The organism is Ferrovibrio sp. (genome assembly GCF_036381655.1).
Taxonomy (GTDB): Bacteria; Pseudomonadota; Alphaproteobacteria; order Ferrovibrionales; family Ferrovibrionaceae; genus Ferrovibrio.
Map to the genome: position 1 here is coordinate 1 of NZ_DASVCJ010000040.1, position 57,553 is coordinate 57,553.

Consider the following 57,553-nt stretch of genomic DNA (forward strand, 5'->3'; position numbering starts at 1 on the left):
CGGCAGTAAGCCGGAAATCACTTCCCACTGCCGGTCGGTCAGTCCATATCGCCGCATCGGTCGCCCCCTCGCTTCAGGCGACCTCCTATGAATCATTCATTCAATACTTTGGGAATCCCATAATTGACGACACACCCTAGCCCTCCTCGGCGATCCGCCGGGCCAGGACGGTGTCGGTCTCGCGCCCCTCGTAGCGGCCGTCGATGTCGCGGATGACGCGCTCGCCGCGCTGGAGGTCGATGGCGAGCAGGACCGCGTCGATCTTCGCCTCCATGCGGTCGCTGCCCTCCTTGGATTGCGGCGAGCCGACATGCAGCAGGATGGCGAGGCCGCCGACCTGCCAGAGCAATTGCAGAAATTCCGACTGCCAGTTCTCGAGCACGTCGCGCGTCGTTTCCACCACGTATTCCGAAACTTTCAGGTCCTGCCCGTGCTGGCGCTGCTGATCGACATAGGCATACCAGGCGAAGACCCAATGACCGAGCAGCGACAGGAGGAAGAAGCCGCCCGTCACCCAGCCATAACCGTAGCGTTTCCAGACCGAACCCCGCATGACGACCTCCTTGCCCTGTTATTCCCGTCCCGTCCTTCACGGCTTGCGCGCTCCCGATCTGAAACAGCGCAACCCGCCCTTCGGCATGGCCGGGCCAATGATCTTTTCCGGGCGGCTTGCGATATAGATGATATGTTATACTATAACATTCATTATCCAAGCGCTGAGGACCCCGACCGTGCCAGACCGCCGCCTGCCATCCCGTCCTGTCCGGCTGTTTCCGGCGCTGCTGTCTCTCGCCGCGATCTGCCTGGCAGTCCTGCTGCCGCTGCGGCCGGCTGCTGCCGCCGCCGCGCCGCTGCGGGTCGTCGCCACCTTCTCGGTGCTGGGCGACATGGCGGCCGCGATCGGCGGCGAGCAGGTCGCCGTGACCGCATTGGTGCCGCCGGGCGGCGATGCGCATGTTTACGAGCCCAAGCCCGGCGATGCCCGGACCATCGCCGGTGCCAAACTGGTGATCGTCAACGGCCTCGGCATGGAAGGCTGGATCGACCGGCTGATCGATGCCTCCGGCTATCGCGGCCCGGTGACGGTGGCAAGCCAGGGCATCGTGCCGCAGACCATGCGCGCGGAAGAAGCGGACGGCGGGGAAGCGGATGGCGGAAAGGCCGCGGCGGCGACCGATCCGCATGCCTGGCAGAATCTCGCCAACGGCATGGTCTATGCCGACAATATCCTCGCCGGACTGATCGCCGCCGATCCGGCCGATGCCGAAATCTACCGCCAGCGCCATGCCGCCTATCGCGCCGCGCTCGAACAGCTCGATGCCTGGGTGCGCGCGCAGATCGCGACGGTGCCGCAAGCGAAGCGCCGGATCATCACCTCGCATGACGCCTTCGGCTATTTCGGCTCGGCCTACGGCATCCGCTTCCTTGCGCCGGTCGGCATCAGCACCGATGCCGAGCCGAGCGCCGCCGGCGTCGCCCGGCTGAGCCAGCAGATCCGCCGCGAGCATGTCAGGGCGCTGTTCATCGAGACGATGACCGATCCGCGCCTGATGCAGCAACTGGCCCGCGAGGCCGGCGCCGCGATCGGTCCGCCGCTCTATTCCGACACGCTGTCGCCCAAAGGCGGCCCGGCCGACACATACATCCGGATGTTCCGCCACAATGTGCCGGCCATGGTGGCGGCGATGCGGAAGAACTGACACCCGCCGCAGCAGGGCATGGGCGGCGCGACCTCCGGACCCATCAGGCCGCCTTCAGGCCGAAGAAGGGCCGCAACGGGCCGCTGCGCCGTACGATCTCGTAACCGGCAAAGCAGGCCGCGACGGTCGCCGCCACGATGATGCCGGCCTCCTCTGCCGCGGTAAGGCCGAAAGGCTTCAGCGCATGGCCAATCGTCACGATGACGGTCTGATGCAGGATGTAGAAGGGAAACACCGCATCGGTCAGATAGCGCCGCGCGGCATTGTCGTGATCGAGCCGGCGCCGGGCGAAGCCGAGCAGCATGACGATCCAGGCCCATTGATCGAGCGTCCAGACCACATCGCGCAGGCTGCCGGCGACGGCGACATGCCGCAGCATCGCCCAGGCGATGGTCGCATAGCAGCCCAGCGCGACGATCAGAGCCGGCCAGCGCAGGCGCTCGATCGCCTGCCAGACGGCGCCGTTGCGCGCAATGGCATAGCCGAACAGGAACAGCGTGAAATATTCGGCATGCAGATACCAGTCGTCGAGCAGCGCATGGGTTTCGGGAAAGCGCGGCCGCAGGCCGAGCCGGAAGGCCAGCAGCACCGGCAGCATCAGCAGCAGGATTCCCGGCGCGGTCAGGCGCGCGGCGGCCATCCGCATCCAGCCCCGCTCGGATGCCGCATGCAGCCACGGCCGCAGCGCCAGCAGGGTCATGGTATAGACCCAGAGATAGGCGACGAACCACAGATGATTCCAGGTCGGCACGATCAGGCGATGGCCGTTCGGATGCCAGCCGTCATAGCCGGTGAGGTAGAGCCGGTAGAAGGCGAGAACGCCGCCGTCCCAGCCGAGCTTTTCGGTGATTTCCAGGAAGGTTTGCGGCGGCACGATCACCAGCATGCCGAGGATCAGCGGCAGCAGCAGGCGCTTGCTGCGGGCACGCAGCAGGGCAATCGACGGTGTCTTCTCCGCCATGAACCGCGTCGCCGCGCCGGCGATCAGGAACAGCAACGACAGCCGCCAGGGGCTGGTCAGCAGCATGAGCGGCTCGATCGCCGGGCCGGCATGGGCGGATTTCACATGCCAGTCCCATGTGACGAAAAACATGCCCATGTGGTAGAAGATCAGCAATCCGAAGGCGATGATGCGCAGCCAGTCGAGATCGCAGCGCCGCGCGGCAGTCTTCTCCTGCGCGACGAAAGCGGAAGCGGCGGCAGCCGGCTTGGAAATGCAAAACGCGATGCCCATGGCCCATCCCTCCACTTGGCCCTCCACTTGGCCCTCCCTCTGGCCTTCCATCTGGCGGAGTCTCCCGGCCGGCTTGCCATGGCGGCGCGGCGGACGCGACACCGGCGGGACGGCCGGCGGCCTTCCTGCCATGAATGGCGGCCGGCGATGACCGAGGCGGGGACGAGTGGCGGGCCGCCAGGGACGAATGGCGTGATGAATGGCGCGGCGAACGGCGCGGCGCATGACGCGGTCAACGGCGCGCCTGACGCAACGACAAACGGCGCGGAAAACCGCGCCGGCAGCGGCCCCCGGCGCCGCTTCCGCTTTCCGCTCTGGATCTGGGCAACCTATGCCGGCATCCTGCTGATCGTCTCGGCGGTCGTCGCCTCCTCCTTCTGGATGGAAGCCGGCCGCACGGGCGCCGCCGGGCCGTTCTGGCCCTTCGCGCTGAACGAAGCCAGCAGCATCGTCATCATCTTCGCGCTGACGCCGCTCGTCTTCGCCTGGGCGGGCCGGCTGGATCCGCGCCGGATCGGCTGGCCCCGCATGCTGGCCGGCCACCTTGCCGGGCTCGCGGCCTTCGGCGCAGTGCATATCGGCGGCATGACGCTGCTGCGCGTGCTTCTCTATCCGCTATTCGGCGGCGCCTATGCGATCGGCCGGGACCGGCTGCTGGCGACGCTGATCTATGAAGGCCGCAAGGATGCGCTGGCCTATGCCGGCATGGTGCTGGGCGCCTGGCTGCTGGCGGCGGCATTGCGCAAACCCGCCATCGTCGCGGTGCCGGCAGCCGCCACGGCCGCAGCCGCGCCCGGCGGCCGGATCGAAATCCGCGACGGCGCGCGGCGCATCTTCGTCGATCCGGCGGAAATTTTATGGATCGAGGCGGCCGGCAATTATGTCGAGCTGCATCTGCCGGGGAAAAGCCTGCTGCAGCGGCAGACCCTGGCGGCGGCGGCGCGCGAACTGGCGGCGCGCGGCTTCGTCCGGATTCACCGCTCGCGGCTGGTCAACCGCCGGCATGTGCGGGCGAGCGAGACCAACGACAGCGGCGATTTCACCGTCACGCTGAGCGACGGCCGGCGGATCGCCGGCGGCCGGCGCTGGCGCGGCGCGCTGGACGGCCAGGCCTGAGGATCAGCTGACGCGCGGCTCGAAGCGGCCGCCGCCGCGACGGTAGCGGAAGAGATAGCCTTCGATGGTGCCTTCCACCGGCGTCGCCTGCTGGATGCCGAGATCGGCCAGCGTCCTGGCGCCGGGGCTGACGACATTGTCCGACTTCAACAGGTCGATCTGATCGCGCGTGATCGGCGGCGCGAAGATCGGCTGCAATTCCATCAGGCAGGCGGCGGGCTTGAGCAGCGCGCCCGGCAGCGACAGCAGCAGCCGCTTCTTCTTGATCTCCTGCAGCGTAAGCTGCAGCAGCTCGCGGAAGCTGTAGACCTTCGGTCCGCCCAGCTCGTAGGTCTGGCCGGCCGCGGCAGGATCGGTCAGCGCGCGCACGATCGCCTCGGCGACATCGCCGACATAGACCGGCTGGAACCTGGTTTTGCCGCCATCGACCAGCGGCAGGAAAGGCGAGAGGCTGGCCATCGCGGCGAAGCGGTTGAAGAACTGGTCCTCCGGGCCGAATACCACGGAGGGACGCATGATGGTCGCCTGCGGCATATGCTTGCGCACGCCTGCCTCGCCGGCGGCCTTGGCCTGGGCATAGCGCGAGCGGCTTTGCGCATCGGCGCCGATCGCCGAGACATGCACGAGCTGCTTGACCCCGGCTTCCCTGGCGCAGAAGGCGACGGCTTCGGCGCCGCGGGCGACGACGCTGGCGAATTTCTGCGGACCGGTTTCGTACAGGATGCCGACGCAGTTGATCACCGCATCGGCGCCGGCGACGGCGGCCTGCACGGAGCGGGGCGAGCGGATATTGGCCTGCACGATATCGATCTGGCCGACGCTGCCGAGCGGCTTGAGGAACAATCCCTCGTCCGGCCGGCGGATCGCGACGCGCACCCGCGCGCCATGCTGGACCAGCCGCTTGACCACATAGCGGCCGATGAAGCCGGAGCCGCCGAAAACGGTGACGAGCTTGGTGTGGAGCGGCATGATGCGAATTCCCCTGCCTGGCGCCCAAAGCGAAACGGGCCTGAATCTGCGCCGAACTATAGCGATTTCCGGCGCCAAGCCAACGGTTTGACCGGGGCCGTCGAACCGCCATAAGGTGCGGCATGGGTGCCGGATTTCCCACCATTGTCGGCCTGCTGCTGGCCGCGACCGTCTATTTCTTCCCCAGCCTGCTGGCCTGGCGGAGCCGCCATCCCTGGCGCCAGCGCATCCTGGTCGCCAACGGCCTGGGCGGCTGGACCGTGATCGGCTGGCTGATCTGCCTCGGCATCGCGCTGCGCCGGCCGCGCTAGGCCCGCCCGATCCCGCCGTCAGCCTTTCAGCGCGTCCTTCCAGAACGGCTTGACGGCGGCGAAGGCCTCCCAGGCCTCGCCCAGATGATCGAATTGCAGCCGCTCGCGGCCGGCGAACCAGCCGGCCAGCGCCGCCGCGGCCGCATCGCGCTCCGGCGCATCGAGGATGTTGCGCACCAGGCTGCCGCCGATATCGGCATCGTTGAGCACGCCGAGCCGGTCCTGCAATTCGGCCAGCGCCTCGATGAAGCGCCGGATTTCCTTGCGGCCGAAGAAGGGGCGGAAGAATTCCGCCGCATAGCGCAGCTTCTTGGCGCGGATGCGCAGCTGGTGCAGCTCGGCAGGCGGCAGGCGCGCATGCCGATCGCCCAGCGCCTTGATCTTCTCGCGGCGCTTCCGGAACAGCCGGGCGGCGAACTGGCGCGCCGGCATCTGCAGGATTTCCGGCCGCCCGCTCTTGCCGCCGGCGGCGATGCTCTGCTCCAAATCGTCCAGCAGATGCGCGAAGCCGAGCCGCCAGGCAGCGCAGCGCGGCGCAAGCAGCGCCGATTCGAGCGCGACCTGCGCGGCCTCACGGCGATCTTCCAGCACCGCGGCGAGATGAGCGAGCGCCGGCAGCCGGCTGCCCTGCCGCTCCAGCGTCTGCCGCAGCGGCGCCAGCGTCTCGGCGAGGAAGACATCGAGATCGCGTTTTTTGCCGAGCGGCTCGCTCAGCCAGCGCAGCTCTTCCTTCAGCGGCAGAAGAGTCTCCGGCGGCAGGATCGCCTTGAAGGTGGCGAGGATCGAGCGCAGGCGGCGCAAGGCGACGCGCATCTGATGCACGCCCTCGGCGTCGCGGTTGCACAGCACCGGCTGGATATTGGCATCGAACTGCGCCAGGCAATGCCGCGCGCCGGCGATGAAAGCCGCGCCGGTGCTGGCCGCCTCGTCGTCGATGGCGAAGGGAATCTGCCCGGCGCGCAGCGGCGGCGGCACGATCACGCCAAGGCGTGCCGCGGCAGCCAGCAGCGGCGGGCCGCCGCACCATTGCACCGGCAGGTCGCAAGCCAGCGCCGCGCCGAGCGCCGTCAGCCGCGCCGCCGCGCCGGGCGGCGCCGTCAGTACGAGTTCCTCGTAGGCCGCTGCCTGTCTGCCATGCCGCCAGGTTGCGCTGACGAACTGCGCCTCGAGCGGCACGCTGTCGCCGTCCAGCCGCAGAACCGAGACATTCGCCTCGCCCTGCGCCACCTGGCGCAGGGCCGGCAGGTCGGCCGGCGCCTCGCCCGCGGCGCAGGATTGCGGCACCACGGACAGGATTTCGCGCCGGATTTCTCGTTGAATCTCTCGTTGAATTTCTCTCTGGGCCGGCGCGGCGGCCGCCCCGTCTTCGAAGGCGGTCAGGCAAAGCCAGCCGCTGGCCGCGGCACCCGTCCCGTTCGGGCGCAGCAGGGCAAGCCGTTCGCGATGGCGCCGGGCCCGATGGCCCGATTGCAGCAGCGGATGCCGCCGCGCCTGGCGCAGGCCGCCAGCCGCTAAGCCCAGACGCAGCATGGCAGGCGGGTCGCTCATGGCCGGCGACTCTATCGGAGCGGCTGAAAAAACTCAAACAGCTCAGCCGTTTACGATTGTTACCATGACGCCGCAGATGGACAGGGCGGAATTCGCCCGGAGCGGCAGCGGTTTAAGCGCCCCGATACCGGCCAGGCCGCGCCGCCCGTCAGCGCCCGAGCAAATCCTTCATCGCCTCCACCGCAAAGCCGTAGCCTTTCGCGCCCAGGCCGGCGATCACGGCGGTGGCCACCTTCGAGACCAGGGAATTGTGATAATAGGCCTCGCGGCGATGGATATTGGAGATGTGGAGTTCGATGATCGGCCCGTTGAACATCTTCAGCGCATCCAGGATGGCGATCGAGGTGAAGGTGAACGCCGCCGGATTGATGATGATGCCGGCGCCGCCGTCGATCGCCTCATGAACCCAGTTGATGATCTCGCCTTCGATGTTCGATTGGTGAAAGCGCACCGGATGCTCGCCGGCCGCCGCGCGGCACATCGCCTCCACCTCCGCCAGGGTCGTATGGCCGTAGATTTCGGGCTCGCGTTTTCCCAGACGGTTCAGGTTCGGCCCGTTGAGGATGAAGATCGGCTTGAGAGTCGTCACGGCGGCATCTCCTTGCAATGAATGCGATCAGCCCTGGTAGCCCAGCAACCGGGGGAACCAGAGCACGAGGTCTGGAATAAGCGTGATCAGCGCCAGCGCGCCGAGCAGCGCAAGCAGAAAGGGAATGACGTCGCGGACCGTGTCGCGGATCGGCACGCCGGAAATCCGCGTCATGACGAAGAGCAGCAGGCCGTAGGGCGGCGTGATCAGGCCGATCATGATGTTGACGACGACGACGACGCCGAAATGCACCATGTCGATGCCGAGGCTCTTGGCGGTCGGAATCAACACCGGCACGACGACCAGCAGGATCGTGGTGCCTTCGAGGATACAGCCGAGCACAAGCAGCAGGATATTGACCAGGATCAGGAAGGTCAGCGGCGACAGCTGCCAGGCGACGAGCAGATGCCTGATGGACTCCGGGATGTTCTCGACGGTCACGACGTAGTTGAACACCAGGGCGCCGGCGATCAGCATGCCGATCGAGGCCGAGGTGCGGGCGCTGTCGAGGATCGAACGGTAGAAGGCTTTCAGGCTGACCGCCCGATAGAGCGACGCCGAGATGACGAGCGCATAGGCGGCGGCGACGGCGGCGGCTTCGGTCGGCGTCGCCACGCCGCTATAGATGCCACCGAGCAGCACCACCGGCATCATCAAGGTGGGAAAAGCGCGCCAGGTGATGCCCGGCAGCTTGCGCAGCGGAACCGGCGGCTCGACGGGCAGCTTCTCCCGCCGCGCGCTCAGGAACACCATGACCATCAGGCCGCCCGCCATCAGAAGGCCGGGAACCACGCCGCCGAGGAAGAGGTAGCCGATCGAGGCATCCGAAACCAGGGCGTAAATGATCATCGGGATCGAAGGCGGGATGATCGGGCCGATGACGGCCGTGGCGGCGATCAGCGCGGCGGCAAAGCTGGAACGGTATTTGCCGTCTGCCGTCATCATGCTGAACATCATCTTTCCCGGCCCGGCGGCATCGGCGATGGCCGAGCCGGACATGCCGGCGAAGATGATCGCCTGCAGCACGCAGACCTGGGCGAGGCCGCCGCGAAAACGGCCGACGATGGCATTGCAGAACCGCAGCATGCGGTCGGTCATCGAGCCGATATTCATCAGTTCGGCGGCCAGAATGAACAGCGGCACCGCGAGAATGATGTAGTTCGAATAGAGCCCGTTCAGCAGCTGCTCGGCCGCGGTGCCCATGTCGAGCCCGGCGAGCAGCAGATACAGGATCGAGCCGGCGATCATGGCATGGCCGATCGGCAGCCCGAGCAGGGCGAGGACGGAGATCGTTACGATCGAGACCGAGAAAGGACTGGCGAGAGTCATGGACGATCCGCTGCCTCCGCCGGGGTTGTCGCCGCCGGGGTCGAGCCGCGGATGGCGCGCCAGCCGAGCCACAGATAGCGGATCAGCGCGCCGGCGACGAAGACAATGTAGATCGAGAACAGCCAGTCGAAGCGGATGCCGAGATAGGCCGTCTTCTCCACCTTCATGAAGGTGACGTAGTCGAAAGCGGCTGGAAAGGACAGGCCGTACAGCACGATCAGCGCCGCCGCCGAGAGCAGCAGCATCGCGCGGCGCAGCCTGGGCCCGGCACCGGCATAGATGAGGTCGAAACGGATTTCCTCGTCCTCGCGCAACACGAAGGCCGCGCCCCAGAGCAGCAGCCAGATCCACAGCACCACGCTGATTTCATTGGTCCAGCCGATCGGGAAGTTCATCAGGTAGCGGAAGGCGATCTGCAGGATGAAGGCGACGAACATCGCCAGCTGCATCGCGGCAAGGATGTTTTCGGCGCGGCGGTAAAGCCAGCCGCCGATCCGGAGCAGGGTTGGATGCAAGGCCGATCTCCGCTGACTGGCAAACGAAGGCCCTGGCGGCATGTCCCGCCAGGGCGCCATCTACTCTGTTAGAGCGCGTTGATCTTGTCGACCATGCCTTTCGGCCAGTCCTTGGCCAGATCGGATTTCAGGTATTTCTCCTGGGCGTATTTGCGGAACGCCGCCTGATCCGGCTCGTAGATCTTCAGGCCCTTGCTCTTGAAGAAGGCGACCAGATCCTTCTCGCGCGCCAGATGCTTCTTGGTCGAGAAGTCGATGGCGGAATCGGCCGCCGCCTGGAAGCGCTTCTGCACGTCCGGCGCCATGCCTTTCCAGACCTTGTTCGACACCGTCAGCAAATCGAAGCCGACCAGATGCGAGGTCATCACGATCTGCGACATCACCTCATAGAACTTCATGTTCTCGACATTCGGCAGCGGATTGTCCTGGCCGTCGATCGCGCCGGTCTGCAGGCCGGTATAGACTTCGGCATAGGCCATGGCGACCGGATTGGCGCCGAGCGCCTCGCCGAGGAACTGCCAGGTCTCGCCCGGCGGCATGCGCAGCTTGATGCCGGCCATGTCGGCCGGCGTCGTGATCTTCTTGTCCGGCTTCAGCCCGACCTGGCGGGCGCCGAAATAGGTCGGCCCCAGAATGCGCACGCCGAGCTTGTCCTCGGTCATCTGCTTCATTTCCGCGCCGAGGTCGCTGGCGAAGAATTTCCGCAGATGGTCGGCATCGCGGAAAAGATAGGCTGCGGTCAGGATGGACCAGGCCGGAAGCTGCTTGGAGATGTCCTGCGGCGCGATATTGCCCATTTCCAGGTTGCCGCGCTGCAGCGCGACGAGTTCGGTGCCCTGCTTGAACAGATTGCCGCCGTAATAGCCTTCGAACGCGAAATCGCCGGCGATCGCGTCGGCGAATTTCTTCATCATTTCGGCGCGGATATCCTGTTCGGAGAAGACCGCCGAGAAGCGCAGCTTCGGCTTGCCGGCCGCCAGGGCCGGAAAACTCACGCCAACCGTTGCGGCGGTGGCGGCAGCGGCGCTGGCCGCGAGAAAGCTGCGGCGCGTGGTGTGCTGTGTCATTGTAATTCCTCCCTTTTTCTGACCGCCGGTTGCGGTGATTTACGCCCGAGTTGATCCTTCCAATAGCTGCGGCGTCCCGGGCTGGTTCAAGCCGCCGCCTCGAAATGACTGGCCATGGCCTGCATGTCCGGCTTGCGGCCGGTAAACAGCTCGAATGCCCGCACCGCCTGGCCGATCGCCATGCCGGTGCCGCTCAAGACCCGGCAGCCTCTGGCGCGCGCGCAGCGCAGCAATTCGGTCTCGTCGGGAAAGTATATGATCTCCGCCACCCAATGGCGGGCCTGCAGATGCGCCGCCGGAAATGGCGTGCCGGGATACTTGGCCATGCCGACCGGGGTGGCATTCACGACCCCGTCCGCCGCGGCGAGCGCCGCCGCGGCATCCTCGCCCGCATGCACGCGCGCGCCCCAGACGGCCTGCAGGCGCGCGGCGAGGGCCTGCGCCCGGGCCGCGTCGCTGTCGATGACGGCCAGATCCTGAACGCCGAGTTCCATCAGGGCATGCGCGACCGCCGCGCCGGCGCCGCCGGCGCCGAACAGCACCGCCTTGCCGAGAGCGACCCCGGCCAGGCCGCTGCGGAAGCTTTCGGCAAAGCCCCAGCTATCGGTGTTATGGCCGGTGGTCCGTCCGCCGGCGATGACCACCGTGTTCACCGCGCCGATCGCCGCGGCGTCCGGCGACAGCGCATCGAGATGCGGGACGATCTGCTGTTTGAAGGGATGGGTGACGTTGAAGCCTTGAAAGCCGGCCGCCGCGCCGGCGGACAGGACCGCCGGCAGGGCGTCATCCGTCAGTTGCAGGCGGTCGAAATCGATCAGCAGATAAGAGCAGCTGAGCCCGAGCCTTGCGGCTTCGCGTTCATGCATGACCGGCGACCGCGAGGCCTGGATGCCGCGGCCGATCAGGCCGACGAGCAGAGGCGGGCCGCCCGCCGGCATCCGCGCATTCGGATGTGCGGCAATCACGCCTCGCAGCAATGCCACGCAATTGTCGTGCTGGGCCGGCACATTTCCTCCAGAACGGCTCTAGACTCAGAATGTACGGAATAGTTAGTTTAGTCAATGCGGGCGCCACACAATAAGGCCCGCGGCCGGCCGGCAGCAGCAAATCCTGTTTCTTTTCGTCGCCTTAGAGTATGCAAGACGGCGGTCCGGCGGCTGCGGCAGACGCGGTCCTTGGCGCCGGCCGAAACGACGGATGGGGAATTCGCGGGGACATGCACGCCGATGAATGACATATCGAAAGCTGGCCGGACCCGCCCGCCGCGCAAGCCCCGCAGCCCAGAGGCGACCAAGCAGGACATCATCGCGGTCGCCATGCGCGAATTCGCGCAGAACGGCCTTTCCGGGGCGCGGGTCGACGAGATCGCCGCCAAGACCGGCTCGAGCAAGCGGATGATCTACTACTATTTCGGCGACAAGGAAGGGCTATACCTCGCCGTGCTCGAGGAAGCCTATCGCAAGGTCCGCACCACCGAAGCGCAGCTCGATCTCGAGCATCTCCGCCCCGTCGAGGCGCTGCGCCGGCTGGTCGAATTCACCTTCGACCATCATACCTCCAACGAGGCCTTCATCCGCCTGGTGATGATCGAGAATATCCACCATGGCGCCTATCTCGCCCGTTCGAAGACCATCCAGGAACTGAACGTCTCGGCGATCGGCGAGCTGGAACGCGTCTATCAGCGCGGCCTGCAGGAAGGCGTGTTCCGCAAGGGGCTGAGCGCCATCGACCTGCACTGGCAGATCAGCGCGCTCTGCTTCTTCAACGTCTCCAACCGGGCGACCTTTTCGCAGATTTTCCGCGTCGATCTCTCCTCCAGAAAGGCGCTGGCCGCCCTACGCGGCCATGTCGTCGAGATGGTCCTGCGCAACGTGCTGAAATCGCCGGCATAGGCCGGCGGGGCCTGTTTGACTCGGCAGCCTGCCGGACTATTATGTACTAACTGGTTCGCTCATTGCGGAGACGGCTCGCCGCTGAGGGAGGCACGACCATGAAAACCTCGATCGCCACCGTCACCATCAGCGGCACGCTTACCGAGAAGCTGCAGGCGATCGCCGCCGCCGGTTTCGAGGGCGTGGAGATTTTCGAGGCGGATTTCCTCGCCTTCGACGGCACGCCGCGCGAGGTGGGCCGCATCGTGCGCGATGCCGGCCTGCAGGTGACGCTGTTCCAGCCCTTCCGCGATTTCGAAGGCATGCCCGAGCCGCAGCGCAGCCGCATATTCGACCGCGCCGAACGCAAATTCGACGTCATGCAGGACCTCGACACCGACCTGATGCTGGTCTGCTCCAATGTCTCGCCGCTGGCCTTGGGCGGCATCGACCGCGCGGCGGAGGATTTCCACGAACTCGGCGAACGCGCCGCCCGGCGCGGCCTGCGCGTCGGCTACGAGGCGCTCGCCTGGGGCCGGCACATCAGCGACCATCGCGACGCCTGGGAGATCGTGCGCCGCGCCGATCATCCCAATATCGGCCTGATTCTCGATTCCTTCCATACCCTGGCACGCAGGATCGATGTCGCGTCGATCCGCTCGATCCCGAAGGACAAGATCTTCATCGTGCAGGTCGCCGATGCGCCGCTGATCGAGATGGATCTTCTGCATTGGAGCCGGCATTACCGCAACATGCCGGGCCAGGGCGACCTGCCGGTGGTCGATTTCATGCGCGCCGTGGCCGCCACCGGCTATGACGGCGTGCTGTCGCTCGAGATCTTCAACGACCAGTTCCGCGCCGGCTCGCCAAAAGTCATCGCCATCGACGGCAAGCGTTCGCTTGTCAACCTGATGGACCGCGTCTGCCGCGAGGAGCCCGGCATCCGCATGCCGGGACCGGCGATCCCCGACCGCATCCGCACCGAGGGCATCGAATTCGTCGAGTTCGCCGCCGACGAGAGCGAGGCAGCCGAACTGGAAACCCTGTTCCGCACGCTCGGCTTCCGGAAGGCCGGCCGCCACAAATCGAAGGATGTCACGCTCTGGCGCCAGGGCGGCATCAACCTGATCATCAATACCGAGCGCGAGGGCTTTGCCCATGCCGCCTATCTGATGCACGGCACGTCCGTCTGCGATATCGGCCTGCGCGTCGAAGACGCGCGGGACACCATGCAGCGCGCCCGCGCCCTCGGCGCGGAGCCTTTCGAGCAGCCGGTCGGACCCGGCGAACTCAGCATCCCGGCGATCCGCGGCGTGGGGGGCGGCGTGATGCATTTCATCGACGGCAAGAGCGACCTCGCCCGCGTCTGGGAGATCGAGTTCGAACCGGTCGCCGATGCGGCCGGCATCGCCCCTGCCGGGCTGGCCGCCATCGACCATATCGCGCAGTCGATGAATTACGAGGAGATGCTGACCTGGATTCTGTTCTACACATCGATCTTCGCGACACGGAAGACGCCGATGGTGGATATCGTCGATCCGGCCGGCCTGGTCCGCAGCCAGGTGATCGAGAACGAAACCGGCAGCCTGCGCATCACGCTCAACGGCGCCGAAAACCACCGCACGCTTGCCGGCCGCTTCATCGCCGAAAGCTTCGGCTCGGCCGTGCAGCACCTCGCCTTCGCCACGGACGACATCTTCCGCACGGTCGCGGCGCTGAAGGCAAACGGCTTCCACCCGCTGACGATTTCGCCGAACTACTATGACGATATCGGCGTCCGCTTCGGCCTCGAGCCCGCGCTGCTCGACCGCCTGCGGTCGGAAAACATCCTCTACGACCGCGATGCCGGCGGCGAATATTTCCAGATCTACAGCCGGAATTACGGCGAGGGGTTCTTTTTCGAGGTCGTCGAGCGGCGCCGGTACGGCGGCTATGGCGCCGCCAACGCGCCGTTCCGCATCGCGGCCCAGAAACGGGAATTCCGCCCCGCGGACCGCCTTGAAATCTAGGCCCCTCCTCTAAGCCTTTGATAATGCGGCATTTACCGGCGCTGCGGCGGGATTCGCGGCGCGGCCCGGGCTTCCGCCTCAATTCCGCCGTTTTTGTCGGCCACAGTCATTCTCATTCAACAGGCCCCCTCTCAGCAGGCCCTGTTCCCGGGTCGCCCGCCGCCCCTCCCCCCCAGGCAGCCGGCGGGCGACCCACCTCCTCATGAGACCTAGGACCGGCATTCCGGGCTCCGTCTTTTCCCGCCATGGCGCTCGCCATGCGCCTTCCTGCTTGCCGTTCCGCCGCACAGAACAATCAGAAAAAACGAGTCTGCGATGAACGAGCCGACCAAACCCAAGCTGGTGCTGCGCCAGGCGGCGCCGGCGGACATCCCGAAGATCCGCGCGCTGACCGCCAAGGTCTATGCCGCCCTGGGCAGCGACGGCACCTATTCGGAAGCGCAGCTGCGCGGCCATCAGCATCATTTTCCGCAAGGCCAGTTCGTCGCCGTCTATGACGATGCCATCGTCGGCTATTGCGCCACCTTCCGCATCGGCGAGGCGCTGGCGCTGGCGCCGCATGACTGGGCCACCATCACCGGCCGCGGCTATGGCTCGCGGCATGATCCGAACGGCGATTACCTCTACGGCATGGAGGTCTGCGTCGATCCCGATTACCGCGGCCTGCGCATCGGCCAGCGGCTGTATAACGCCCGCAAGCAGCTTTGCCAGCGCCTGCATCTGAAGGGCATCGTCTTCGGCGGCCGCATGCCCGGGCTGAACCGGCGCTGGAGCCAGGTCGGCTCGGCCGAGCGCTATGTCGAACTGGTGCGCGAAGGCCGCCTGCGCGATCCGGTGATCAATTTCCAGCTGCGCAACGGCTTCGAGCCGATCGGCGTGCTGCGCGGCTATCTCGGCACCGATCACGAATCGCGCGGCTTCGGCACGCATATGCTGTGGCGCAATCCGCAGATCGCCGAGGAGGCCGAAGTGGTGGCGGCGCCGATGCTGCCGCGCCTGAGTCTGGTGCGCGTGGCCTGCGTGCAATACCAGCAGCGCGCGGTGGCCTCGTTCGAGGAATTCGCCCGCCAGGTCGAGTATTTCGTCGACGCGGTCGCCGATTACAAGGCGGATTTCGTCGTCTTCCCCGAGCTGTTCACCCTGCAGCTTCTGTCGATCGAGAACCGGCATGTGCCGCCGGCGGAGGCGATCGCGGCGCTGACCGCCTATACCGACCGGATCAAGGCGATGCTCGGCGAACTGGCGGTCGGCTACAACATCAACATCATCGGCGGCTCGCATCCGACCCGCGACGCGGACGGGCAGGTCTACAACATCTGCCATGTCTGCCTGCGCGACGGCGCGATCCACGAGCAGCGCAAGCTGCATCCGACGCCGAACGAGCGCTATTGGTGGAACATCACCGGCGGCAAAAGCATGGACACCATCATGACCGATTGCGGGCCGATCGGCGTGATGATCTGCTACGACGCCGAATTCCCCGAAGTGGCGCGCCATCTGGCCGATCAGGGCGCGCAAATCCTGTTCGTGCCGTTCTGCACCGACGAACGCCAGAGCTATCTGCGGGTGCGCTATTCCGCCCAGGCGCGCGCCGTCGAGAATCAGTGCTATGTCGCCATGGCGGGCAATGTCGGCAACCTGCCGAATGTCGAGAACATGGATATCCAATATGCCCAGAGCTGCGTGCTGACGCCCTGCGACTTCGCCTTCGCCCGCGACGGCATCGCCGCCGACACCACGCCGAATGTCGAAATGGTGGCGATCGCCGACCTGCAGCTCGAAAGCCTCGTCACCGCCCGCCAGAGCGGCACGGTGCGCAATTTGAAGGACCGCCGCTTCGATCTCTACACCGTGACCTGGAAGGAAAGCGGCAGCTAAGCCGTCCTATCCATTCGTCATTCCGGCCGGGCGCCGCCCGTTCCATGCGGCGCGCGGGGCGGCCGATGCTTACCGGACCTTAACTTATGCCGACCGGGTGGCAGGGATAAAATGGCGGAAACTCACGACGATCCACCGCCTCTCCTGATATCATGAAACTCCTCTATCATTGGTCGGTCTCGCGCCTGACCGTCGGCATCTGCGCCGCGCTGCTCTTCGCCGTCTTCGGCCTGGTCGGCTATTCGATCCTGCTGGACTATCGCGAAACCCGCGATCAGGCCTATCGGGACACGCAGAACCTTGCCAAGCTGATGTCCGAACATGCCCTGCAGACCATGGCGGCGACCGACCAGGCGCTGCTGGGCATTCTCAATCAGCTCGATACCGCCCGCCTGAACGATCCCGCCTACCGGCCTTTCGTTCATCGCATCCTGCGCGAGCGGCTGCCGCTGCAGCCGAACATCTATGCCTTCTATATCGTGGATGCCGCCGGGCGTTTGCGGCATTCCTCCACCGCCGAGCAGGTCGACGGCATCGATTTTTCCGACCGCAACGTGTTCCACAGGCTGCGCGACATGCCGGGCACGGCGATGGCGATCGGCACGACGGCGGTCGGCCGGATCGACCATGCCAAGAACAGGTGGATCATCAGCATGGGACGCCGGCTGGAGGACCCCAAGGGCCGCTTCGCCGGCGCCCTCATCGCGGTGATGGCGCTTGGAACCTTCCAGAATACCTACGACCTGATCCGCCTCGGCACCCACGGCACCATCGGGCTGCTGCGCACCGACGGCCGCCTGATCGCCGGCACCCCGTTCAATCCCGAATTATTCGCCTTCGACTTCAGCCGCCTGCCAGTCTTCAGCGAATTGCTCCCCAAATCCCCCGCAGGCACCTTCGAGACGCCCGCCGCGGTGGACGGCCTGCGCCGCTTCGCCGCATATCAGAAAGTGCCCGGCCGGAATCTCGTCGTCTTCGTCGGCCTTGCCGAACGCGATGTTTTCGCCCATTGGCGTCAGGAATCCATCCAGCTGGCCGTGCTGGCCGCCATCATGATGGCGGTTGCGATCGGCCTGTCGGCCCTGGCCTTTCGCATCGTCCGCGGCTGGCAGCGGGACTCGAAACGCAATGAGGAACGGCTGGCGGCCATGGCCGCTGCCGCCGAGCAGGGGCGCCAGGATATCGAAGCGATCTTCCGCACCATGTCGGATGCCTTCTATACCCTCGACGATGCCTTCCGCTTCACCTATCTGAACCCGCGCGCCGAGCGGATCTTAGGCTCCGGCGGGGAGCTGATCGGCCGGATGCTGTGGGACGCCTTCCCCGACGCCCGCGATACCGTGGCATGGACCGAGCTGCATACCGTCATGACGCAGAGGCGGCCGCGCGAATTCGAGGTCTTCTATCCGCCGTTCGAGGCCTGGTTCGAAGTGCGCGCCTTCCCGCACAAGGCGGGCCTGGCGGTCTATTTCCGCGATGTGACCAAGCGCCACGAGATGGAAGAGCAGCTCCGGCAGGCCCAGAAGATGGATGCCATCGGCCAGCTCACCGGCGGGATCGCGCATGATTTCAACAACCTGCTGACCGTGATCCTCGGCAATACCGACCTGCTGGCGAGCCGGCTGGACGGCAGCGAACCGCTGGCGCGGGTGGCCGTTCTGGCGCGCGACGCCGCCGAGAAGGCGGCCGAGCTGACCCAGCGGCTCCTGGCCTTCGCGCGGCGGCAGACGCTGGACCCCGGCGTCATCGACGTCAATCAGACGCTGCTTGCGCTGCAGCCGCTGCTGCAGCATAGCCTGGGCGCGCAGATCACCATCAACCTCGATTGCGGCGAGAAGCTGTGGCCTGCCCTGGTCGATCCGGGCCAGTTCGAGACGGCGATCCTGAATCTGGCGATCAATGCGCGCGATGCCATGCCGCAAGGCGGCCGCCTCGATATCGAAACCGGGCAGTTGACGATGAGCGAGGCGGCGGCGCGGCAGATCCGCGAAATGCAGCCGGGCGATTACGTCACCGTCACGGTGAGCGATACCGGCACCGGCATGCCGCGCGAGGTCGCCGCCCGCGTCTTCGAACCCTTCTTCACCACCAAGGAGCTCGGCAAGGGGTCCGGCCTGGGGCTTCCCATGGTCTATGGTTTCGTCAAGCAATCCGGCGGCCATGTCCAGCTTCAGTCGGAGCCCGGGATCGGTACCACGGTGACGCTCTATCTGCCGCGCGCCAGGGCCGAAGCGCCGGCAGCGGACGCCGCCGCCGCGCCTGCCGCGCACCCCTCGCCCGCCCCTCGCGGCAGCGAGCGGATTCTGCTGGTGGAGGACGACGAGATGGTGCGGCGCCACACCGTCGCTCTGCTGAGCGGCCTCGGCTACGTGGTCACCGCTGTCGCCATGGCGGCGGAGGGCCTGGATGCCTTCGCCCGGCAATCCTTCGATCTCGTCGTCAGCGACATCATACTGCCGGGCGGCATGAATGGCCGCGAAATGGCGCTGCATATGCTGCAGGACAAGCCGTCGCAGAAGATCCTGCATATTTCAGGCTATGCCGAGAATGGCATTCTCGACGACCGGGAGGGCGTGCATCTGCTGTGGAAGCCATTCCGCAACCACGACCTCGCCGCCAAGCTGCGCGAAATCCTGGATGGCGATGCCGCGGTACGGCCGGCGGTTACAGATCGCGATACAGATCGTTGAGATCGAAGCGCATCATCGGGCCCGGCAGGTCGACCGGGGGCTCCACCATGACGCCATTGACCCATTCGAAGCCCGCCGCCATGGCGGCGAGCACCTGGGCAGGGTTGGGCAGGCCGAGCACATAGCTGCGCAGATCCGCCGGCGCGGCGTTTGGCCGAACGGATCGGGTGGCGGCGCCAGCCTTGCCGCTTGCCGGCCGGAAGGGGGTGACCACCTCGCCCGGCATCACATCACGCTGCCGAGCACCCGGTCGATGGCGGCGAGAAGCTGATCGGGCCGGAAGGGCTTGGCCAGCACGGCATCGGCGCCGAAGGACTTGGCATATTCGAGCAGGTCCATGTTGCGGGTGCGGCCGCCGCCCGATATGGCGACGATGCGGACATTCCTGCTGTTCCGGCGCAGCAGCATGATGGCCTCGAGCCCGTCGGTTTCCGGCATCAGGATATCGGTGATGACGACATCGAAGCCGTCATGCCGGGCCGCCTGGTCCAGGGCCCTGGCGCCGTTCTCGGCGGTAACGACGGAATGGCCCGCGGTCTGCAGCATCAGCTGCAGGCTGTCGCGCAGCAGGATTTCATCTTCGACCAAGAGAATCTGCGCCATCATCCGTCCCGATTCCGTTGCGCCGCCTCCGTTTATGGCAGATTGGCGCCAAGGATGAAGGTTACTATCCGGGAAGGTTACCGTCCGATAAGCTGCATGGCGGGGCGCTAGGCCCCGGCCGGCGGCTCGGCCGCGCGGATCAGATCGGCGGCCTTCTCGGCGATCATGATGGTCGGCGCGTTGGTGTTGCCGCCGATCAGCGCGGGCATGACCGAGGCGTCGGCGACCCACAGGCCGTCCAGGCCGCGCAGGCGCAGCGTCGCCGCATCGACGACCGCGCCGGGATCGTCGGCGGCGCCCATGCGGCAGGTGCCGACCGGATGGTAGATGGTATCGGCGCGCTTGCGGATTTCGCCCAGCAGGGCATCGTCGCTTTCGATGCCGGCGGTATAAAGCTCCTGCGGCCGCAGGGCCTGGAAGGGGGCGGCGGCCATGATGCGGCGGGCGAGCTTGACGCCCTTGAGCAGCAGGGCGGCATCGTCGGGATGGGTCAGGAATTGCGGATCGATCTTCGGCGGCAGCATCGGGTCGGCGCTTTTCAGGCCGACGCTGCCGCGGCTTTTCGGCCGCAATACGCAGGTATGCAGGCTGTAGCCATGGCCGCGATGCAGCTTGCGGGCATGGTCGTCGACCAGGCTGATGACGAAGTGAAGCTGCAGATCGGGCCGCGGCTGCGACGGATCGGAGCGCAGGAAGCCGCCGGCCTCGGCGTAATTGCTGGTCAACTGGCCGCGGCGCTCGCGGCGCCAGCGCCGGATTTCGCGCAACAGCCGCAGGCCGCCGGCGGCCGACAGGCCGATCAGCTCGGTGGTGGCGGCCTTGTAGAGCAGGATGAAGTCGACATGGTCCTGCAGGTTCTGCCCGACGCCGGGCAGCTCATGCAGCACCGGGATGCCTTCGTCCCTGAGCTGCGGGCCGGGGCCGATGCCGGACAGCATCAGCAGCTGCGGCGATTGCAGCGCGCCGGCGCACAGCACCACGCCGGCGGCGGCGCGCAGGGATAATTCCTTCCGTCCCTTTTTGACGATCGCGCCGACGGCGCGGCGCCCGGCCAGCAGGATGCGCAGCACCCGGGCATCGGTTTCAATATGCAGGTTGCGGCGGGCGCGCACCTCGGGCGGCAGATAGGCCCGGGCCGCCGACCAGCGCTCGCCGTTTTTCTGCGTGACCTGGTAATAGCCGACGCCCTCCTGCTCCGGGCCGTTGAAATCGGCATTGCGCGGCAGTTGCAGCGCGTCGCAGGCCTGCAGGAAGGTTTCGCTGACCGGGCTGGGCGAGCGCAGATCGGCGACATGCAGCGGGCCGTCCTGGTTGTGATACGCGCCGCCGAACGCCTCGTTGCCCTCGGCGCGCCTGAAATAGGGCAGCACGTCCTTGAACGCCCAGCCTCTGGCGCCGTGCAGTTCGGCCCAGTCGTCGTAATCGCCGGCATGACCGCGGATGTAGATCATCGCATTCATGCCGGAGGAGCCGCCGAGCATCCTGCCGCGCGGCTGATAGCCGCGCCGGCCGCCGAAGCCGGGCTGCGGCTCGGTCTCGAAGGCCCAGTTGTGCCAGCGGGTCGGCATGAAGGCGGCGGCGCCGATCGGCACGCGGCAGAGGATATGATCGTCCGGCGGGCCGGCTTCGAGCAGGCAGACCCGGCTGGTTCCGTCGTCGCTCAGGCGGCGCGCCAGCACGCAGCCGGCAGAGCCGCCGCCGATCACCACGTAATCGAACTCCATGGCGCGTCCACCTCCCATGCCAGCAGAGTGTCGGGCCAACGCCGCATCGACGCGCCCGGTTTACGCCTTCCGCTCTAGAGCGGCCGTGTCAAAGCGATGACCAGCAGCCAGATCGCGGCGGTCAAAATCGTGGTCCAGGTCAGCCCGATGCCGATGGCGCGGCCGGGCTGCGGCATCCTCGCGCTGGAGAGAATCCCCCAGGCATGGACGACGCGCCCGAGCAGCAGCGCGCTGCCGAGCAGGTGCAGGGCCCAGACCGGCGCCTGGCGGCTGAGTTCGAGCAGGAACAGCAGGATCAGCGCCAGCGGCACGTATTCGGTGAAATTCGCCTGGGCGCGGACCGCCTGGCGCAGGTCGTCATGGCCGCCATCGCCGAGGCTGACCCGGCGGGAGAAGCGGCCGCTGACCACGCGCAGGGACAGCAGCACCAGCAGGATGCCGCACAGCGCCGCATAGAGGGGCGTGACGAAGAACGGCAACTGCATGGTCGATCTCCCGTGGCGGCTGGCCTGATAATGGATGTTAGCAACGGCGCCGGCCGGCGGCTACCGGGCGCTAGAGGTCGTAGCGCCCGGCGCGCTCGGGCTGGTAGACGACCTTGTGCAGCTGGATGGCGCGGCGCTCGCCGCTGGCGGTCGACCAGGCGATGCTCTGCCCTTCCTTCAGCCCGAGCAGCGCGGCGCCGACCGGCGTCGCCACCGAGACGAAGGCGCGGTCGAGATCGGCCTCGCCGGGATAGACGATGGTGAGCCAATGCGGCCGCCCGGTATGCTCGTAGCCGAAGACGACATGGCTGCGCATGGTGGCGACATCGGCGGCGATCCGCTCGGGCGCGACCAGCGCGGCGCGGTCGAGTTCGGCGGTCAGCATGGCGGCGACGGCGGGCTGGCGCGGCCGGATCTGGTCGGCCAGCACGATCAGGCGTTCGTAATCGGTATCGGTCACGGTGATGGCCGGACGCGGTTCGAGAAAGGACATGGAGACCTCCTGCAAATCGACGGACCGCCGCCGGCGATGCCGGCGGGCGGCGACATGGAACAAGTTGAACTGGAAAGGCCGAAAGCCCCGGGCGGTCAGGCGGCGCAGGGCCGCGGGCGCACGGGGCCTAGCCGCCTGCGTGCAGGCGGCTGGCGCGACAAAGCGACAGGATGTCGGCGGCGCGAGCGGTCATGGCCCGATAAAGATGGCGCTTTTGCCGCCGACTTACAAGGGCAGCAACCTACTCGGCCGCCGCCTTGTGCTGCTGGCGGATCAGCGAGAGGATTTCGCTTGCCGCCTTGGGGATATTGGTGCCCGGCCCGTAAATGCCGGCAACGCCGGCGGCCTTCAGGAAATCGTAATCCTGCGGCGGGATGACGCCGCCGGTGATCACCAGAATGTCGCCCGCGCCCTGTTCGCGCAGCGCCTCGATGAGCTGCGGCACCAGGGTCTTGTGGCCGGCCGCCTGGCTGGAGACGCCGATGACATGCACGTCGTTGTCGATGGCGTCCTTGGCGGCTTCCTCCGGCGTCTGGAACAGCGGCCCGACATCGACGTCGAAGCCGAGATCGGCGAAGGCGGTGGCGATCACCTTGGCGCCGCGGTCATGGCCGTCCTGGCCGAGCTTGACGACGAGCATGCGCGGCCGGCGGCCCTCTTCCTTGGCGAACGCCTCGATCTCCTTCTGGATCCGCATGAAGCCCTCGTCATTGGCATAGGCGGCGCCGTAGACGCCGCTGATCGAGCGGATGGTGGCCTGATGGCGGGTGAAGACCTTTTCCATCGCCGCCGACATCTCGCCCACCGTGACCCGCGCGCGCGCCGCCTCGACGCAGAGCGCGAGCAGATTCGCCTTGCCGGCGGCGCCCTCTTCCAGCGCCCGGATGGCGGCTTCCGCCTTCGCCTTGTCGCGCGTGCTGCGGATGGCCTTGAGCCGCGCCACCTGCTGCTCGCGCACGCGGGTATTGTCGACTTCCAGCAATTCCGGCACGTCGTTCTGCGCCGCGCGGTATTTGTTGACGCCGACGATGACGTCCTCGCCGCGATCGACGCGGGCCTGGCGGCGCGCCGCCGCTTCCTCGATGCGCAGCTTCGGCATGCCGCTTTCGACCGCCCTGGTCATGCCGCCCATGCTTTCGACTTCCTGGATCAGCGCCCAGGCATGCGTCGCCAGCGCATGGGTCAGCGCCTCGACGTAATACGAGCCGGCCATCGGATCGACCACCTTGGTCACGCAGCTTTCTTCCTGGATGATGAGCTGCGTGTTGCGGGCGATGCGCGCCGAGAATTCGGTCGGCAGCGCGATGGCTTCGTCCAGCGCGTTGGTGTGCAGCGACTGCGTGCCGCCGAGCACGGCGGCCAGCGCCTCGATGGCGGTGCGCACCACGTTGTTGTACGGGTCCTGCTCGGTGAGCGAGACGCCCGAGGTCTGGCAATGCGTGCGCAGCATCAGCGAGCCGGGCTTCTTCGGATCGAACTGCTTCATGATCTTCGCCCACAAAAAGCGCGCGGCGCGCAGCTTGGCGATTTCCATGAAGAAGTTCATGCCGATGGCGAAGAAGAAGGACAGCCGGCCGGCGAAGGCGTCGACGTCGAGGCCGGAATTGATCGCCGTGCGGACGTATTCGAGGCCGTCGGCGAGGGTGAAGGCCAGCTCCTGCACCGCAGTCGCGCCAGCTTCCTGCATGTGGTAGCCGGAGATCGAGATGGAGTTGAATTTCGGCATATGCTGCGCGGTATAGCCGATGATGTCGGCGATGATGCGCATCGACGGGCCGGGCGGATAGATATAGGTGTTGCGCACCATGAACTCTTTCAGGATGTCGTTCTGGATGGTTCCTGAAAGCTGTTCGGGCTTCACGCCCTGCTCTTCGGCGGCGACGATGTAGCAGGCCATGACCGGCAGCACGGCGCCGTTCATGGTCATCGACACGCTCATCTTGTCCAGCGGGATGCCGTCGAACAGGATCTTCATGTCCTCGACGCTGTCGATGGCGACGCCCGCCTTGCCGACATCGCCGACGACGCGCGGATGATCGCTGTCGTAGCCGCGATGGGTGGCGAGATCGAAGGCGACGCTCACGCCCTGCTGGCCGGCGGCGAGATTCTTGCGATAGAAGGCGTTGGATTCCTCGGCGGTGGAGAAGCCGGCATACTGGCGGATCGTCCAGGGCCGGTTGGCATACATGGTGGCGCGCACGCCGCGCGTAAACGGCTCGAAGCCGGGCAGCGCGCCCAGCATCGGCAGGCCGTCGAGTTCCAGGCCCTCGAGATCGGCGGCGGTGTAGAGCGGCTTGACCGGGATGCCTTCCGGCGTCTGCCAGATCAGCTCCGACAGCGGCCGCTCGCCCAGCTCCTTCTGGGCCAGCTTGGCCCAGGCCTCGGGGAAGGACATCTGCCCGGTCTTCGGCTTTTCTGTCTTCGGCTTTTCGGTTTTCGGCTTCTCGGTCATCTATCTATCCACCTTGCACCGCTCCCGTCGCGTTCTCTTGCGGTGCACAATTTCCTCTCCGCGCCAGTATGGCGGCGATTATACACCTGTCAATTTGCCGCCCGGTCAGTGGTAAACCCGGCCATGGGTAATTGAGGCCGGGCGGCGACGCTTTCCAGCCCAGCGCGGCCCGGTTTTGACCGCTGGCGACCGTTTCCGACCGCCACGGACCGCTGCGGCAAACCGGCCACAAGCGGGAAGGCATCATCCTCTTAATTAGAACATTATAGCGATTTATGGGGGCGGTTGACGCCGCCCGCGCCGCCGAAGCGGGTTTCGGCCGCGCAACGACGCGCGCGCTTCGCAGCGCCGCTTGCGCGGAAAACGCCCTGCCCCCATAATCCGCGCCGTTCCCCGAGAAGTCGGGCTTGCTTGATACGTCAAATGCCTCGGCCTTCCGACCGGGGCGTTTTGCTTTCAGGCGGCCGCGGCCTAAGCCTTTAAGCCTTGCCGTGCCGCCTTGCAGCCCGGCCTCCGTCCTTAAAAAAAAACCTTCCTCCCCCTGTCGGCCCGGGGCGCGGCCGGACGTCTTCCAGTCAGGATGCGGCGCCTGCAAGGCAAGGAGAGCGAAAATGCGGAAGATCATCGTCGGCGCGTTCGTCAGTCTGGATGGCGTGATGCAGGCCCCGGGCGGGCCGCATGAGGACCCGGTCGGCGGCTTCGCCCATGGCGGCTGGGCGTTTCCCTATTTCGACGAGGTCGGCCATGCCGCCGTGCGCGAGATGATGGCCGAGCCTTTCGACCTGCTGCTCGGGCGCAAGACCTATGACATCTTCGCCGCGCACTGGCCCCATGCCGGGCCGGACGACTGGATCGGCAATCTGTTCAACCGCGTCACCAAATATGTCGCCAGCCGCCAGCCGCGGCCGGCCCTGTCCTGGCAGAACAGCCGGCATCTCGGGCCGGATGCCGTCGCCGCCTTGCGCGAGCTGAAAAGCGCGGCAGGCCCCGCCCTGCTCACCCAGGGCTCGACCGAGTTCCTGAAGCATCTCTTCGCCGCCGGCCTGGTCGACGAAATGCGGCTGTTCATCATGCCGCTGCTGCTGGGCAGGGGCAAAAGGCTGTTCGGCGAGGATGCGCAGCCGGCCGCCATGACGCTGGCCGGCTCGAAGGTTTCCGGCACCGGCGTGACGATCAACACCTATCGGCGCGGCGGCGCCGTCGCCACCGGCTCGTTCGCCTTCGAGCAGCCCACCCAGGCCGAGCTGGAGCGGCGCAAAAACTGGAGCTGAGGCGGCGGCGGAAAAAGCTGTTGAGCCACCGCTCGCCGCCGCTTTACGCTGGCGCCGTGCGCATCCGGCGAGGTCAGACTGCAGATCGAGCAGTTCAACCGGTAGCCGCCGCCCGTCCGGCCATCTTCTCAAATCCGGACTGCGGCATATCTGCGCCGCGACACACATGTGTATTCAACGATGCGGATTTCAGGCAGACGCGCGGCAGGGCGCGGCAGAATGACTTGCCGCGGACCGAGTCGGGATGCTGAACTGCGCGATGTCAGGCGTTTCGGCATCTTTGCGGCGAGGGTTTGCCGCGCCCGCATGCCATGCGCCTGCAAGCCCATGTTAAGAGGGGATGTCGATGGATGAATACACGACGGCCGCGCTGAACGGCACGCTGCTATCGCAAAGCTGGGGCCCCGGCAGCACCGGCGGCCTGTTCTACCTGCAGAACAATCTGCCGGTGCCACTCTACATGTATGGCGTCACCACCGCCGGCGAACAGATCCTGTCGCGGGAACTGGGCACCACGGTCACCGATCAAAAGCCGCCTTTGCTGTTCCCGGCGAATACCGCGACCTTGTTCAACATGGTGACCGACGCCTTCTACATCTTGCGCACCGCCTTCTCCGGCGCCTTCGTCTGCCTGCTGTATACGACGAGCGACGGCGCGTCCGATGCGTCCGACGCCGAAACCATCCTGGTCGATGCCACCAACCTGCTGCCGCCGAACCAGATCGGCCTGTTTCCAGGCGCCACCACCGACACGCCGATCCCGCCCGATTCGCCGCGCGTGCTGGTCGGCGTCGGCGCCACGCTGACCTCGCCGGCCAATCTGATCCTGCGCGAGCAATTCTGGCAGCGCATGGGCGATTCCTATTCCCTGGCGCCGGGCACCAAACGAACGGTGTCGACCACTCTGGTCTCCGGCATGCAGAACACCTCCTCGCATGAGGAATCGGTATCGAAAAGCCTGGGACTGAGCAGCGCCTTCGGCTGGGGGCCGGTCTCGGCCAGCCTGTCGGCGAATCTCAGCGCCAATTCCAGCAGCTTTCAGCAGATTTCGATTTCCACCGAGACGACCCAGTATGAATCGCTGGAACTGAGCAACACCACCAGCGACACGTTGTATTTCCTGCGCTGGCAGCTCACCGATGTGATCACCGTCTATCAGACCTATACGGCCACCGACTCGTCGCCGACCGAAGCATTGTCGCCGGCCGCCCCCAACTTCCCGAACCCGGCCAACGGCCCCGGCGGGATGAATCCGCTGACCACGGTGTCGATCGCGCAGAGCCCGGTATTGATCAGCGACGGCTACAATCCCGCCGCGCTGCCGGCCCCGCCGTCCGCGCCGGCGGCGCCGACCGAGAGCATCAACATGAACATCATCGCCACGGGCAGCGGCGATGCGGTCAGCCGCGGTCCGGTCGGACGGCGCGTCTACAAGCTGGGCCAGGCGTCAGGCACGGCGCGCGTGACGGGCGGCGCCAAATCGGGCAGGGCCGCCCCGCGCACGGCCGCACCGCGCAAGGGGGCACGGCAGCCGGGCAAGGGCACCGCAAAGCGGCGGCGCTGAAAATCCGCGGCGCGGCGGCGCCCTCATTCGTAAAGCGGCACCACGTCGACGCCGGCCACGGTGTTGCTGGCGGGGGCATAAAGCTGCGCGAAGAGGGTCCATTTGCCGTCCCGCCGCAGCAGGATGATGTTGGCCCGGCTGTCGCCGGTCTGCTTGCCGCCATAGACCTTGGTCGGGCGGTTCAGGTCGCCGGCAAAGCAGGCATGTCTCTCCTGCAGGATGTTCTGCAGCTTGACGCTGTCCTTCTCGCCCACCGGCGGCGCGGCCCTCAGGCCGGTCGGCTGGATATGGATGATCTTGACGTCCGGCACACCGCGTGTCGCCGGCCGGTAGCACAGCGAACAGCCCGATAGCTGCGCCGAAATGGCTATCGTGGTGTCGCCGCCAGCCGGCAGGGTCAGGCCGGGCAGCGCATGCAGACTGGCCTCGACATCGCGGTAAGGCGTCGTCGGCAGCACGTAGCTGGCGAGCGGCGGCGCGTAGCGATCCTCGGGCTTCGCGATCAGCATCAGTTCGTTCGTCAGTTCGCCGATGATCGGGTATTCGCGCACCATGTTCCGCGTCTCCAGCACCACGATCTGGCTCTGGCCGGCCACCGCATTCCCCTTCATGTTGACGACGAAGAAATTGCTGCCCAAAAAAGCCGCGAAGCCGTGCTGGTCCCTGTAGTTGTCCTGGAGAAACATGTACAGCTTCCAGCCCGCCCCCATCGCCGCCCTCCTGTGCCGCCGCCATCATGGCCTGCCGATTGTAGCGATGCTCGCGCAGAATGCATGGCGGGGCGAGCTGAAAAAATCCAAACGGCCATTCCGGCGCCGGCATATGGGAGTGTGCAGTCCGTCCGCCTTCCGCTTCCACAGGCCGGGATAGCGGGCGATGAAACCGCTGGGCGCCAGCCCGAACGCCATCGGGCATCGGGCCCGCTCCTCTCTCCCCCTCTTGCTCTTGGCGCAAGCAGGCCGCCTCATGCTAAAACCGGCCGCATGACGATCCGCAGGAAAGCGCGCAAGACGATCGCCGCGGCGGCGGCCGGACCCGGCATGGGTCAGGCCGGCATGGGCCAGGCCGGCATGCGGCTGCGCCTGCGGCTGATGCGGGGCAGCGAGATCGCGGTCGGCCCGGGCAAGGCCGATCTGCTGCAGGGCATCGCCGAGACCGGCTCGATCTCCGCCGCCGGCCGCCGGCTCAACATGAGCTACAAGCGCGCCTGGCTGCTGATCGACACGATGAACCGCTGTTTTCGCGCTCCGCTGGTGACGGCGGGAAGCGGCGGCAAGGCCGGCGGCGGCGCGGCGCTGACCGCCCTGGGCGAGGAAGTGCTGGCCCGCTTCCGCCATATGGAGCAGGCGGCGCAGAAAGCCTGCGCGGCGGATCTCAAGGCGCTGCGGGCCAGGCTGCGCAAGGAATGAGCGCAATGCGAGGCACGCGGCGGCGTAAGTAGCGCCATCGCCAATCCCCGGTTGCGCCGGGCGCAATTGCGCCGCTATAGTCGGCGCAGCGTTATATCCCAACCGCCATAACGTAGGCTGCATGCGCCGGATCGCTTTCCTCGCCGCCCTGATCCTCCCGATTGCAACGGCGCCGGCGGCGCGCGCCGACGCGCTGCTGGTCTTCGCCGCGGCCAGCCTGAAAGCCGCCCTGAGCGAGGTCGATGCCGGCTGGACGGCGCAGCAGCGGGCCGGCAAACGCGAGGATGACGGCGTGAAGGTCTCGTTCGCCGGCTCCTCGGCGCTGGCGCGGCAGATCGAGGCCGGCGCGCCGGCGGATCTGTTCATCTCGGCCGATCTCGCCTGGATGGAGTATCTCGCGCAGCGCCGGCTCGTCCGGCCCGGCACGCGCGTCGACCTGCTCGGCAACCGCATCGTGCTGATCGCGCCGGCGCGCTCGGCGCTGCAGGCGCGCATCGCGCCGGGCTTCGACCTCGCCGGCCTGCTGGGCGCCGGCGGCCGCCTCGCCATTGCCGATACCGATGCCGTGCCGGCCGGCAGATACGGCAAGGCGGCCTTGCAGGCGCTCAAGGTCTGGCCGCAGGTCGAGCGCCGTCTGGTCCAGGCCGAGAATGTGCGCGCGGCCCTGGCCTTCGTGGCGCGCGGCGAGGCGCCTTTGGGCATCGTCTATGCCACCGACGCCGCCGCCGAGCCCAAGGTGCGCATCGTCGATGCCTTCCCCGAGGAGACGCATCCGCCGATCGTCTATCCCGCCGCCGTGCTGGCGGCGTCGCGGCATCCGGCGGCGGCGGCGTATCTTTCCTATCTGCAGGGCGCGGCGGCGCGCACGGTGTTCGAGAAGAACGGCTTCACGCTGCCGGGGCGCCGGTGATTGGCCTCGGCCCGGAGGAATGGACCGCCATCGAACTCAGCCTGCGCGTCGCGCTGGTGGCGACGGTCTGCAGCCTGCCCTTCGGCGTGGCCGTCGCCTGGCTGCTGGCGCGGCGCGAATTTCCCGGCAAGGCGCTGCTCGACGCGGCGGTGCATCTGCCGCTGATCCTGCCGCCGGTGGTGACCGGCTATCTGCTGCTGCTGCTGTTCGGCCGGCAGGGCGTGCTGGGCGCCTTCCTCGCCGAGCGGCTCGGCCTCGTCTTCGCCTTCCGCTGGACCGGCGCGGCGCTGGCCTGCGCGGTGATGGGCTTTCCGCTGCTGGTGCGCGCGATCCGGCTTTCGCTCGACGCGGTGGACGAGAAGCTGGAGCAGGCGGCGGGCACCCTGGGCGCGGCGCCGGTTTTCGTCTTCGCCACGGTGACCCTGCCGCTGATCCTGCCCGGCATCTTCGCCGGCATGGTGCTGAGTTTCGCGCGCGCCTTCGGCGAATTCGGCGCGACGATCACCTTCGTTTCCAACATCCCGGGCGAGACGCAGACCCTGCCGACGGCGATCTACAGCTTCATCCAGACGCCGGGCGGCGATGCCCAGGCGATCCGGCTGACCGTCATTTCGATCGCCATCGCCTTCGTTGCGCTGATCGGCTCCGAGCTGCTGGCGCGCCGGCTGGCCGGACGGCTCGGCGCATGACGCTCGCGGTCGATATCCGGCATGCGCAGGGCGGCTTCAGCCTGGAGGCGCGCTTTGCCTGCGACGCCGGCATCACCGCCCTGTTCGGCCGCTCCGGCGCCGGCAAGACCACGCTGGTCAACCTGATCGCCGGGCTGATCAGGCCGCAAAGCGGCCGCATCCTGCTCGACGGCCGCGTGCTGGCGGATACCGCCGCCGGCAGCTTCGTGCCGCCGCACCGGCGCCGCATCGGCTATGTCTTCCAGGAGGGGCGGCTGTTTCCGCATCTGAACGTGCGGCAGAACCTGCTCTATGGCCGCTGGTTCAACAAGGGCGGCCGGGATGCGGCCGGCTTTTCCCATGTGGTCGAGCTGCTCGGCCTGGGCGATCTGCTGCTGCGCCGGCCCGGCAATCTCTCCGGCGGCGAGAAGCAGCGCGTCGCCATCGGCCGCGCGCTGCTGGCGCGTCCGCATGCCCTGCTGATGGACGAGCCGCTGACCTCGCTCGATGTCGCGCGCAAGGAGGAGATCCTGCCCTATCTCGAACGCCTGCGCGACGAGACCAAGCTGCCCATCGTCTATGTCAGCCATGCGATCCCGGAGGTCACGCGCCTGGCCGATACCGTGGTGCTGCTGTCGGAAGGCAGGGTGCAGGCGGTCGGCAGCATCGCAGAACTGAGCGGCCGGCTCGACCTGTTTCCGCTCACCGGCCGCTACGAGGCCGGCGCGGTGCTGGAGGCGAAAGTGCAGAGCCACGATGCCGCCTACGGCCTGAGCGTCCTGCGCCTCAGGGCCGGGACGTTGCGCGTGCCGCTGCTCGATCTGGCGCCGGGCAGCATCGTGCGGCCGCGCATCCGCGCCCGCGACGTCACCCTGGCGCTCAGCCCGCCGCAGGATACCAGCGCGCTCAACATCCTGCCCGGCCGCGTGGCCGAGATCGGCGATGCGAGCGGCGCGATGGTGGATATCCGGCTCGATTGCGGCGGCGACATGCTGCTGGCGCGGATCACGCGGCTGTCGCTGGAGCGGCTCGGCCTTGCGCCCGGCAAACGCGTCTATGCCATGGTCAAGACCGTGGCGCTGGACCGCCGCAGCCTCGGCCGGCCGGAGGGCCGATAGACAGCGGAACGGGCTTTTGGCGCGCTGCGTAAAAAGGCGGTGCCGGGCCAGGATGACGGGCGAGCGGCCAAGGCGTTGAGGCGCATGCCGCCCGCCTTATATACTGGCCGGCAAAACGGAGCCTCCGTCCATGTCCGCCGCCCAACCCAGCCGGGGCCAGATCGATCCGGGCCTGCCTGACTGGGCCAAGACCTTCGCCGAGAACCTGCTGCGCGCGGTGGATTTCCATCGCTGGGCCGGGCTGGAGCTGGTGGCGCTGGCGCCCGGCCGGGCCGAACTGGCCTTCGCCGCCGAGGCGCGGCTGCTGACTCCCGGCGGCTATATCCATGGCGGCATCCTCAACGGCCTGCTGGAGCCGCCTGGCCTGCTGGCCTTGCTGGGCCATATGCGCGAGGATGAAAGCGCCATGACCCTCGACATCCATGTGCAGCATCTGCGCCCGATCGCGGCCGGCGCCCGGGTCGGCCTGACCGGCCGGATGCTGCGGCGGGGCAGGACCGTCGCCTTCTGCGAATGCGAGGCGCGGATCGACGGCCAGCCCTGCACGATTGCCCGTATCACCAAGACGATTCAGACAAAGGCTGCTTAAGTGACCGAGATCAAGACCGCCGAGAAGGGCCGCGTGCTCTGCGTGCTCGGACCCACCAATACCGGCAAAACCCATCTTGCGGTCGAGCGCCTGCTGGCGCATCGCAGCGGCATCATCGGCCTGCCGCTGCGCCTTCTGGCGCGCGAAATCTACGACCGCGCCGTCGCCATCAAGGGCGATGGCCATGTTGCGCTGGTCACCGGCGAGGAGAAGATCCTGCCCAGGGGCGCGCAATGGTTCGTCTGCACCGTCGAGGCGATGCCGCTGGAGCGGCGCTACGACTTCCTCGCCATCGACGAAATCCAGCTCTGCAGCGATGCCGAACGCGGCCATGTCTTCACCGACCGCCTGCTGCATGCGCGCGGCGCGGAGGAAACCATGTTCCTCGGCGCCGACACCATGCGCGGCCTGATCCGCAAGCTGGTGCCCCAGGCCGAGTTCATCGCGCGCCCGCGCCTGTCCGCGCTGACCTATGCCGGCTCGAAAAAGCTCTCCCGCCTGCCCAAGCGCTCGGCCGTCGTCGCCTTCTCGGCGGCGGATGTCTATGCCATCGCCGAGCAGGTGCGGCGCCAGCGCGGCGGCGCCGCCGTGGTGCTCGGCGCGCTCAGCCCGCGCGCGCGCAACGCCCAGGTCGCCCTGTTCCAGAACCGCGATGTCGACGTGATGGTGGCCACCGACGCCATCGGCATGGGGCTCAATCTCGATATCGAGCATCTCGCCTTCGCCGAGATCACCAAATTCGACGGCGTCGGCGTGCGGCCGCTGACGCCGGCCGAGCTGGGCCAGATCGCCGGCCGCGCCGGCCGGCATCTGCGCAACGGCACCTTCGGCACCACGGCGGATTGTCCGCCCTTCGATCCGGAGATGATCGAGCGCATCGAGAATCACCGCTTCGAGCCGATCACCCAGGCGCGCTGGCGCAACACCGATCTGGATTTCCGCTCGATCGACGGGCTGATCCGCACGCTGGAACTGCCGCCGCCGCGCGAGGGCCTGATCCGCGCCCGCGAGGCCGACGACATCGTCTCGCTGCAGGTGCTGCGCCAGGATGCGCAGGTGCAGGCGCGCGCCGGCGCGCGCGACCGCATCCGCCTCCTGTGGCATGTCTGCGAGATTCCGGATTTCTCCAAGAGCATGCATGACGTGCATGCGCGGCTGCTGACGCAGATCTATGTGCATCTGTGCGACCACGAGGGCCGCCTGCCGGCCGATTGGGTGGCGGGGCATCTGAAGCAGATCGACCGCACCGACGGCGATATCGACACGCTGTCGCAGCGGCTGGCGCAGATCCGCACCTGGACCTACATCGCCAATCGCGGCGACTGGCTGGACAACCCGGCGCATTGGCAGCAGGCGACGCGCGGCATCGAGGATCGCCTCTCGGATGCCCTGCACGAACGGCTGACGCAGCGTTTCGTCGACCGCCGTACCTCCATCCTGACCCGCGGCCTGCAGGAGGATCCGGCGCTGCTGGACGTGACCCTGGGCGAGGACGACGCGCTCACCGTGGAAGGCGAGATCATCGGCCATGTCGTCGGCCTGCGCTTCCGCCCGGTCGGCCATGACAGCGTCGAGCAGCGCCGCGCCATCCGCGCCGCCGCCAACCGCGTGCTGGGACCGGCGCTGCAGGACCATGCCGAGAAGCTGCTGCAGCTCGGCGACGAAAGCTTCGCGCTGTCGCCGGAAGGCGGCGTGCTGCTGGTCACGCCCGAGAAGGACAGCGTGGCCCTGGCCGTGCTGGCCAAGGGCAATACCGTGCTGGAGCCCAAGCTCGGCCTGCTCGCCGACGACCTGCTGCCGGCGGAAAGCCGCAAGGCGGTGGAGGAGAAGCTGTCCGACTGGCTGCGGCGCTATCTGCGCCAGCATCTGGGCGATCTCTACCGCCTGCGCGATGCCGAGCTGAAGGGCGCGGCGCGCGGCCTTGCCTATCAGCTCGCGGAAAATCTCGGCGCCCTGAAGCGCGACGATGTCGCCGACCTGGTGCGCAACATGGGCCAGGCCGAGCGGCATCCCCTGCGCAAGATGGGCGTCACCTTCGGCGAGACGCATATCCTGATGCCGAAGCTGCTCAAGCCCAAGCCGACCCAGCTCAAGACCCTGCTCTGGGCGGTGGCGCAGGGCAAGGCGCCGGAGGCGCCGCCGACGCCGGGGCTGACCTCGCTGCCGATCCTGGAATGGCGCGACGACGCCTGGTGGCTGGCGGCGGGCTTCCTGCGCGCCGGCCGCCGCGCCTTCCGCCTCGATGTCGTGCAGCGCATCGCCGAGGGCGCGCGCCAGGCCGAACAGGCCTCGCGCCAGGAGGCGAAGGGCGCCAAGGACGCGAAGAAAGACGCGAAGAAAGAAGCGAAGGCCGAGACGAAGGCGGCGGAGGAAGCCGCACAGGCCGAACCCATGCAGGCCGAACCCATGCAGGCCGAACCCCTGCAAGCCGCGCCCATGCCAGCCGAACCCGCGCCGGAGGCCGTCGAAGCCGCCCTGGCCGAAGCGGCGGCGACGCCCGCGCCGGAGCAGCCGGCGGAAACGGCCGGCGCCGGCAGCCTCGAAGCCGCACCAGATGCGGATGCGGCGGAGCTGGGCGAAGCGATCGCGCAGCCGCTGGAAGCGCCGGCCGCAGCGCCAATGCCGCAGATTCATCCGGACGCGCCGCCGCAGCCCGGCAAAGAGCCGCCCGGCAAGAAGCAGGCCGGCCCGCCGGGCAGCTTCCTGCCCGATACCGCCTGGATGAATCTCGCCGGCTGCAGCGCCGAGGAATTGCAGCGCCTGCTCTGGGCGCTGGGCTACAAGCCGCTGACGGCGAAGGATGCGGCCGGGCAGGCGGTGACGGTGTTCATCCGCTCGCAGAAGGCGATCGTCGCCAAGCGCAAGCGCGAGCAGGAAAAGCGCCGCGAGGACGAGGCCAGGATGGCCGACAGCCCGTTTGCCGCGCTGCTGAAGCTCAAGCCGGGCGCCCGGCGCTGACGCTCCGCAGGCGGCGGAATGCCGTCGATTCCCGATTGACTCCCGGCCGGGACCCTCAAGAGAATCGCCGGGCGAATATCGCGAGGGGGGCATCATGCGCAAATCCATCTGTGCCGCCGGAGCGGCGGCGGCCTTCCTGCTGTTCGCGCCGGTGCCGGCGGGCGCACAGCCGCTGAATGCCGACAGCAAGGGCAATGTGGTTTTCGCGGCGCCGACCTACGCCAGCATCGTCGAGATGCATGCCGACAAGGCGAGCGCCGCGGGCAAGGCCGCGATCTATATCTGGCTGCCCGATGGCGCCGGGCCGTTTCCGGCGGTGATGATTTCGCACACCGTGGGCGGCTGGAACGATGCGGTGGAAGGCGCGGCGGCGAAGCTGCTGCTGGCGCAGGGCTATGCGGTGGCCGGGCTCGATCATTTCGGCCCGCGCGGATTGAAGCCGCCCCTGGGCAAGGGCTTTTCGACCGCGACGGCGGCCAGCGATGCGCTGCTGGCGCTGAAGCTGCTGGCGACGCATCCGAAGATCGACAACAGCCGCATCGGCATCGTCGGCTATTCGATGGGCGGCGTGGCGGCGCAGCTTTCGGCCTATGAATATCTCGCCGCGCGCTATGCCGGCGAGGGCGGCCCGCGCTTCGCCGCCCATGTCTCGGTCTACGGCACCAGCCTCGGCCTGGCCCTGGACGGCGCCAGGACCATGACCGGCGCGCCGCTGCTGATGCTGGTCGCCGGCAAGGACGAGACGGCGCCGGTCAGGAAGATGGAGCAGATGGTGGCGCTGGTGAAAGCGGCGCAGCCGGCGGCGCGCATCGAGATGGTGGTCTATCCCGACGCCCATCACGCCTGGAACAATCCGGCCCTGTCGCGGCCGACCGAAGGCGGCTTTCATTCCGGCAGCTGCCCGATTTTCGATCTCGGCCGCGCATTCGGCGCCATCGCCGCAGATGGCAGCCGGCAGGCCTTCGCGCCGCAGGCCGCCGTCGCCTGCACGCGCGCCGGCGGCAAATACACCATGCTCCATGACGCGAAGACCGCGCAGCAGGCCGATGCGGCGATGCTGGCCTTCCTGGCCAGGCACCTCAAGGCCAGCAGCTGAAGACGGCGAGTAGCTGAAGACGGCGAGTAGCTGAAGGGCGGGGCTGCCGACGGCGCGGCCCGGCGAAGAGGCGCCCAAGACAAACGCGATAAAAAAGGCGGCGCGCCGGAGCGCACCGCCTTCTCCCACCCTCGGCGCAACCGAGGAAAATCGGAAATCCTAGATCGAGGCCGAGCGGTTGCGCGGCGCCGGCGTGAAGCGCAGCCGGGTGCCGACCTCCTTGCGGCCGATGCCGAGCGCGATGCCCTGCAGGCTGGCCTGCACTTCGCGCATGGCCTCGGGATCGACGGTCCAGTCCTTCTGCTCGTAGGCGAGGTCGCGGTACACGGCGCGCAGCTCGTCGAGCAGGATCGAGAGCAGCGCGATCCGCGAGGCGGCCGACATGCGCATCAGGCGGCGGTCGCGGCCGGTGGCGAAATCGTCGAGCACGTCGCGCAGCATGACGCCGCCTTCCAGGCCCTGGCTGGCGCCGAGCACCGCCGCCGGCGGCGCCGCGCTCTGCGCGCGCAGGCTGGCGCGGGCGGCCAGCAGGCTGAGCAGCGCGTGATACATGTTCTCGAGCGCGATGCCCCAATCCTCGAGCTGGTTCTCGTCGGCGATCGGGGCGGCGAGATTGGCCATGACGCGGCTGCATTCCGCGGCGCCGAGGAAGTTGGCGCCGTTGCGCAGGTTGCTGCGCACCAGATCGACGAAGGACTTGGCCATCTTGGTTACCCCGTTCTGCCTGCCGGCACCGCGCCGGACCCGCGGTCACTGTGCCATCATCACAATTAAATCACAGGTAAATTTTCAGATATATTCAGGCGAAAGCTGGGGATAGTTGCGCCGCGGCGGGCGGGGCTATTCCGCCGGGATTACTCCGCCGGGGCTACTCCGCTGAGACTGCTCCGCCGGGGCTATCCCCTTGGACTGTCTGAACGGAGCGGCGGCAGGCCGCCATCGGTTGCAGGATCGGAATGCCCCGGCTAGTGTTCGCCCGCCTGGCAGGCAGATATGGCGCCCCCTGCGGCGCCGGCGGCCGGATCAGCGTCCCCGTAGCTCAGCTGGATAGAGCGGCTGCGTCCTAAGCAGCGGGTCGGGAGTTCGAATCTCTCCGGGGACGCCAGTTTCCATGTATCGCAAAGACTGAAGATTCCGTCTGGCCACTCGTCGAGCCTCGGCGATGCCCGCCGCGGCAGCAGGCCGGCATCCGGCGCCTTGCGAACGCGCCCTCAGCCCTGGCGGCGGGCGGAGAGGACGGCGACCGGCAAAGTGCCGAGCAGATCGGCCAGCCGGACCGTTCCGGCGCTCGGCGTCAGCCGCCCCTCCGTCAGGTTGTCGCAAAACCGCAGCCCGTCCGGCAAACGGATAGAGCTACTGCCGCTACTGCCGCCGCTGCCGGCTGAGGCGGCATGATCCGGCCAGCGGCGGCCGCCATCGCTGACCGGGGCGAAGCGGCGCAGGGCGAGGCAGACGATCATGTCGCCGTCATGCGCGCGCGCGAAGGCGGTGACGTGCGGATCGCCAGCGACCGGCAGCGGGATATACGCGCCGCGCTCGAAAACGAGGGGCAGCCGTTTGCGCAATTGCAGCAGCCGGTATTGCAGGGCGAGCTTGATCCGGCCGTCTTGCCATCGCCGTTGCAGCGCCGGCCAGTCGGGCGCGCGGACGGCATCGAGGGCAAGCGCGCGCGCCGCCCAGTCGACCGGCCGCCGGTTGTCGGGATCGACCAGCGCAAGATCCCAGAATTCGCTGCCCTGATAGAAATCCGGCACGCCCGGCATCAGCGTCTTGAACGCCAGTTGCGACAGGCCGGACAGCGCGCCGAGCAAGGCGGCGCGCGCGGCCAAAGGACGGAAGGCGGCACGGAAATCGGCGTCGTCGAGCCGCGCATCGAGGAAGGCCAGCGCGGCCTGCTCGTAGGCTTCGTCCGGCTGCAGCCAGTTCGTCGCCGTCTTGCTCTCGCGCAGGGCCTTGACGGCGTATTGCTTCAGGCGGCGGCGGAAATCCTCCCCGGGCGCGCCGTCCCGGGCATTCTTTCGGGCATCGCCGCAAGAGCCGCCCTCGGCATCGTCCCAGGCGCCGAGCAGGGTCTGATAGAGCAGATATTCATGCCCCGCATCGAGCCCGGCGGCCGGCGGGCGGCGCAGCCAGGCCTTCATCAGCGCGATCCAGTCGGCGGATATTTCCGTCAGGCTGGCGATGCGCAGCCGCGCATCCTCGCCGCGCTTGGTATCGTGCGTCGCCGTCGCGGTGAGGCCGGCCGGCTGCGCGGCCTGGCGCTGCCGCAGGCGGCGATGCCATTCGTCCGTATCCGCGGCCGCGCTGTCGGGACTGCCGCCGACCTCGTTCAGCGCCAGCAGCGCCACCGCGCGATAGAAATGCGTATCCTCCAGCGCCTTGGCCATGACCGGGCCGGAAAGCTGCTGCAGCCGGGCGACGAATTCGCCCGCCTCCGCCGTGCCGCCGGCCGCCAGCAGGAGGCCTTCGAGCCGATCGAGAACCGCATGGCAATCCTGCGCCGCCGCCTGCCTGGCGTCGCGCAGGGCCTGGCGGACGATGGCGGCGTCGTGCGGCGACAGACGGCCGGGCGTGATGTAGGTGCGGTAGACCGGCAGGGCGATGATATAGGCCGCGAGCGCCTGGCGCAGTTGCGCGCGCCCGGCCTGCGCCGCCGCCATCGCCGGAAGCTGCGCCAGCCGCGAGACCAGCATCTCCAGCTCGCCGGCGAACAGGGTGTTCAGCACATAGGCCTTGGCATCGGCGCAGCTGCTCTGCCTGCCCTTCTCTTGGCCGCCCTTCTCTTGCCCGCCCTTCTCTTGCCCGCCCTTCTCTTGCCAATAGGCCCGCAGGGCCGACAGGCCGGCGGGATCGATCAGATGGCGCGTGATCAGGTTGCCCCATTCGTAGCCGGTCGTGCCGCTGACGCCGGGCAGATCGGGCAGGGGCTCGTCGGCTTCGAGGATTTTCTCGACCAGGATATAGGGCTGCGGCAGGCCGCGCGCCGCCAGCTCGGCCTCGAGCCGGCGGCAATAGGCGGCGGGATCGCGCAGCCCGTCGATGTGATCGAGGCGGACGCCGTGAATCCTGCGCTCCTCGACGAGCCGGAACAGCAGCCGATGCACGGCATCGAACACGGCGGGATCCTCGATCCGCAGGCCGACCAGTTCGTTGATGTCGAAGAAGCGGCGATAGTTGATCTCGGCGGCGGCGCGCTGCCAATGCACCAGGCGGTAATGCTGCTGCCGGAGCAAGGGCCGCAGCGCGCCGGCATCTGCGTCGCGATCCGCATTTTGCAGCGACGGCGCCGAGAGCGGCAGCCGGTGCTCGAAATAGCGAAGCTCGTCGCCGGCAATCCGCAACTGACGTTTGTCTATCGCCTCTTCCAGCGAACTGCCCAGGATCGGCAGGGTCACCGCCGGATGCTCGTATCCGTCGTATCGGCGCCAGTCGATATCGAAGAAGGCGGCGAAATCCGATTCCCGGCCCCGGCGCAGCACATCGTACCACCAGGGATTCTCCGCCACCGCCGCCATGTGGTTCGGCACGAAATCGACCAGGATGCCCAGATCGGCCGCGCGGCAGGCGGCGCAGAGCGCATCGAATCCCGCCGCGCCGCCCAGTTCGGGATTGAGCCGCGTCGGATCGGTGACGTCATAGCCATGCATGCTGCCCTTGCGGGCCGTGGTGATCGGCGACAGATAAAGATGGCTGATGCCCAGTTCGGCCAGATAGGGCACGCGCCCGGCGGCCGCGGCGAAGCCGAAATCCGGCGTCAGCTGCAGCCGGTAGGTCGCGCGCGGCGGATCAGGCGGCATCAGGCGCCCTCCAGCCACCAGGCGACATGCCAGGGCGGCAGGCCGTCGCCGCTGGCATTGCCCCAGATCACCGCGCCCTGCGGCCGGCCATGCCGGTCCTCGCCCGCCATGTCGGAGAGGTTGGCCTGCAAGGTCAGGCGCGCGACGCCCAGCAGCCAGGCGCAGCGCAGGCAATGGCCGTCGATCTCGCCGGCGGTCTGCAGCGGTTCGCAGCCCTGCAGCAGCGGCACGACATGGCGGCGGCGGATCTCCAGCAGCGTCCTGACCAGCGTCAGCCGCCGGCCGGCCTCGCCGGCGCGCCCGCCCGCCCAGTCGAGCTTCGTCATCAGGAAAGTATCGAGGGCGAGCGCGTCCGGCGGCTCCTCGCCGGGCCGCGCGGCGCGGAACATCGCGGCGAATTCCCGGCGCCGCCCGTTGCGCACGGCATCGGCCAGCACGCCGGTGAAATCGCAGAAGAAGGGAAACGGCTGCGGCGCGCCCCATTCCTCGCCCATGAACAGCAAAGGCACGAAGGGCGCCAGCAGGGTGACGGCGAGCGCGGCTTCCACCGCGCGCGGCGAGGCGATGGCGGACAGCCGCTCGCCATAGGGCCGGTTGCCGATCTGATCGTGATTCTGCAGGAAGTTCACGAAGGCGGCGGGCGGCAGCCCGCGGCTGGGCTGGCCGCGCCGGGCGCCGCGGCGATGCAGCGAGGCCTCGCCCTGATAGACGAAGCCCTGCGCCAGGGCGCGGAAAAGCTGGGCATGCGGCCTGGGATAATCCTCGTAATAGCCGGCCGTCTCGCCGGTGAGCAGCACATGCCAGGCATGGTGATAATCGTCGTTCCACTGCGCCCGGAACGCGCCGCCGCTTCGCTGCGGCGCCAGCAGGTCGGCGGCATTGTCGTCATTCTCCAGGATCAGATGGATGTGGCGGCCTTCCGCCTCGGCCAGCGTCCCGACCGCCTCGGCCAGCGCGCGCAGGATGTCGGGCTCGCCGCGCATGCGGATCGCGTGGACGGCATCGAGCCGCAGCCCGTCGAAGCGGTAGGCCGACAGCCAGTGCAGCGCATTCTGGATGGCGAAGGCGCGCACCGGCGCGCGGCGATAATCGATCGCTTTGCCCCAGGGCGTATGGCCGTCCTCGGTGAAGAAATGCGGCGCATATTGTTCGAGGTAATTTCCTTCCGGGCCGAAATGATTGTAGACCACATCGAGGAAGACCATCAGGCCGCGCTCATGCGCGGCGTCGATCAGCGCCTTCAGATCCTCCGGCCGGCCATAGGCGCTGTCGGGCGCGAACAGCAGCACGCCGTCATAGCCCCAGTTGCGGGCGCCGGCAAAATCCGCCACCGGCATCAGTTCGATCGCGGTAATCCCGGTTTCGACCAGATGGTCGAGATGCGCGATGGCGCCGCGGAACGTGCCCTCGGCGCTGAAGCTGCCGAGATGCAATTCGTAGATCACGGCTTCCGACCAGGGCCGCCCCCGCCATGCCGCGGCCCTCCAGCCGAATTCGTGATCGATCACTTCGCTGGGGCCGGAGACATCCTCGGGCTGGTAATGCGAGGCGGGGTCGGGCACGCGCAGCCGGCCATCCACCTCGAATTGGTAGCGCGATCCGGAGCCGGCCTCCGGCACGGCGCGGCTGAACCAGCCGTCCGGCGCCGGCTGCATCGGGAAGGCGCGGCCGCCCAGGATCAGCGCGACGGTTTGGGCGGCCGGCGCCCAGAGATTGAACGTGACCTTGCCCGGCTGCACGAGCGGACCATGGCGCAGGACGGCATTCCCGCTCATGGATAGCCGCCCAGGACCAGCACGGCATAGGGCGGGATGGCGACCTCGCCGCCGCCTTGCAGGCCGTGCGGCGCCGGCGCTTCGTCGAACGACAGTTCGGTTCGCCATTCCCGGATGCCGGGCCAGTCCGGCAGCATCTGCTGCACGGCGATATCGGCCCCGTTCATCGCGATCAGCACCGGCGGATGCCCGTCGGCCAGCGGACCGACGGTCCAGCACAGATAGCGCGCCTGCTCGAAATGCCAGTCGCCCTCGGTCATCTCGGCGCCGTCCGGCCGCCACCACTGGATCGTATGCGGCTCGCCCGGCCTGCCCATGCCGAGCCAGCGCTGCGAGGCCAGCTGCGGAAACCGGCGGCGCAGTTCCGCCAGCCGGCCGATCAGCGCCGTCATGTCGAAACCCGGATCGTTCAGGTTCGACCAGTCGACCCAGCCGATCGGGCTGTCCTGGCAATAGGCGTTGTTGTTGCCGCCCTGGCTGTTGGCCACCTCATCGCCGGCCAGGATGAGCGGCACGCCCTGCGACAGCAGCAGGCAGGCCATCATGCATTGGCGTATGCTCTTCCGCCTGGCGAGTATCTCCGGATCGTCCGTCGGCCCTTCGACGCCGCAATTGAAGCTGTCGCTGTGATCGGAGCCGTCGCGGTTCTCCTCGCCATTCTCCTCGTTGTGCTTTTCGGCATAGCTGACCAGATCGGCCAGGGTGAAGCCGTCATGCACCGTGACGTGATTGATGCTGGCGCGCGGCCCGCGGCCGTCGTGACTGAACAGATCGGCCGAACCGGAAAGCTTTCCCGCCAGCGTGCCGATCAGGCCTTCCTCGCCACGCCAGAACTTGCGGACGGTCTGCCGGAAGGCGTCGTTCCACTCGGACCAGCCATCGGGAAAGGCGCCGACCTGATAGCCGCCGAGGCCCAGATCCCAGGGTTCGGCGATCAGCTTCACATGCGACAGCGTCGGGTCCTGCCGGATCGCGGCGAAGAAGCTCGACTGCCGGTCGAAGCCCTGCGCGCCGCGGCCAAGCGTGGTGGCAAGGTCGAAGCGGAAGCCGTCGACATGGCATTGCTCGACCCAGTAGCGCAGCGAATCCATCACCATCTGCAGCACATGCGGATGGGTGAGGTTGAGCGAATTGCCGCAGCCGGTGAAATCCTCGTAATAGCGCGGCTCGTCCGGCTTCAGCCAGTAGTAACAGGCGTTGTCGATGCCGCGGAAGGACATGGTCGGCCCGAGCTGGTTGCCTTCGGCGGTGTGGTTGTAGACCACGTCGAGGATCACCTCGATGCCCGCATCGTGCAGGCGGGCGACGGTCGACTTGAAGGCCGAGACGGCGCCGCCAGTGGGGGCGAAGCGCGGCTCGGGCGCGAAATAGCCGATCGAATTGTAGCCCCAGTAATTGCGCATGCCGCGCTCGATCAGATGCCGGTCGTCGATGAAGGCATGCACCGGCAGCAATTCGATGGCGGTGACGCCCAGCCGCTTGAGATGCGCCACCATTTCCGGCGCCGCGAGACCGCGGAACAGGCCGCGCCAGGCTTCGGGCACGTCCTGGCGCTGCTGGGTCAGGCCTTTCACATGCGCCTCGTATATCACCGTATCGGCCCAGGAGGTGCGCAGCGGCAGATCGCCGCCCCAGGTGAAGGCGTCGTCCACCACGATGCCCTTGATCATGCCGCGCGCGCTGTCGCGCCGGTCGAAGGACAGATCCGCGCGCGCGCTGTCGGCGCGGTAGCCGAACAGGTGATCGCTCCAGATCAGCCGGCCGGTGACCGCCTTGGCATAGGGATCGAGCAGCAGCTTGTGATGATTGAAGCGGTGCCCCTTCGCCGGCTGATACGGCCCGTAGACCCGATAGCCGTAAAGCTGGCCCGGCGAGACATCGGGCAGATAGCCGTGAAAGACGTCGTCGGTGCGTTCGGGCAGGGCCACGCGTTCCAGCTCGCGATGGCCCTGGGGATCGAACAGGCAGAGTTCCACCTTCTCGGCATTGGCCGAGAACAGCGCGAAGTTGACGCCGCGCCCGTCCCAGGTGGCGCCGAACTGCTCGGCATGTCCAGGCAGCACCCGCATGCTCATGGCGCCGGCACCAGGAAGACGGTGGCGAGCGGCGGCAGGTCGAGCGTCAGCCTGGCGCCGGCCGCGTCCTGCTGCGCGCGGATTTCGCCGGCATTGCCGACATTGCCGCCGCCATAGAAGGCCGAGTCGGTATTCAGCACCTCGCGCCATGTGCCGCCGCGCGGCACGGCGAATGTGTAGCCGCGCCGGATTTCGGGCGTGAAATTCGACGCCACGATGCAGAGCGCATCCGGATCGCGGCCGCGGCGCAGCCAGACGAAGACGCTTTGCTGCACATCGCCGCCGACGATCCATTCGAAGCCCGCCGCCTCGCAGTCGCATTCGTGCAGGGCCGCGCAGCCCGCATAAAGGCGGTTGAGATCGCGGATCAGGGTCTGAACGCCGGCATGGCGCGCATCGCCGAGCAGATGCCAGTCGAGGCTGCGCTCGTGGCTCCACTCGGCGCGCTGCGCGAATTCGTTGCCCATGAAGAGCAGCTTCTTGCCCGGATGGCCGAACATCATGCCGTAATAGGCGCGCAGATTGGCGAAGGCCTGCCAGTCGTCGCCCGGCATGCGGGCGAGGATGGAGCCCTTGCCGTGCACGACCTCGTCATGCGACAGCGGCAGGATGAAATTCTCGGAAAAGGCGTAATGCAGGCCGAAGGAGATTTCGTCGTGATGGTGTTTGCGATGGACCGGATCGCGGCCGATATATTGCAGCGTGTCGTGCATCCAGCCCATGTTCCATTTGTAGCCGAAGCCCAGCCCGCCGCCCTCGATCGGCCGCGACACCTGCGGCCAGGCGGTCGATTCCTCGGCCATGGTGGTGGCGGCGGGAAAACGGCCGAACACTTCGCGGTTCAGCCGCTTGAGGAAATCGACGGCTTCGAGATTCTCGCGGCCGCCGAAACGGTTCGGCACCCATTCGCCCTGGGGCCGGCTGTAGTCGAGATAGAGCATCGACGCCACCGCATCGACGCGCAGGCCGTCGGTGCCGTAGCGGTCGAGCCAGAACAGCGCGTTGGTGAAGAGGAAATTCGCGACTTCGACGCGGCCGTAATTGTAGATCAGCGTGCCCCAGTCGAGATGCCGGCCCTGGCGCGGATCCTCGTGTTCGTAGACGGCCTGGCCACTGAAGCGGTGCAGGCCATGCGGATCGTCGGGGAAATGGCCCGGCACCCAGTCGAGAATGACGGCCAGGCCGGCTTCGTGGCAGGCCTCGACGAAATGCAGGAAATCCGCCGGCGTGCCGTAGCGGCTGGTGGGCGCGAACAGCCCGATCGGCTGATAGCCCCATGAACCGTCGAAGGGATGCTCCATCACCGGCAGAAGCTCGATATGGGTGAAGCCCATCTCGGCGGCATAGCGCGGCAATTCGTCGGCCAGTTCGCGGTAGGACAGCCAGCGATCGCCCTCCTCGGGCCGGCGGCGCCACGAGCCGAGATGCACCTCGTAGATCGAGATCGGCCGGTCGCGCCGGTTGGCATCGGCGGGCGCCGGCGTGATCTGCCTGAGGCAGCCCAGATCGAAGACGACGGAAGCCGTGTCCGGGCGCAGGCGGCTGGCGAAGGCGAGCGGGTCGGCCTTCAGCGGCAGCAGCGCGCCATGTTCGGAGATCACCTCGAACTTGTAATTGTCGCCCACCGCCGCGCCGGGCACGAAGATTTCCCAGAAGCCGGGGCCGCGCACCCGCATCGCATGCCGGCGGCCATCCCAGTGATTGAAGTCGCCGACGACGCTGACCCGGCGCGCATTCGGCGCGAAGACGACGAAGGCCACGCCGGCGACGCCGTCCAGCGTCATCGGATGGGCGCCGAGCTTGCGGTACATCTCCAGATGCGCGCCCTGCGACAGAAGATGCACATCCAGATCGCCCAGGATCGGCGGGAAGCGGTAGGCATCCTCGAATTCCGCCGCGCCGGTCTTGAACTGCACGCGCAGCCGGTAATGCGGGTCGGCCTTGGCGACCGGCCCGGCGAACAGCCCGGCTTCGTCCAGCCGCGGCAGGTCTATCTTCGCATTGTCCTGCAATACGCAGACCTGCATCGCGTCGGGGAAGAAGGCGCGCACCACCGGCTTGCCGCTTTCCTCATGCAGGCCGAGATAGCCAAAGGGATCGCAATGCTGCCCCTGGATGATCGCTCTGGCAGCTGGCGGCAAGGTCTTCATACCGGGGCGGCTTCGCTGTTGAACAGGAGGGTCCAGAGGCCGATCAGCGGCATATGCAGCCAGCTCGGCCGGTTCGAGAGTTCGTAGCCGACCTCGTAGATCACCTTGTCGACCTGAAGCAGGCGGATCCAATCATCGGCAAGCTCGTCCTCCGGCCAGGCGGGATGCCCGGCCATGCCGGCGCGATAGGCGTCCAGGAAGGCGGCGGCCGAGCGGTTGCGCCAGTCGGCGATCTCGGCGTTGATGCTTTCCGAGCCGTCCGGCAGGGTCTGCAGCAGCCGCTCCAGCGCCGACAGTCCGGCATAATCCAGCGAGCGGAGCTGCCCGGCGACATCGCGCAGCATGACGCCCTTGCGGCGGCGCTCCTCGATCCTGCGATGCGGCTCGCCCTCGAAATCCAGGATGTAGACATCGCCCTGCACGATCATCACCTGGCCGAGATGGAAATCGCCGTGATAGCGGATCTTGAGCGGCAACGGATGCGCCGGCACCAATCCGTCCAGCCGCTTCAGGATCGCATCCCTGCGGCCGAGGATGGCGGCGACGAGCGGCTGCGCCTTGGCGGGAATTCCGCCGCCCGCCTTCGTCAGGGCATCGAGCAGCGCCGTGGCGCGATCGAGGATTTTCGAGCGCTCGCCTTGCACATCCTCCTGCGTCATCCGCTCGGGCCGGAAGGCCTCGTCGCCATGGTCCTCGGCCAAAGCGCGGTGCAGCTCCGCAAGGCGGACGCCGATTTCCGTCATGCGGACCAGATAGGTGTTGTGCACGCCGTCGGAGGGCGCGTCCCCGGCGGGCAGCAGGCGGCGCTCCTCCAGGAAGCGGTCGAGATGGCCGGTGGTCAAAGCCCAGCCGTCGCCCTGATTGCGGATGAAGCGGTGCAGCACGGCCAGGCCATTCGCCGCGCCGTCCAGGTCGATTTCCGCCGCCCCGAGGAATTCCGGCGTGTTGCCGTAGCCGCGCGCGGCGAGGTGGCGGCCGATCTCGATTTCCGGATTCACGCCCGGCTGCAGTTGCCGGTAGATCTTGAGGACATATTCCTCGTTGATGATGATCGAGGAATTGGTCTGCTCCACGCCGACGCTGTGCGCCGTCTCCACCGGATTGAGCGCCGCCTGCCGGAATTGCGGCGTCGGCAGGAAGCGGATGGCCTGATCGCCCTGCGCCACGCTGCTGCCGCGATGGAAATGCTCCAGCATCTCGCGGGCGAAATCCGGCTCGTTGGTGGCCTGCGCCATGATGCCTTCGCGCGGCCCGCGCCGGATCGCGGCGAGGACCTGCTCGGCGGCGCCGGGCTTGGCGGGATCGACGCGCGCCCATCTGGTCATCAGCGGCAGCACATAGCGGCCCGACTGGTTGGCCGATGTCGTATCGACGATGGCAAGGCTGAGGCCGGGCTCGCCGTCCCGCAGCACCAGGTTCGCCTTGAGCTGCGCCTTCAGATGGCGGGACGACTTGTCGGAGAACCAGCGCTGCGCGCGGATGAATCCCGGCAGCGCCTCGGTTTCCAGCGCCACCCGGGCGACGCCCTTGTCGAGCGAACTCCAGGAGACCGGCCAGACCAGGGTGGGGAAAGCCGGCTTGACCGGCAGCTCCTTGTAGTCGAGCGGCTTCTTGCCGCAAAGCTGGAACCAGAAGAAGCCGTATGGCGCGAGCGTGACCTGAAACGGCTCCTTGGTGATGGCCGGAAACCAGGTGCGGCCCAGCATTTCCAGCGGATGCCGGCCGGCAAAATGGGACAGGTCGATTTCGGCCGCCTGCGCCGCGCGCGACAGATTGGCGATGCACAGGATCACCTCGTCGCCGTCCTGCCGCAGATAGGCCAGGATCGCGCGGTTGTCCGGGCGCAGGAAGGTCAGCGTGCCGCGGCCGAAGCATTTGCTCGACTTGCGCACGCCGATCAGCTTTTTCGTCCAGCTCAGATAGGATGACAGGCTGCGCGACTGCGCTTCGACATTGACCGCCTGATAGCCATAGACCGGGTCCATGTTGGCCGGCAGATAAAGCTGCGCCGGATTGCATTGCGAAAAGCCGCCATTGCGGTCCGGCGTCCATTGCATCGGCGTGCGCACGCTGTCGCGGTCGCCGAGGAAGATATTGTCGCCCATGCCGATCTCGTCGCCGTAATAGAGAATCGGCGTGCCGGGGAACGACAGCAGCAGGCTGTTCATCAGTTCGATCTTGCGCCGGTCACCATCCATCAGCGGCGCCAGCCGGCGCCGGATGCCGAGATTGATGCGGGCGCGCGGGTCGGTGGCATAGGTGGACCACAGATAGTCGCGCTCGACATCCGTCACCATCTCCAGCGTCAGCTCGTCGTGATTGCGCAGGAACAGCGCCCATTGGCAATTGTCCGGAATGTCCGGCGTCTGCCGCATGATGTCGGTGATCGGATGCCTGTCTTCCTGGGCGATCGCCATGTAGATGCGCGGCATCAGCGGGAAGTGATAGGCCATGTGGCATTCGTCGCCGTCGCCGAAATAGGCGCTCACATCCTCCGGCCACTGGTTGGCCTCGGCCAGAAACAGCTTGCCCGGCGCATAGGCATCCAGCTCGGCGCGCAGGCGTTTGATCACCGCATGGGTCTCGGGCAGGTTCTCGTTGCTGGTGCCTTCGCGTTCGAGGAGATAGGGGATGGCGTCGAGGCGGAAGCCGTCGACGCCCTTGTCGACCCAGAACCGCATCACCTTGACGATCTCGGCGATGACCTGCGGATTGTCGAAATTGAGGTCGGGCTGGTGCGAAAAGAAGCGATGCCAGTAATAGGCCTTGGCGGCGGGGTCCCAGGTCCAGTTGGATTTTTCCGTGTCGGTGAAGATGATCCGGGTTTCCGGATATTTCCGGTCCGTGTCGCTCCACACATACCAGTCGCGCCAGGCCGAATCCTTGCGGGCCTGGCGGGCGCGCTGGAACCAGGGATGCTCGTTTGAGGTGTGATTGATCACCAGCTCGGTGATGACCCGCAGATTGCGGCGCTTGGCCTCCGCCATGAAGCGGCGGAAATCGCCCATATCGCCGAAGGCCGGGTTGATCGAGCGGTAATCGGCGATGTCGTAGCCGTCGTCGCGCAGCGGGCTTTTGTAGAAGGGCAGCAGCCAGAGGCAGGTGACCCCCAGGTCCTGGAGATAGGCGAGCTTGCCGGTCAGGCCGGCGAAATCGCCGATGCCGTCATTGTTGCTGTCGCAGAAGGCCTTCACATGCAGCTGGTAGATGACGGCGTCCTTGTACCAATCGAGATTCTCCTCATGCGCCGCGACCGGCGGCCGCAGCGCGGTGAGGACTTCGGCGCCGACCGGCGCGTTCATGGCAGGCACCGGAAGACGATCATGGGATTGACGGCGGGATCCAGCGTCAGGCGTATCCCGCCCCATTCCAGCCGATGCTCGGAACCGTCGAGCAGGTTGACCAGGGCGGCGACCCTTTTCCGGTCGCCGGCCGGGCCGATCGTCAGGTCGCCGAAATGCAGCCAGAACTGGCGCGGCTCGGCGCCACTGACCGCGATGGCGCAGGCGATGGCGTTCGTGCCGTCGCCGGATTCCTTCAGGAATCCGATCGTGCCGTCGTGGTCGAGCAGCAGAAAGCGCAGATCGTTGGTCTGCTGCAGGGCCGGATTCTCGCGCCGCAGCCGGTTGAGCTGCGCGATGTAGCCCTTGATGTTGCCCGGCTTGTTCCAGTCGCGGGTCTTGAACTCGTATTTCTCCGAGTTGAGATATTCCTCCCGGCCGGGCAGCGGCTCGTGCTCGAGCAGTTCGAAGCCGTTATAGATGCCGTAGGCGCCGGACAATGTGGCGGCCAGCGCGAAGCGCGCCTTGAACAGCCATGCCTCGCCGCTCTGCAACTGGTAGGGCAGGATGTCCGGCGTGGTGACGAAGAAATTGGGACGGTAGAATTCGCGCGTCGGGAAGGCGGTGAGCTCCGAGAGATATTCGCCCAGTTCCGCCTTCGTGGTGCGCCAGGTGAAATAGGTATACGACTGGCTGAAGCCCAGCTTGGCCAGCGCCTTCATCACTTTCGGCCGCGTGAAGGCCTCGGACAGGAACAGGACATCCGGATCCTGCCGCTGCACCTCGCGGATCATCCATTCCCAGAACGGAAACGGCTTGGTATGGGGATTGTCGACGCGGAAGATTTTCACGCCTTCGCCGACCCAGAACAGCACGACGTCGCGCAGCGCCTTCCACAGATTCGCCCAGTCGCTGCAGTAGAAATCGACATTGACGATGTCTTCGTATTTCTTCGGCGGGTTTTCCGCATAGCGGATGGTGCCGTCCGGCCGGCGCTGGAACCAGTCGGGATGCTCGCTTAGCCAGGGATGATCGAGCGAGCATTGGATGGCGAAGTCGAGCGCCACCTCCATTTCGTGATCCCGGCAGGCCCGCACGAAGCGCCGGAAGGCCTCGATCCCGCCCAGCTCGGCATGAACCGCGTCATGGCCGCCTTCCGCCGATCCGATGGCGTAGAAGCTGCCCGGATCGCCCGGCGCCGCAATGGTGCTGTTGTTGCGCCCCTTGCGGTTGGTCTGCCCGATCGGGTGGATCGGCGTCAGATAGACGACATCGAAGCCGAGCGCGGCGATATCGGGCAGGCGCGCGATGCAATCGTCGAAGGTCGCGCTGCGGCCGGGCTCCGTGCCCTGGCTGCGCGGCACCATCTCGTACCAGGCCGAGGCGCGCGCCGCCGGGCGGTCCACCCGCAGCGGAAAATCCTGGCTGATCGAGCGGTCCGCCTGCGGCAGCGCTTCCGCCATGGTATGGGCGAGTTCCTCCGCGGCGAGCGCGCGGAAGGCTGCTTCCGGCGAGCCGGCCTCGCGGCGCGCCATCGGGGCGATGCGGGCGCGGTCGAGCAGCCGCCAGCCCTCCTCGATCTCCTGCTCGAGCGGCTGGCCGGCGGCCTGACGCACTTTCAGGTCGCGCTGCCAGCTTGCGAAGGTGTCCGTCCAGGCCTCGATCGCATAGACGTAGCGGCCGGGCTTGTCCGGCACGAAACTGCCCATCCAGCGATCATTGCCGTGATGCGTCATCGCCGCGGTGCGGCGGTCCAGCTCGCCCTCCAGCCCCCAGAGGATGCGGGCGGAGAGGATGTCATGGCCATCGCGGAAAATGTCGGCCCAGACCTCGACCTTCTCGCCGACGATGCGTTTGGCGGCAAAGCGTCCGTTTTCGATGGACGGATAGACGTCTTCGATGAAAACGCGGGCGGTTTCGGCGGGACGCAGATTGGCCAGCAGCTGGGGAGATGGGTGTTTCCGATCCTTCGCCAAGCCTGCCACCACTTCATCCGATGCCGCGAGGCCCCAGAAACCCCGCCGCGGGGACATTGGTTCCCTGTTTGCGGTTCCCTGTTTGCGGTTCCCTGTTTGCGTGCCGCCGGCGGCGGCGGCGCAGGACGGAACAGGTTCGCCGGCTGCCCTGTTCACATGATTTACATGGGCGAAGGCTGCGCGCGCGGCGCGAGCGAGGGGATGTGGCGGAAACAGCGGACCGGAAGACGACAGCGGACCGGAAGAGCTACACTGCAGCGTTGCTGACCGTTTACGAAGATGCCGAGGGCAAGCTGCAGCGGCCCTCCGCCGCGACGCTGGAAAAGCTCGGGAAACTGCTCTCTGCCTCGGCGGAGACGCAGCGGCATCCGGTGGCGATGGCGGGCGATGCCATCGACCTTGCCGCATTGCGCGGCAACGACGGCGGCAACGGCAGCAGCAGCAACGGCAGCAGTGCCAGCGCATGGCTGCTGAGCCGCGACGGCCGGACGGTGCTGAGCGGTTCGGGCGCGACGGCACGGCTGGCGGCCGATCTGCCGGCGGGCGAGTATCTGTTGCGCATCGCCGGGGATGCCGGCGCCGGCTGGCCGGTCCTGGTTACGCCCCGCGAGGCCTATCAGCCGGCATTCGCGCGCCAGGACAAGCGGACCTGGCTGCTGGGCCTGCAGCTCTATGCCCTGGCCTCGCCGGACAATTGGGGCCATGGCGATTTCGGCGATCTGCTGCGCCTGCTGGAGATCTGCGCGGCGGCGGGCTGCGGCGGCATCGGGCTCAACCCGCTGCATGCGCTGTTCCGGCACAGCCCCGAGGATGCCAGCCCCTACGCTCCGAGCAGCCGCCTGTTCATCAATCCCCTGTATCTCGATCTGCGCCGCCTGCCCGGCTACGCGGACGAGTTCGCAAGCCTGGCCCGCGATCTGCCCCGAAACGCCGCGCTGATGGATTACGCCTCGGCCGCGCGGACCAAATATGCCGTCATCGATGCGGCGTATCGGCGTTTCATCGCGCATCCGGATGGCGCTGCCGCTGCCGAATTCGCCGATTTCCGCCGGCGCAGGGGCGAGCCGCTGCGGCGCTTCGCCGCCTTCGATCTGCTGCAGGCGCGCCACGGCCTGGATTGGCGCGCATGGCCCGAGGCATGGCGCAGTCCGGACGACGCGCGGATCGCCAGGCTGGCGGCCGAGGAGCCGGAGGCGATCGGCGCGGCCGAATTCGCCCAGTGGCAATGTCACGCCCAACTGGCCGCCTGCCGCGACCATGCGCGGCGCAAGCGCATGCCGGCCGGATTGTATCTCGATCTGGCGGTGGGGTCGCATCCCTGCGGCTTCGATGCCTGGAACGACCAGGCGGCGTTTCTCCAGGGCGCCACGATCGGCGCGCCGCCCGATGCGCTGAATGCGGCAGGACAGAATTGGGGGCTGACCGCTTTCGATCCCGCGGTGCTGCTTCGCTGCGCCTTCAAACCGTTCCGCGACATCCTTGCCGCCGCCATGGAGTATGCCGGCGCCATACGGATCGACCATATCCTGGGCCTGAACCGCCTGTACCTCATTCCCGATGGCGCCAGCGCCCGCGAGGGCGCCTATCTGCGCTATCCGCTGCACGAGCTGCTCGCCGTTCTGGCCCATGAAAGCCGGCAGTGGCGCTGCCTGGTGGTGGGCGAGGATCTGGGCACCGTTCCGCAGGGCTTGCGCGCGCAGCTTCGCGCCGCCGGCATCTGGACCTACATCGTCACCCTGTTCGAGCGCGCCGCCGATGGCAGCTTCCGCGATCCGGCGGATTATCCCTATCGGGCGCTGGCGACATTCGCAACGCACGACCTGCCGCCCTTTGCCGGCTGGGCGGAGGGACAGGATCTTAAAACCCTGCGCGCGCTTGGCATACCGGCGCATGAAAGCGCGGCGGCGCGCCGGAAAGCCTATGCCGCGCTCATGCATGCCATCCGCTCCCGCCGCCCCGCCGCCGAAGGCTCGGCATTCGAGCGGACGATCGCCTGGCTGGGGGATTCCAACAGCGCCGTGATAGCGGTGGCCCTGGAAGACATCTTCGGGCTGAATCGCCAGCTCAATGTTCCCGGCACCCATACGGAATATCCGAACTGGCGTCACCGCACCGCCATCGGCTGGGCGGAGACGAAAACCAGGATCGAGACGATCGCCCGGATCCTCCATGGGCGGAGGTCGTGAGCTTCAGTAATTGGCGATGTTGCCTTCCGCGTCGGTCGGCAGCGAGCCGATCAGCAGCCGCGCGACGTCGCCCGCATCGTCGACGAATGGCAGCGTCAGGCGGTGCCAGCTCGAGACGAATTCGGCCCGCGCCGGCCGGCGCCGCGAATAGAGCGGCCGGCGGCGGCGGCAGGCGGCGCGGCTCTGCGCCAGCGCATATTCGGCGACATAATGGCTGGCGGGAAATTCGGAAAGCCGCTTGCCGGTCATGTCGAAGCCGGAGATCGCCGCGATGGTGCTGCCGTAGAGGCGGCAATGAAAATCCGCGCCGCCATCGAGCACGTCGAACTGGATGACGTGGCCCAGCGCCGGGCGCAGCGCGAAAGGATCGATCTGCGACAGATGCGGCGGGCCGCCAGCCGCTGCGGCCGACAGCGCGAACCAATGCTCCGCCAGGAAGCCCAGCACGGGCGGCAGCGCGTCTTTCGCCGGCTCCCAGACCAGTTCGACCGCCGAGCCGGTATGGCGCTCGAACACCTTGCGGATGCGCTTGAGGTCGGCCGCGGCGACGTCATCCGTCCAGCGCGCCACCCGCTTCCAATCGATGGCGTCGCCGGCCGCGGAACGGCTGCCGGCAGGATTCCTCAGTCGGCTGAACATGCAAGACCTGGCGCTGGCCCGGGGCGGGAGAGAGAGTTGAGTCCTGCGGAGAGCTTAGCCCAGGTCGCGGCCGGCGGGAAACCGCCGTGATGCGATAGCGGGGATCAGCGCCGCTGCATGTTGCGGATGCTGGAGACGCTCCGCCCGCTGCTGGGCACGCAGACGACCTTCACGCTTTCATCCTCGCGCAGGCCGCGGCCGATCGCGGTCTGGGCCACATAGGCCTGGCCGCGCATGGCGCACAGGCCGGGATGGCTAAACTCCTCGGGGACGCGCATGACGTCGATCGCCGTCTGGCGATTGCAGGCCGAAAGATCCGGCGTCGCCGCGAGCGAACATACGAGTACGAGAGCTGTCAGCATAAAATCCTCAATGAAAACGGGAAAATCACCCGTGGCTTCAGGTTCCTGGTCCAGTCGCTGGTTCCTGGTCCAGTCGCTGGGCCCTGAGCGGGCCTCGGTCCACCCGGCACACAATGCCCGACACACAACGCCCCACACAATGAATGCGCGGCGATGCGGTTCCGCATGGAACAAATCGCCGCATGGTCTCTCCCCGATTAACGCAATTTCCGCGCCCTCACAGCTCATTTTTTGGTAACGGCTGCGTCACAGCCATGCTGCCGATGCGTCGTGCAGCGCTGCCGGCGTTCAGCCGACGATGGCATGGAAGGTTTGCGTGATCAGCTCGTCGACCAAAGGCGGCGGCGGCTCGCGGCGTTCGAGATGACCGCGCACCGCGGCGACGGGCACTTCCGCCAGCACGAAAGTGGCGCGCCGGAGCTGGGCCGGGCCGACGCGCCCGAAAGCCTGGCGGGCGAAATCCCGCAGGCAGGCCTCGAAACGCGCGGCCTGATCGCGTACGTCTTTTTTCAGCGAAACGGGCCAATCGCCCTGAACGAAATCATGTCGGCTGTAGAGCAGCAAAAGCCTGGCGTCGTCGAGATGCCGGCGCGACCAGGCCGGCGTATGCAACGCGGCCGCCAGCCCGTCTTGGGCTTCGATGGCGGCAATGAAACCTTCCTGATAGGCCAGCACGGTCTGCACCCAGATTGCGCCGAGTAGGGCATCCCGCGATTCAAAGCGATGATAGAAGGAGCCTTTCGGCGCCTTCAACCGCGCGGCAACAGCATCGACCGTAACAGCCGCAGGGCCGCGCTCTGCCGCCAGCGTGCGCGCCGCCGCAAGAAAATCCCCATTGTCGAAATAGGCCTTTCCCATTTGGTTTTAGACTAAATGGTCTAGACCGTATGGTCAATACCGATTATTGTCACGCCACTCCTGCCGCAAACGAGGCTCGCCATGCCCAACACTGAAAATGGCCATAATGTCGCACGGCTGCTAGCCGGCGCGGCAAAGACGGTGCAAAGCGTGCGCTATTGCTGGTTGGTGACGGCACCGGAGAACGGCATCCAGGCGCGCCCGATGGGGCGTATCGCCTCGGATGCCGATATCAGCGACTGGACGATCCGCTTCGTCACCAATGGCCGTTCGCGCAAGGCAGCCGAATTGGACGCTAGCGCGGACGTAACACTGATCTTCCAGGACGATGCCAAGGATGCCTCTGCCGTCCTGAGCGGCCAGGCCGCGCTGCTGGCTGACGAAGCGACATTCCGCCGCCACTGGAAGGACGCATACAGCGTCTATTTCCCGACCGCGGAGGATCGCGCCGCGGCGGCTTTCATCGCTGTCACGGTGCTGCGCATGGAATTATGGATCCGCGGCGTGACGTCCGAGCCCTTCGGCCTGCACGCCACGGTGCTGGAGCGGGATGGCGCAGGCGAATGGCGATTGAAGCCCTCCCCCGCTCTCCCGGAAGGAAGGGGCTGATTACGCCACGCGGAAATTCTTGAACTGCCAGGGGTCGGTGCGGTCGAGCTCTTCCGGGAAGAGCGTTTCGCGCTCGAAGAGCGGCGTCCAGTCGCTGTAGACGCCGGCCATCTCGCCGAGATAGGGCCGGCAGATTTCCATGATGCGCTGATGATCGATCTCGTCGGCCTCGACCACGCCGGCGCGCGGATTCTCGATCGCCCAGACAAGGCCGGCCAGCACCGCGACCGTGACCTGCAGGCTGGTGGCGTTGTTGTACGGCACCAGCTTGCGCGTCTCCTCGATGGTCAGCCGCGAGCCATACCAGTAGGCGCCGCGGGCATGGCCCATCAGCAGCACGCCGAGTTCGTCCATGCCGCTTTCGATTTCGTCCATCATCAGCCGCTTGGCCGGCTGCATGGCCCAGTTCTTGCCGGCAATCTCGTGCAGCGACAGCACGGCATCGTCGCAGGGATGGTAGGCGTAATGCACGGTCGGGCGATAGACCACCGCATCGCCGCTTTTCACCGTGTAATAGTCGGCGATCGAGATCGACTCGTTATGCGTCACCAGAAAGCCGTGCATCGGCCCTTCCAGCGGCGTCCAGGAGCGCACGCGGGTGCCGGCGCCGGGCCGCATCAGATAGATCGCGGCGCCGCAGCCGAAATCGTGGTGCTTGCCGTCGGCGGGAAAATGCTTCTCATGGCTGCCCCAGCCGAGCTCGGACGGCTGGCAGCCCTCGCCGACGAAACCGTCGATTGACCAGGTGTTGACGAATTCGCCGCGCCGCTTCGGCCTGTCGGCCACCTGCGTGTCGCGCTCGGCGATATGGATCACCTTCACGCCCAGACGCTGCGCCAGGGCGGCCCAGCCGGCGCGGTCGCCCGGAACGGCCGTGCCATGGCCGGTATCGCGCGCGATATGCAGCAGCGCCTCCTTGACGAAATGCGACACCAGGCCGGGATTGGCGCCATGGGTCAGCACGGCGGTGGAGCCGTTCGGATATTTCCGCACCAGCGCGCGCGCCGATTCCCGCAAGGCATAGTTCGAGCGCTGCGAGGGGCTGAGCGACGGATCGGTATAGCCGCCGGCCCAGGGCTCGATGCAGGTATCGAGATAAAGCGCGCCCTGCGCCTGCGCCAGTTCGATCAGCGCCACCGAGGAGACGTCGACCGACAGGTTGAGCAGCGCATCGCCATCGCCGAGCAGCGGCTGCAGCACCTGGCGGTAATTCTCCCGCGTCAGTGCGATCCGCTCGAAGCGGATGCCGTACTCGCGCGCCTCGTCATGGCCGCGGTCTTCCGCCGTGACGATGGTGATGCGCTCCTTCGGCATGTCGATATGGCGCAGGATCAGCGGCAGGACGCCCTGGCCGATGCTGCCGAAACCGAGGATGACCAGGCGGCCGGAAAACGACACATGCTTCATGTTGGGCAGACTCCATCTTGGCGGCCGGTCCCCCGGTCCATCTCATGCCTTCTCTTAGCGGCGGGATATTGCCGCTGACAACAGCCGGATGCCCTTCAGCCGGATCATTCGGCGGCGTAGCCGGGCGTGAGCAGCAGCGGCGGGTCGGCCACCTCGACGAGCTGGCCGCGGTCGAAGCCGTTGAAGGCGGTGCGCAAAGTCGCGCCATAGGCGCCGAGCTGGCCGATCTCGATCCAGTCGCCCTCGGCCACGTCGGCAGGCAGCGCGAAGCC

At 67.3% G+C, this 57,553-nt stretch carries 46 protein-coding genes and 1 tRNA gene (1 of these 47 cut by a window edge); 19 read left to right on the forward strand and 28 right to left on the reverse strand.

Annotated features, from left to right (window positions below; genetic code table 11):
- Window positions 1-136: 136 nt before the first annotated feature.
- Entirely contained in the window at window positions 137-553 is a 417-nt protein-coding gene (locus VF194_RS07935; RefSeq protein WP_330889760.1) for a DUF6766 family protein, read from the reverse strand.
- Between the two features lie 178 nt (window positions 554-731).
- Between VF194_RS07935 and VF194_RS07940 the strand changes: the two genes are divergently transcribed.
- On the forward strand, window positions 732-1,700 hold the full coding sequence (locus VF194_RS07940) for a metal ABC transporter substrate-binding protein (protein ID WP_330889762.1): 969 nt from the start codon (window positions 732-734) through the stop codon (window positions 1,698-1,700).
- Between the two features lie 43 nt (window positions 1,701-1,743).
- Here the strand turns inward: VF194_RS07940 and VF194_RS07945 are convergent, their stop codons facing one another.
- Window positions 1,744-2,934, reverse strand: coding sequence for an acyltransferase family protein (locus VF194_RS07945; protein ID WP_330889764.1), 1,191 nt, complete (start codon window positions 2,932-2,934; stop codon window positions 1,744-1,746).
- A 147-nt stretch (window positions 2,935-3,081) separates the two neighbouring features.
- On the opposite strand from VF194_RS07945, the gene VF194_RS07950 reads away from it, so the two are divergent.
- Entirely contained in the window at window positions 3,082-4,050 is a 969-nt protein-coding gene (locus tag VF194_RS07950) for a LytTR family DNA-binding domain-containing protein (protein ID WP_330889766.1), read from the forward strand.
- Window positions 4,051-4,053: 3 nt separating this feature from the next.
- Here VF194_RS07950 and VF194_RS07955 read toward each other — a convergent pair whose 3' ends face one another.
- Entirely contained in the window at window positions 4,054-5,019 is a 966-nt protein-coding gene (locus VF194_RS07955) for a complex I NDUFA9 subunit family protein (RefSeq protein WP_330889767.1), read from the reverse strand.
- A gap of 122 nt (window positions 5,020-5,141) precedes the next feature.
- Between VF194_RS07955 and VF194_RS07960 the strand changes: the two genes are divergently transcribed.
- On the forward strand, window positions 5,142-5,330 hold the full coding sequence (locus VF194_RS07960; RefSeq protein WP_330889769.1) for a superinfection immunity protein: 189 nt from the start codon (window positions 5,142-5,144) through the stop codon (window positions 5,328-5,330).
- Between the two features lie 18 nt (window positions 5,331-5,348).
- On the opposite strand, the gene VF194_RS07965 is transcribed toward VF194_RS07960, so the two are convergent.
- The 6 genes from VF194_RS07965 to VF194_RS07990 all read right to left on the reverse strand — a co-directional run bounded on the left by VF194_RS07965 (window position 5,349) and on the right by VF194_RS07990 (window position 11,385).
- Window positions 5,349-6,878: a CHAD domain-containing protein gene (locus tag VF194_RS07965; RefSeq protein ID WP_330889771.1), complete on the reverse strand. Its 1,530-nt coding sequence runs from the start codon at window positions 6,876-6,878 to the stop codon at window positions 5,349-5,351.
- 148 nt (window positions 6,879-7,026) lie between these two features.
- Window positions 7,027-7,467: a type II 3-dehydroquinate dehydratase gene (locus VF194_RS07970; protein WP_330889773.1), complete on the reverse strand. Its 441-nt coding sequence runs from the start codon at window positions 7,465-7,467 to the stop codon at window positions 7,027-7,029.
- Between the two features lie 27 nt (window positions 7,468-7,494).
- A complete protein-coding gene (locus tag VF194_RS07975) occupies window positions 7,495-8,796 on the reverse strand; it encodes a TRAP transporter large permease (protein ID WP_330889775.1) in 1,302 nt (433 codons plus the stop codon).
- Window positions 8,793-9,311, reverse strand: a complete 519-nt coding sequence (locus VF194_RS07980; protein WP_330889778.1) for a TRAP transporter small permease — start codon at window positions 9,309-9,311, stop codon at window positions 8,793-8,795. Before VF194_RS07980 ends, VF194_RS07975 begins: the two co-directional genes overlap by 4 nt.
- Window positions 9,312-9,379: 68 nt before the next feature.
- Complete coding sequence (gene dctP / locus VF194_RS07985; protein ID WP_330889780.1) at window positions 9,380-10,378, reverse strand: TRAP transporter substrate-binding protein DctP; 999 nt, start codon at window positions 10,376-10,378, stop codon at window positions 9,380-9,382.
- 86 nt (window positions 10,379-10,464) lie between these two features.
- Window positions 10,465-11,385 (reverse strand): shikimate dehydrogenase, encoded by a 921-nt coding sequence (locus tag VF194_RS07990; protein ID WP_330889782.1) that lies wholly within the window; start codon window positions 11,383-11,385, stop codon window positions 10,465-10,467.
- Window positions 11,386-11,604: 219 nt separating this feature from the next.
- Between VF194_RS07990 and VF194_RS07995 the strand changes: the two genes are divergently transcribed.
- The 4 genes from VF194_RS07995 to VF194_RS08010 all read left to right on the forward strand — a co-directional run bounded on the left by VF194_RS07995 (window position 11,605) and on the right by VF194_RS08010 (window position 18,826).
- Complete coding sequence (locus tag VF194_RS07995) at window positions 11,605-12,270, forward strand: TetR/AcrR family transcriptional regulator (RefSeq protein WP_330889784.1); 666 nt, start codon at window positions 11,605-11,607, stop codon at window positions 12,268-12,270.
- A 98-nt stretch (window positions 12,271-12,368) separates the two neighbouring features.
- Window positions 12,369-14,258, forward strand: coding sequence for a bifunctional sugar phosphate isomerase/epimerase/4-hydroxyphenylpyruvate dioxygenase family protein (locus VF194_RS08000; protein WP_330889786.1), 1,890 nt, complete (start codon window positions 12,369-12,371; stop codon window positions 14,256-14,258).
- 315 nt (window positions 14,259-14,573) lie between these two features.
- The gene (locus VF194_RS08005) at window positions 14,574-16,136 is read left to right on the forward strand and encodes a GNAT family N-acetyltransferase (protein WP_330889788.1); all 1,563 of its coding nucleotides are present in this window, start codon (window positions 14,574-14,576) and stop codon (window positions 16,134-16,136) included.
- 152 nt (window positions 16,137-16,288) lie between these two features.
- Entirely contained in the window at window positions 16,289-18,826 is a 2,538-nt protein-coding gene (locus VF194_RS08010) for an ATP-binding protein (RefSeq protein WP_330889790.1), read from the forward strand.
- Here the strand turns inward: VF194_RS08010 and VF194_RS08015 are convergent.
- The 6 genes from VF194_RS08015 to scpA all read right to left on the reverse strand — a co-directional run bounded on the left by VF194_RS08015 (window position 18,801) and on the right by scpA (window position 24,526).
- Window positions 18,801-19,052: a hypothetical protein gene (locus tag VF194_RS08015; RefSeq protein WP_330889792.1), complete on the reverse strand. Its 252-nt coding sequence runs from the start codon at window positions 19,050-19,052 to the stop codon at window positions 18,801-18,803. The two genes, VF194_RS08010 and VF194_RS08015, sit on opposite strands and share 26 nt — an antisense overlap.
- Entirely contained in the window at window positions 19,052-19,432 is a 381-nt protein-coding gene (locus tag VF194_RS08020) for a response regulator (RefSeq protein WP_330889794.1), read from the reverse strand. Before VF194_RS08020 ends, VF194_RS08015 begins: the two co-directional genes overlap by 1 nt.
- Before the next feature lie 104 nt (window positions 19,433-19,536).
- Entirely contained in the window at window positions 19,537-21,153 is a 1,617-nt protein-coding gene (locus tag VF194_RS08025) for a GMC family oxidoreductase (RefSeq protein ID WP_330889796.1), read from the reverse strand.
- 74 nt (window positions 21,154-21,227) lie between these two features.
- Window positions 21,228-21,638, reverse strand: coding sequence for an MAPEG family protein (locus tag VF194_RS08030; RefSeq protein ID WP_330889798.1), 411 nt, complete (start codon window positions 21,636-21,638; stop codon window positions 21,228-21,230).
- Window positions 21,639-21,708: 70 nt separating this feature from the next.
- A complete protein-coding gene (gene rnk / locus VF194_RS08035; protein ID WP_330889800.1) occupies window positions 21,709-22,131 on the reverse strand; it encodes a nucleoside diphosphate kinase regulator in 423 nt (140 codons plus the stop codon).
- Window positions 22,132-22,372: 241 nt separating this feature from the next.
- A complete protein-coding gene (gene scpA / locus VF194_RS08040; RefSeq protein ID WP_330890084.1) occupies window positions 22,373-24,526 on the reverse strand; it encodes a methylmalonyl-CoA mutase in 2,154 nt (717 codons plus the stop codon).
- A gap of 668 nt (window positions 24,527-25,194) precedes the next feature.
- Here scpA and VF194_RS08045 point away from each other — a divergent pair.
- Complete coding sequence (locus VF194_RS08045; RefSeq protein WP_330889802.1) at window positions 25,195-25,854, forward strand: dihydrofolate reductase family protein; 660 nt, start codon at window positions 25,195-25,197, stop codon at window positions 25,852-25,854.
- 346 nt (window positions 25,855-26,200) lie between these two features.
- The gene (locus VF194_RS08050) at window positions 26,201-27,418 is read left to right on the forward strand and encodes a hypothetical protein (protein ID WP_330889804.1); all 1,218 of its coding nucleotides are present in this window, start codon (window positions 26,201-26,203) and stop codon (window positions 27,416-27,418) included.
- 23 nt (window positions 27,419-27,441) lie between these two features.
- Here the strand turns inward: VF194_RS08050 and VF194_RS08055 are convergent, their stop codons facing one another.
- Window positions 27,442-28,128 carry a hypothetical protein gene (locus VF194_RS08055; protein WP_330889805.1) on the reverse strand — a complete coding sequence of 229 codons (687 nt, stop codon included), beginning with the start codon at window positions 28,126-28,128 and terminating at the stop codon, window positions 27,442-27,444.
- A gap of 273 nt (window positions 28,129-28,401) precedes the next feature.
- Between VF194_RS08055 and VF194_RS08060 the strand changes: the two genes are divergently transcribed.
- The 7 genes from VF194_RS08060 (at window position 28,402) to VF194_RS08090 (ending at window position 36,166) form a co-directional block, all read left to right on the forward strand.
- A complete protein-coding gene (locus VF194_RS08060; protein WP_330889807.1) occupies window positions 28,402-28,827 on the forward strand; it encodes a winged helix-turn-helix domain-containing protein in 426 nt (141 codons plus the stop codon).
- A gap of 121 nt (window positions 28,828-28,948) precedes the next feature.
- Complete coding sequence (gene modA / locus VF194_RS08065) at window positions 28,949-29,737, forward strand: molybdate ABC transporter substrate-binding protein (RefSeq protein WP_330889809.1); 789 nt, start codon at window positions 28,949-28,951, stop codon at window positions 29,735-29,737.
- Window positions 29,734-30,426: a molybdate ABC transporter permease subunit gene (gene modB, locus VF194_RS08070; protein WP_330889811.1), complete on the forward strand. Its 693-nt coding sequence runs from the start codon at window positions 29,734-29,736 to the stop codon at window positions 30,424-30,426. Before modA ends, modB begins: the two co-directional genes overlap by 4 nt.
- Entirely contained in the window at window positions 30,423-31,523 is a 1,101-nt protein-coding gene (modC, locus tag VF194_RS08075; RefSeq protein ID WP_330889812.1) for a molybdenum ABC transporter ATP-binding protein, read from the forward strand. Before modB ends, modC begins: the two co-directional genes overlap by 4 nt.
- A gap of 130 nt (window positions 31,524-31,653) precedes the next feature.
- A complete protein-coding gene (locus VF194_RS08080; RefSeq protein WP_330889814.1) occupies window positions 31,654-32,112 on the forward strand; it encodes a PaaI family thioesterase in 459 nt (152 codons plus the stop codon).
- Window positions 32,113-35,070: a helicase-related protein gene (locus VF194_RS08085; protein WP_330889816.1), complete on the forward strand. Its 2,958-nt coding sequence runs from the start codon at window positions 32,113-32,115 to the stop codon at window positions 35,068-35,070. It abuts the gene before it with no gap.
- A gap of 94 nt (window positions 35,071-35,164) precedes the next feature.
- Entirely contained in the window at window positions 35,165-36,166 is a 1,002-nt protein-coding gene (locus VF194_RS08090) for a dienelactone hydrolase family protein (RefSeq protein ID WP_330889818.1), read from the forward strand.
- Window positions 36,167-36,325: 159 nt separating this feature from the next.
- Here the strand turns inward: VF194_RS08090 and VF194_RS08095 are convergent, their stop codons facing one another.
- Entirely contained in the window at window positions 36,326-36,871 is a 546-nt protein-coding gene (locus VF194_RS08095) for a hypothetical protein (protein ID WP_330889820.1), read from the reverse strand.
- A 323-nt stretch (window positions 36,872-37,194) separates the two neighbouring features.
- On the opposite strand from VF194_RS08095, the gene VF194_RS08100 reads away from it, so the two are divergent.
- A tRNA-Arg gene (locus VF194_RS08100) sits at window positions 37,195-37,271 on the forward strand.
- Between the two features lie 106 nt (window positions 37,272-37,377).
- On the opposite strand, the gene treY is transcribed toward VF194_RS08100, so the two are convergent.
- From treY to VF194_RS08130, 6 genes are read right to left on the reverse strand one after another with little or no spacing between them, the layout of a single operon-like run.
- The gene (gene treY / locus VF194_RS08105; RefSeq protein WP_330889822.1) at window positions 37,378-39,963 is read right to left on the reverse strand and encodes a malto-oligosyltrehalose synthase; all 2,586 of its coding nucleotides are present in this window, start codon (window positions 39,961-39,963) and stop codon (window positions 37,378-37,380) included.
- The gene (gene treZ, locus VF194_RS08110) at window positions 39,963-41,738 is read right to left on the reverse strand and encodes a malto-oligosyltrehalose trehalohydrolase (RefSeq protein WP_330889824.1); all 1,776 of its coding nucleotides are present in this window, start codon (window positions 41,736-41,738) and stop codon (window positions 39,963-39,965) included. Before treZ ends, treY begins: the two co-directional genes overlap by 1 nt.
- On the reverse strand, window positions 41,735-43,813 hold the full coding sequence (gene glgX / locus VF194_RS08115) for a glycogen debranching protein GlgX (protein WP_330889825.1): 2,079 nt from the start codon (window positions 43,811-43,813) through the stop codon (window positions 41,735-41,737). Before glgX ends, treZ begins: the two co-directional genes overlap by 4 nt.
- Window positions 43,810-45,963 carry a 1,4-alpha-glucan branching protein GlgB gene (glgB, locus tag VF194_RS08120; RefSeq protein ID WP_330889827.1) on the reverse strand — a complete coding sequence of 718 codons (2,154 nt, stop codon included), beginning with the start codon at window positions 45,961-45,963 and terminating at the stop codon, window positions 43,810-43,812. Before glgB ends, glgX begins: the two co-directional genes overlap by 4 nt.
- On the reverse strand, window positions 45,960-49,265 hold the full coding sequence (gene treS / locus VF194_RS08125) for a maltose alpha-D-glucosyltransferase (RefSeq protein ID WP_330889829.1): 3,306 nt from the start codon (window positions 49,263-49,265) through the stop codon (window positions 45,960-45,962). The genes glgB and treS overlap by 4 nt, the downstream gene beginning before the upstream one ends.
- On the reverse strand, window positions 49,262-51,229 hold the full coding sequence (locus VF194_RS08130) for an alpha-1,4-glucan--maltose-1-phosphate maltosyltransferase (protein WP_330889831.1): 1,968 nt from the start codon (window positions 51,227-51,229) through the stop codon (window positions 49,262-49,264). The genes treS and VF194_RS08130 overlap by 4 nt, the downstream gene beginning before the upstream one ends.
- A gap of 194 nt (window positions 51,230-51,423) precedes the next feature.
- Between VF194_RS08130 and malQ the strand changes: the two genes are divergently transcribed.
- Complete coding sequence (gene malQ / locus VF194_RS08135) at window positions 51,424-53,406, forward strand: 4-alpha-glucanotransferase (RefSeq protein WP_330889833.1); 1,983 nt, start codon at window positions 51,424-51,426, stop codon at window positions 53,404-53,406.
- A 3-nt stretch (window positions 53,407-53,409) separates the two neighbouring features.
- Here malQ and VF194_RS08140 read toward each other — a convergent pair whose 3' ends face one another.
- The 3 genes from VF194_RS08140 to VF194_RS08150 all read right to left on the reverse strand — a co-directional run bounded on the left by VF194_RS08140 (window position 53,410) and on the right by VF194_RS08150 (window position 55,265).
- Window positions 53,410-54,045: a hypothetical protein gene (locus VF194_RS08140; protein ID WP_330889835.1), complete on the reverse strand. Its 636-nt coding sequence runs from the start codon at window positions 54,043-54,045 to the stop codon at window positions 53,410-53,412.
- Window positions 54,046-54,149: 104 nt separating this feature from the next.
- Window positions 54,150-54,407 (reverse strand): hypothetical protein, encoded by a 258-nt coding sequence (locus VF194_RS08145; protein WP_330889837.1) that lies wholly within the window; start codon window positions 54,405-54,407, stop codon window positions 54,150-54,152.
- A 288-nt stretch (window positions 54,408-54,695) separates the two neighbouring features.
- On the reverse strand, window positions 54,696-55,265 hold the full coding sequence (locus VF194_RS08150; protein ID WP_330889840.1) for a TetR/AcrR family transcriptional regulator: 570 nt from the start codon (window positions 55,263-55,265) through the stop codon (window positions 54,696-54,698).
- Between the two features lie 81 nt (window positions 55,266-55,346).
- Between VF194_RS08150 and VF194_RS08155 the strand changes: the two genes are divergently transcribed.
- Window positions 55,347-55,874, forward strand: a complete 528-nt coding sequence (locus VF194_RS08155; RefSeq protein ID WP_330889842.1) for a pyridoxamine 5'-phosphate oxidase family protein — start codon at window positions 55,347-55,349, stop codon at window positions 55,872-55,874.
- On the opposite strand, the gene VF194_RS08160 is transcribed toward VF194_RS08155, so the two are convergent.
- Window positions 55,875-57,281 carry a homospermidine synthase gene (locus VF194_RS08160; protein ID WP_330889845.1) on the reverse strand — a complete coding sequence of 469 codons (1,407 nt, stop codon included), beginning with the start codon at window positions 57,279-57,281 and terminating at the stop codon, window positions 55,875-55,877.
- A 104-nt stretch (window positions 57,282-57,385) separates the two neighbouring features.
- A protein-coding gene (locus VF194_RS08165; RefSeq protein WP_330889847.1) for a type III PLP-dependent enzyme crosses the window boundary here: on the reverse strand, window positions 57,386-57,553 show its 3' end. Its footprint extends 1,071 nt past the window's final position; 168 of the gene's 1,239 nt are visible here — the last part of the coding sequence; its start codon lies beyond the right edge, outside the window; the stop codon is at window positions 57,386-57,388.

What these genes read in the sequence shown, in the direction of transcription:
- treS (WP_330889829.1), bottom strand. Translation starts at nt 49,265, where the DNA reads ATGAACGCGCCGGTCGGCGCCGAAGTCCTCACCGCGCTGCGGCCGCCG.
- VF194_RS08045 (WP_330889802.1), top strand. Translation starts at nt 25,195, where the DNA reads ATGCGGAAGATCATCGTCGGCGCGTTCGTCAGTCTGGATGGCGTGATG.
- VF194_RS07960 (WP_330889769.1), top strand. Translation starts at nt 5,142, where the DNA reads ATGGGTGCCGGATTTCCCACCATTGTCGGCCTGCTGCTGGCCGCGACC.
- VF194_RS08160 (WP_330889845.1), bottom strand. Translation starts at nt 57,281, where the DNA reads ATGAAGCATGTGTCGTTTTCCGGCCGCCTGGTCATCCTCGGTTTCGGC.
- VF194_RS08025 (WP_330889796.1), bottom strand. Translation starts at nt 21,153, where the DNA reads ATGGAGTTCGATTACGTGGTGATCGGCGGCGGCTCTGCCGGCTGCGTG.
- treZ (WP_330889824.1), bottom strand. Translation starts at nt 41,738, where the DNA reads ATGAGCGGGAATGCCGTCCTGCGCCATGGTCCGCTCGTGCAGCCGGGC.
- VF194_RS08150 (WP_330889840.1), bottom strand. Translation starts at nt 55,265, where the DNA reads ATGGGAAAGGCCTATTTCGACAATGGGGATTTTCTTGCGGCGGCGCGC.
- VF194_RS08145 (WP_330889837.1), bottom strand. Translation starts at nt 54,407, where the DNA reads ATGCTGACAGCTCTCGTACTCGTATGTTCGCTCGCGGCGACGCCGGAT.
- glgB (WP_330889827.1), bottom strand. Translation starts at nt 45,963, where the DNA reads ATGAAGACCTTGCCGCCAGCTGCCAGAGCGATCATCCAGGGGCAGCAT.
- VF194_RS08005 (WP_330889788.1), top strand. Translation starts at nt 14,574, where the DNA reads ATGAACGAGCCGACCAAACCCAAGCTGGTGCTGCGCCAGGCGGCGCCG.
- rnk (WP_330889800.1), bottom strand. Translation starts at nt 22,131, where the DNA reads ATGTCCTTTCTCGAACCGCGTCCGGCCATCACCGTGACCGATACCGAT.
- VF194_RS07975 (WP_330889775.1), bottom strand. Translation starts at nt 8,796, where the DNA reads ATGACTCTCGCCAGTCCTTTCTCGGTCTCGATCGTAACGATCTCCGTC.
- VF194_RS07995 (WP_330889784.1), top strand. Translation starts at nt 11,605, where the DNA reads ATGAATGACATATCGAAAGCTGGCCGGACCCGCCCGCCGCGCAAGCCC.
- modC (WP_330889812.1), top strand. Translation starts at nt 30,423, where the DNA reads ATGACGCTCGCGGTCGATATCCGGCATGCGCAGGGCGGCTTCAGCCTG.
- VF194_RS08015 (WP_330889792.1), bottom strand. Translation starts at nt 19,052, where the DNA reads ATGCCGGGCGAGGTGGTCACCCCCTTCCGGCCGGCAAGCGGCAAGGCT.
- VF194_RS08095 (WP_330889820.1), bottom strand. Translation starts at nt 36,871, where the DNA reads ATGGCCAAGTCCTTCGTCGATCTGGTGCGCAGCAACCTGCGCAACGGC.
- VF194_RS08140 (WP_330889835.1), bottom strand. Translation starts at nt 54,045, where the DNA reads ATGTTCAGCCGACTGAGGAATCCTGCCGGCAGCCGTTCCGCGGCCGGC.
- dctP (WP_330889780.1), bottom strand. Translation starts at nt 10,378, where the DNA reads ATGACACAGCACACCACGCGCCGCAGCTTTCTCGCGGCCAGCGCCGCT.
- treY (WP_330889822.1), bottom strand. Translation starts at nt 39,963, where the DNA reads ATGCCGCCTGATCCGCCGCGCGCGACCTACCGGCTGCAGCTGACGCCG.
- VF194_RS08080 (WP_330889814.1), top strand. Translation starts at nt 31,654, where the DNA reads ATGTCCGCCGCCCAACCCAGCCGGGGCCAGATCGATCCGGGCCTGCCT.
- VF194_RS07965 (WP_330889771.1), bottom strand. Translation starts at nt 6,878, where the DNA reads ATGAGCGACCCGCCTGCCATGCTGCGTCTGGGCTTAGCGGCTGGCGGC.
- VF194_RS08060 (WP_330889807.1), top strand. Translation starts at nt 28,402, where the DNA reads ATGACGATCCGCAGGAAAGCGCGCAAGACGATCGCCGCGGCGGCGGCC.
- VF194_RS08010 (WP_330889790.1), top strand. Translation starts at nt 16,289, where the DNA reads ATGAAACTCCTCTATCATTGGTCGGTCTCGCGCCTGACCGTCGGCATC.
- VF194_RS07950 (WP_330889766.1), top strand. Translation starts at nt 3,082, where the DNA reads ATGACCGAGGCGGGGACGAGTGGCGGGCCGCCAGGGACGAATGGCGTG.
- VF194_RS07935 (WP_330889760.1), bottom strand. Translation starts at nt 553, where the DNA reads ATGCGGGGTTCGGTCTGGAAACGCTACGGTTATGGCTGGGTGACGGGC.
- VF194_RS08000 (WP_330889786.1), top strand. Translation starts at nt 12,369, where the DNA reads ATGAAAACCTCGATCGCCACCGTCACCATCAGCGGCACGCTTACCGAG.
- VF194_RS08020 (WP_330889794.1), bottom strand. Translation starts at nt 19,432, where the DNA reads ATGATGGCGCAGATTCTCTTGGTCGAAGATGAAATCCTGCTGCGCGAC.
- VF194_RS08090 (WP_330889818.1), top strand. Translation starts at nt 35,165, where the DNA reads ATGCGCAAATCCATCTGTGCCGCCGGAGCGGCGGCGGCCTTCCTGCTG.
- VF194_RS07955 (WP_330889767.1), bottom strand. Translation starts at nt 5,019, where the DNA reads ATGCCGCTCCACACCAAGCTCGTCACCGTTTTCGGCGGCTCCGGCTTC.
- VF194_RS08055 (WP_330889805.1), bottom strand. Translation starts at nt 28,128, where the DNA reads ATGGGGGCGGGCTGGAAGCTGTACATGTTTCTCCAGGACAACTACAGG.
- glgX (WP_330889825.1), bottom strand. Translation starts at nt 43,813, where the DNA reads ATGAGCATGCGGGTGCTGCCTGGACATGCCGAGCAGTTCGGCGCCACC.
- modA (WP_330889809.1), top strand. Translation starts at nt 28,949, where the DNA reads ATGCGCCGGATCGCTTTCCTCGCCGCCCTGATCCTCCCGATTGCAACG.
- VF194_RS07945 (WP_330889764.1), bottom strand. Translation starts at nt 2,934, where the DNA reads ATGGGCATCGCGTTTTGCATTTCCAAGCCGGCTGCCGCCGCTTCCGCT.
- VF194_RS08050 (WP_330889804.1), top strand. Translation starts at nt 26,201, where the DNA reads ATGGATGAATACACGACGGCCGCGCTGAACGGCACGCTGCTATCGCAA.
- scpA (WP_330890084.1), bottom strand. Translation starts at nt 24,526, where the DNA reads ATGTCCTTCCCCGAGGCCTGGGCCAAGCTGGCCCAGAAGGAGCTGGGC.
- VF194_RS08030 (WP_330889798.1), bottom strand. Translation starts at nt 21,638, where the DNA reads ATGCAGTTGCCGTTCTTCGTCACGCCCCTCTATGCGGCGCTGTGCGGC.
- VF194_RS08155 (WP_330889842.1), top strand. Translation starts at nt 55,347, where the DNA reads ATGCCCAACACTGAAAATGGCCATAATGTCGCACGGCTGCTAGCCGGC.